This window comes from Pseudomonas sp. S3_A09, assembly GCF_054668065.1.
In genome coordinates this window covers 561304-614805 of sequence record NZ_CP162752.1, presented here as the reverse complement: position 1 = coordinate 614805, position 53502 = coordinate 561304, and the positions used below count along the sequence as shown (strand labels likewise).

62 protein-coding genes, 2 pseudogenes and 1 riboswitch (2 of these 65 cut by a window edge) are annotated in these 53502 nt (G+C 60.4%); of the genes and pseudogenes, 35 read left to right on the top strand and 29 right to left on the bottom strand.

Going from position 1 to position 53502, the window contains the following annotated elements:
• From AB4N92_RS03040 to AB4N92_RS03025, 4 genes are all read left to right on the top strand, one after another.
• A protein-coding gene (locus tag AB4N92_RS03040; RefSeq protein WP_042571824.1) for a DNA/RNA non-specific endonuclease crosses the window boundary here: on the top strand, window positions 1-591 show its 3' portion. The gene continues 204 nt to the left of window position 1, outside the view; 591 of the gene's 795 nt are visible here — the last part of the coding sequence; its start codon lies off the left edge, out of view; its stop codon occupies window positions 589-591.
• Window positions 592-845: 254 nt separating this feature from the next.
• A complete protein-coding gene (locus AB4N92_RS03035; protein ID WP_069672424.1) occupies window positions 846-1328 on the top strand; it encodes a hypothetical protein in 483 nt (160 codons plus the stop codon).
• Between the two features lie 75 nt (window positions 1329-1403).
• Entirely contained in the window at window positions 1404-2363 is a 960-nt protein-coding gene (locus tag AB4N92_RS03030) for a hypothetical protein (RefSeq protein WP_042571822.1), read from the top strand.
• 132 nt (window positions 2364-2495) lie between these two features.
• On the top strand, window positions 2496-3707 hold the full coding sequence (locus tag AB4N92_RS03025) for a YeeE/YedE family protein (protein ID WP_069672425.1): 1212 nt from the start codon (window positions 2496-2498) through the stop codon (window positions 3705-3707).
• A gap of 1 nt (window position 3708) precedes the next feature.
• On the opposite strand, the gene AB4N92_RS03020 is transcribed toward AB4N92_RS03025, so the two are convergent.
• Window positions 3709-3870 (bottom strand): DUF2986 domain-containing protein, encoded by a 162-nt coding sequence (locus tag AB4N92_RS03020; protein ID WP_010208953.1) that lies wholly within the window; start codon window positions 3868-3870, stop codon window positions 3709-3711.
• A 138-nt stretch (window positions 3871-4008) separates the two neighbouring features.
• Here AB4N92_RS03020 and panB point away from each other — a divergent pair, with 138 nt between their 5' ends.
• Entirely contained in the window at window positions 4009-4824 is an 816-nt protein-coding gene (gene panB, locus AB4N92_RS03015) for a 3-methyl-2-oxobutanoate hydroxymethyltransferase (protein ID WP_154846769.1), read from the top strand.
• Here panB and AB4N92_RS03010 read toward each other — a convergent pair.
• From AB4N92_RS03010 to AB4N92_RS03000, 3 genes are read right to left on the bottom strand one after another with little or no spacing between them, the layout of a single operon-like run.
• The gene (locus AB4N92_RS03010) at window positions 4812-6206 is read right to left on the bottom strand and encodes an aminotransferase-like domain-containing protein (RefSeq protein WP_236267576.1); all 1395 of its coding nucleotides are present in this window, start codon (window positions 6204-6206) and stop codon (window positions 4812-4814) included. The two genes, panB and AB4N92_RS03010, sit on opposite strands and share 13 nt — an antisense overlap.
• 6 nt (window positions 6207-6212) lie before the next feature.
• Window positions 6213-6731 carry a DUF2569 domain-containing protein gene (locus tag AB4N92_RS03005; RefSeq protein WP_236267578.1) on the bottom strand — a complete coding sequence of 173 codons (519 nt, stop codon included), beginning with the start codon at window positions 6729-6731 and terminating at the stop codon, window positions 6213-6215.
• A gap of 27 nt (window positions 6732-6758) precedes the next feature.
• Complete coding sequence (locus AB4N92_RS03000; protein ID WP_154846771.1) at window positions 6759-7796, bottom strand: alpha/beta hydrolase family protein; 1038 nt, start codon at window positions 7794-7796, stop codon at window positions 6759-6761.
• A 130-nt stretch (window positions 7797-7926) separates the two neighbouring features.
• On the opposite strand from AB4N92_RS03000, the gene msrA reads away from it, so the two are divergent.
• Window positions 7927-8433, top strand: a complete 507-nt coding sequence (gene msrA / locus AB4N92_RS02995) for a peptide-methionine (S)-S-oxide reductase MsrA (protein ID WP_047540541.1) — start codon at window positions 7927-7929, stop codon at window positions 8431-8433.
• 73 nt (window positions 8434-8506) lie between these two features.
• Here the strand turns inward: msrA and AB4N92_RS02990 are convergent, their stop codons facing one another.
• From AB4N92_RS02990 to AB4N92_RS02980, 3 genes are read right to left on the bottom strand one after another with little or no spacing between them, the layout of a single operon-like run.
• Window positions 8507-9757, bottom strand: coding sequence for a flavin-containing monooxygenase (locus AB4N92_RS02990; RefSeq protein WP_236267580.1), 1251 nt, complete (start codon window positions 9755-9757; stop codon window positions 8507-8509).
• A gap of 20 nt (window positions 9758-9777) precedes the next feature.
• On the bottom strand, window positions 9778-10224 hold the full coding sequence (locus AB4N92_RS02985; protein WP_010208963.1) for a type II 3-dehydroquinate dehydratase: 447 nt from the start codon (window positions 10222-10224) through the stop codon (window positions 9778-9780).
• 17 nt (window positions 10225-10241) lie between these two features.
• Window positions 10242-10664 (bottom strand): RidA family protein, encoded by a 423-nt coding sequence (locus AB4N92_RS02980; protein WP_010208964.1) that lies wholly within the window; start codon window positions 10662-10664, stop codon window positions 10242-10244.
• Between the two features lie 183 nt (window positions 10665-10847).
• On the opposite strand from AB4N92_RS02980, the gene AB4N92_RS02975 reads away from it, so the two are divergent.
• The 7 genes from AB4N92_RS02975 to argE all read left to right on the top strand — a co-directional run bounded on the left by AB4N92_RS02975 (window position 10848) and on the right by argE (window position 17925).
• Complete coding sequence (locus tag AB4N92_RS02975; protein ID WP_010208965.1) at window positions 10848-11822, top strand: LysR family transcriptional regulator; 975 nt, start codon at window positions 10848-10850, stop codon at window positions 11820-11822.
• A 203-nt stretch (window positions 11823-12025) separates the two neighbouring features.
• Window positions 12026-13543, top strand: a complete 1518-nt coding sequence (locus AB4N92_RS02970) for an amino acid ABC transporter permease/ATP-binding protein (protein ID WP_031290383.1) — start codon at window positions 12026-12028, stop codon at window positions 13541-13543.
• Between the two features lie 26 nt (window positions 13544-13569).
• Window positions 13570-14442 (top strand): phytanoyl-CoA dioxygenase family protein, encoded by an 873-nt coding sequence (locus tag AB4N92_RS02965; RefSeq protein WP_021490764.1) that lies wholly within the window; start codon window positions 13570-13572, stop codon window positions 14440-14442.
• A 28-nt stretch (window positions 14443-14470) separates the two neighbouring features.
• Window positions 14471-15301: an ABC transporter substrate-binding protein gene (locus AB4N92_RS02960; RefSeq protein WP_042571816.1), complete on the top strand. Its 831-nt coding sequence runs from the start codon at window positions 14471-14473 to the stop codon at window positions 15299-15301.
• Between the two features lie 54 nt (window positions 15302-15355).
• Entirely contained in the window at window positions 15356-16087 is a 732-nt protein-coding gene (locus AB4N92_RS02955; RefSeq protein WP_010208969.1) for a class II aldolase and adducin N-terminal domain-containing protein, read from the top strand.
• A 9-nt stretch (window positions 16088-16096) separates the two neighbouring features.
• On the top strand, window positions 16097-16771 hold the full coding sequence (locus tag AB4N92_RS02950; protein ID WP_042571815.1) for a DUF1028 domain-containing protein: 675 nt from the start codon (window positions 16097-16099) through the stop codon (window positions 16769-16771).
• Entirely contained in the window at window positions 16768-17925 is a 1158-nt protein-coding gene (argE, locus tag AB4N92_RS02945) for an acetylornithine deacetylase (protein ID WP_042571814.1), read from the top strand. The genes AB4N92_RS02950 and argE overlap by 4 nt, the downstream gene beginning before the upstream one ends.
• Window positions 17926-18091: 166 nt before the next feature.
• Here argE and AB4N92_RS02940 read toward each other — a convergent pair whose 3' ends face one another.
• The gene (locus AB4N92_RS02940; RefSeq protein ID WP_042571813.1) at window positions 18092-19333 is read right to left on the bottom strand and encodes an acyl-CoA dehydrogenase family protein; all 1242 of its coding nucleotides are present in this window, start codon (window positions 19331-19333) and stop codon (window positions 18092-18094) included.
• Window positions 19334-19574: 241 nt separating this feature from the next.
• Between AB4N92_RS02940 and AB4N92_RS02935 the strand changes: the two genes are divergently transcribed.
• The 3 genes and pseudogenes from AB4N92_RS02935 to AB4N92_RS02925 form a co-directional block, all read left to right on the top strand.
• Window positions 19575-20498, top strand: a complete 924-nt coding sequence (locus AB4N92_RS02935) for an ABC transporter substrate-binding protein (protein WP_042571812.1) — start codon at window positions 19575-19577, stop codon at window positions 20496-20498.
• A gap of 41 nt (window positions 20499-20539) precedes the next feature.
• Window positions 20540-20632, top strand: a pseudogene (locus AB4N92_RS02930) (type II toxin-antitoxin system RelE/ParE family toxin); the annotation flags it as partial.
• A pseudogene (locus AB4N92_RS02925) lies at window positions 20633-20743 on the top strand (addiction module antidote protein); the annotation flags it as partial.
• Between the two features lies 1 nt (window position 20744).
• On the opposite strand, the gene gudD reads toward AB4N92_RS02925, so the two are convergent.
• Both gudD and AB4N92_RS02915 read right to left on the bottom strand, forming a co-directional pair.
• Entirely contained in the window at window positions 20745-22070 is a 1326-nt protein-coding gene (gudD, locus tag AB4N92_RS02920; protein ID WP_010208977.1) for a glucarate dehydratase, read from the bottom strand.
• A 19-nt stretch (window positions 22071-22089) separates the two neighbouring features.
• Entirely contained in the window at window positions 22090-23451 is a 1362-nt protein-coding gene (locus tag AB4N92_RS02915) for an MFS transporter (RefSeq protein ID WP_010208979.1), read from the bottom strand.
• A gap of 339 nt (window positions 23452-23790) precedes the next feature.
• On the opposite strand from AB4N92_RS02915, the gene AB4N92_RS02910 reads away from it, so the two are divergent.
• The 3 genes from AB4N92_RS02910 to AB4N92_RS02900 are packed head-to-tail and all read left to right on the top strand — an operon-like array spanning window position 23791 to window position 25532.
• On the top strand, window positions 23791-24510 hold the full coding sequence (locus AB4N92_RS02910; protein WP_010208984.1) for a FadR/GntR family transcriptional regulator: 720 nt from the start codon (window positions 23791-23793) through the stop codon (window positions 24508-24510).
• A complete protein-coding gene (locus AB4N92_RS02905; RefSeq protein ID WP_021490758.1) occupies window positions 24507-25202 on the top strand; it encodes a tRNA (adenine(22)-N(1))-methyltransferase in 696 nt (231 codons plus the stop codon). Before AB4N92_RS02910 ends, AB4N92_RS02905 begins: the two co-directional genes overlap by 4 nt.
• A 39-nt stretch (window positions 25203-25241) precedes the next feature.
• The gene (locus AB4N92_RS02900) at window positions 25242-25532 is read left to right on the top strand and encodes a DUF3144 domain-containing protein (protein ID WP_010208986.1); all 291 of its coding nucleotides are present in this window, start codon (window positions 25242-25244) and stop codon (window positions 25530-25532) included.
• 16 nt (window positions 25533-25548) lie between these two features.
• Here the strand turns inward: AB4N92_RS02900 and AB4N92_RS02895 are convergent, their stop codons facing one another.
• The 3 genes from AB4N92_RS02895 to AB4N92_RS02885 all read right to left on the bottom strand — a co-directional run bounded on the left by AB4N92_RS02895 (window position 25549) and on the right by AB4N92_RS02885 (window position 27300).
• Window positions 25549-26124, bottom strand: a complete 576-nt coding sequence (locus AB4N92_RS02895) for a DUF2589 domain-containing protein (RefSeq protein WP_010208987.1) — start codon at window positions 26122-26124, stop codon at window positions 25549-25551.
• A gap of 59 nt (window positions 26125-26183) precedes the next feature.
• The gene (locus tag AB4N92_RS02890; RefSeq protein WP_010208988.1) at window positions 26184-26834 is read right to left on the bottom strand and encodes a DUF2589 domain-containing protein; all 651 of its coding nucleotides are present in this window, start codon (window positions 26832-26834) and stop codon (window positions 26184-26186) included.
• Window positions 26835-26916: 82 nt separating this feature from the next.
• Complete coding sequence (locus AB4N92_RS02885) at window positions 26917-27300, bottom strand: Mor transcription activator family protein (RefSeq protein WP_010208990.1); 384 nt, start codon at window positions 27298-27300, stop codon at window positions 26917-26919.
• 164 nt (window positions 27301-27464) lie between these two features.
• On the opposite strand from AB4N92_RS02885, the gene AB4N92_RS02880 reads away from it, so the two are divergent.
• Window positions 27465-28004 (top strand): pesticin C-terminus-like muramidase, encoded by a 540-nt coding sequence (locus AB4N92_RS02880; protein ID WP_045791819.1) that lies wholly within the window; start codon window positions 27465-27467, stop codon window positions 28002-28004.
• A gap of 46 nt (window positions 28005-28050) precedes the next feature.
• On the opposite strand, the gene AB4N92_RS02875 is transcribed toward AB4N92_RS02880, so the two are convergent.
• Both AB4N92_RS02875 and AB4N92_RS02870 read right to left on the bottom strand, forming a co-directional pair.
• The gene (locus AB4N92_RS02875) at window positions 28051-28515 is read right to left on the bottom strand and encodes a hypothetical protein (RefSeq protein ID WP_010208993.1); all 465 of its coding nucleotides are present in this window, start codon (window positions 28513-28515) and stop codon (window positions 28051-28053) included.
• Between the two features lie 73 nt (window positions 28516-28588).
• The gene (locus AB4N92_RS02870; protein ID WP_010208994.1) at window positions 28589-29116 is read right to left on the bottom strand and encodes a M35 family metallo-endopeptidase; all 528 of its coding nucleotides are present in this window, start codon (window positions 29114-29116) and stop codon (window positions 28589-28591) included.
• Between the two features lie 316 nt (window positions 29117-29432).
• On the opposite strand from AB4N92_RS02870, the gene AB4N92_RS02865 reads away from it, so the two are divergent.
• Together AB4N92_RS02865 and AB4N92_RS02860 are read left to right on the top strand one after the other, a co-directional pair.
• Entirely contained in the window at window positions 29433-31490 is a 2058-nt protein-coding gene (locus tag AB4N92_RS02865) for a methyl-accepting chemotaxis protein (RefSeq protein WP_010208996.1), read from the top strand.
• Between the two features lie 144 nt (window positions 31491-31634).
• Entirely contained in the window at window positions 31635-33371 is a 1737-nt protein-coding gene (locus tag AB4N92_RS02860; protein ID WP_236267407.1) for an OPT family oligopeptide transporter, read from the top strand.
• 38 nt (window positions 33372-33409) lie between these two features.
• On the opposite strand, the gene AB4N92_RS02855 is transcribed toward AB4N92_RS02860, so the two are convergent.
• Window positions 33410-33850: a hotdog fold domain-containing protein gene (locus AB4N92_RS02855; protein WP_010208999.1), complete on the bottom strand. Its 441-nt coding sequence runs from the start codon at window positions 33848-33850 to the stop codon at window positions 33410-33412.
• Between the two features lie 135 nt (window positions 33851-33985).
• On the opposite strand from AB4N92_RS02855, the gene AB4N92_RS02850 reads away from it, so the two are divergent.
• On the top strand, window positions 33986-34612 hold the full coding sequence (locus AB4N92_RS02850; protein WP_106119566.1) for a TetR/AcrR family transcriptional regulator: 627 nt from the start codon (window positions 33986-33988) through the stop codon (window positions 34610-34612).
• Here AB4N92_RS02850 and AB4N92_RS02845 read toward each other — a convergent pair.
• Window positions 34590-35045, bottom strand: coding sequence for a VOC family protein (locus AB4N92_RS02845; protein ID WP_106119567.1), 456 nt, complete (start codon window positions 35043-35045; stop codon window positions 34590-34592). The two genes, AB4N92_RS02850 and AB4N92_RS02845, sit on opposite strands and share 23 nt — an antisense overlap.
• 130 nt (window positions 35046-35175) lie before the next feature.
• Between AB4N92_RS02845 and AB4N92_RS02840 the strand changes: the two genes are divergently transcribed.
• Window positions 35176-35802: a glutathione S-transferase family protein gene (locus AB4N92_RS02840; protein WP_236267405.1), complete on the top strand. Its 627-nt coding sequence runs from the start codon at window positions 35176-35178 to the stop codon at window positions 35800-35802.
• Window positions 35803-35933: 131 nt separating this feature from the next.
• Window positions 35934-36656: a BPL-N domain-containing protein gene (locus AB4N92_RS02835; RefSeq protein ID WP_106119568.1), complete on the top strand. Its 723-nt coding sequence runs from the start codon at window positions 35934-35936 to the stop codon at window positions 36654-36656.
• A 39-nt stretch (window positions 36657-36695) separates the two neighbouring features.
• Here the strand turns inward: AB4N92_RS02835 and AB4N92_RS02830 are convergent, their stop codons facing one another.
• The 3 genes from AB4N92_RS02830 to AB4N92_RS02820 form a co-directional block, all read right to left on the bottom strand.
• A complete protein-coding gene (locus AB4N92_RS02830) occupies window positions 36696-37943 on the bottom strand; it encodes a hypothetical protein (protein ID WP_010209010.1) in 1248 nt (415 codons plus the stop codon).
• Between the two features lie 69 nt (window positions 37944-38012).
• A complete protein-coding gene (locus tag AB4N92_RS02825) occupies window positions 38013-38375 on the bottom strand; it encodes a hypothetical protein (RefSeq protein ID WP_021490749.1) in 363 nt (120 codons plus the stop codon).
• Window positions 38376-38428: 53 nt separating this feature from the next.
• On the bottom strand, window positions 38429-39292 hold the full coding sequence (locus tag AB4N92_RS02820; protein ID WP_010209013.1) for a LysR family transcriptional regulator: 864 nt from the start codon (window positions 39290-39292) through the stop codon (window positions 38429-38431).
• Between the two features lie 112 nt (window positions 39293-39404).
• Between AB4N92_RS02820 and AB4N92_RS02815 the strand changes: the two genes are divergently transcribed.
• Window positions 39405-40013, top strand: a complete 609-nt coding sequence (locus AB4N92_RS02815; RefSeq protein WP_029529083.1) for a LysE family translocator — start codon at window positions 39405-39407, stop codon at window positions 40011-40013.
• Between the two features lie 58 nt (window positions 40014-40071).
• Here the strand turns inward: AB4N92_RS02815 and AB4N92_RS02810 are convergent, their stop codons facing one another.
• From AB4N92_RS02810 to AB4N92_RS02795, 4 genes are read right to left on the bottom strand one after another with little or no spacing between them, the layout of a single operon-like run.
• Entirely contained in the window at window positions 40072-40197 is a 126-nt protein-coding gene (locus AB4N92_RS02810) for a hypothetical protein (RefSeq protein ID WP_010209019.1), read from the bottom strand.
• Window positions 40194-40712: a flavin reductase family protein gene (locus AB4N92_RS02805; protein ID WP_010209020.1), complete on the bottom strand. Its 519-nt coding sequence runs from the start codon at window positions 40710-40712 to the stop codon at window positions 40194-40196. The genes AB4N92_RS02810 and AB4N92_RS02805 overlap by 4 nt, the downstream gene beginning before the upstream one ends.
• Window positions 40712-41740, bottom strand: coding sequence for a methionine synthase (locus AB4N92_RS02800; protein WP_106119570.1), 1029 nt, complete (start codon window positions 41738-41740; stop codon window positions 40712-40714). The genes AB4N92_RS02805 and AB4N92_RS02800 overlap by 1 nt, the downstream gene beginning before the upstream one ends.
• Window positions 41741-41768: 28 nt before the next feature.
• Complete coding sequence (locus AB4N92_RS02795; RefSeq protein WP_236298283.1) at window positions 41769-42752, bottom strand: DUF1852 domain-containing protein; 984 nt, start codon at window positions 42750-42752, stop codon at window positions 41769-41771.
• Between the two features lie 298 nt (window positions 42753-43050).
• Between AB4N92_RS02795 and AB4N92_RS02790 the strand changes: the two genes are divergently transcribed.
• From AB4N92_RS02790 to AB4N92_RS02765, 6 genes are all read left to right on the top strand, one after another.
• A complete protein-coding gene (locus AB4N92_RS02790) occupies window positions 43051-43284 on the top strand; it encodes a hypothetical protein (RefSeq protein WP_010209023.1) in 234 nt (77 codons plus the stop codon).
• A 68-nt stretch (window positions 43285-43352) separates the two neighbouring features.
• Entirely contained in the window at window positions 43353-43922 is a 570-nt protein-coding gene (locus tag AB4N92_RS02785) for a nucleotidyltransferase family protein (protein WP_010209024.1), read from the top strand.
• A 130-nt stretch (window positions 43923-44052) separates the two neighbouring features.
• Window positions 44053-44493, top strand: a complete 441-nt coding sequence (gene tspO, locus AB4N92_RS02780) for a tryptophan-rich sensory protein TspO (RefSeq protein WP_021490746.1) — start codon at window positions 44053-44055, stop codon at window positions 44491-44493.
• Window positions 44493-45419, top strand: a complete 927-nt coding sequence (locus tag AB4N92_RS02775) for an alpha/beta hydrolase fold domain-containing protein (RefSeq protein WP_021490745.1) — start codon at window positions 44493-44495, stop codon at window positions 45417-45419. The genes tspO and AB4N92_RS02775 overlap by 1 nt, the downstream gene beginning before the upstream one ends.
• A gap of 50 nt (window positions 45420-45469) precedes the next feature.
• Complete coding sequence (locus AB4N92_RS02770) at window positions 45470-45694, top strand: hypothetical protein (RefSeq protein ID WP_010209031.1); 225 nt, start codon at window positions 45470-45472, stop codon at window positions 45692-45694.
• Window positions 45691-46188: a GNAT family N-acetyltransferase gene (locus AB4N92_RS02765; protein WP_047540567.1), complete on the top strand. Its 498-nt coding sequence runs from the start codon at window positions 45691-45693 to the stop codon at window positions 46186-46188. Before AB4N92_RS02770 ends, AB4N92_RS02765 begins: the two co-directional genes overlap by 4 nt.
• Before the next feature lie 21 nt (window positions 46189-46209).
• On the opposite strand, the gene AB4N92_RS02760 is transcribed toward AB4N92_RS02765, so the two are convergent.
• The 4 genes from AB4N92_RS02760 to AB4N92_RS02745 all read right to left on the bottom strand — a co-directional run bounded on the left by AB4N92_RS02760 (window position 46210) and on the right by AB4N92_RS02745 (window position 50244).
• Window positions 46210-46974 (bottom strand): ABC transporter ATP-binding protein, encoded by a 765-nt coding sequence (locus AB4N92_RS02760; protein ID WP_047540570.1) that lies wholly within the window; start codon window positions 46972-46974, stop codon window positions 46210-46212.
• A complete protein-coding gene (locus AB4N92_RS02755) occupies window positions 46971-47975 on the bottom strand; it encodes a FecCD family ABC transporter permease (RefSeq protein WP_010209036.1) in 1005 nt (334 codons plus the stop codon). The genes AB4N92_RS02760 and AB4N92_RS02755 overlap by 4 nt, the downstream gene beginning before the upstream one ends.
• Window positions 47972-48982: an ABC transporter substrate-binding protein gene (locus tag AB4N92_RS02750; protein WP_021490741.1), complete on the bottom strand. Its 1011-nt coding sequence runs from the start codon at window positions 48980-48982 to the stop codon at window positions 47972-47974. The genes AB4N92_RS02755 and AB4N92_RS02750 overlap by 4 nt, the downstream gene beginning before the upstream one ends.
• A gap of 104 nt (window positions 48983-49086) precedes the next feature.
• Window positions 49087-49281: riboswitch (cobalamin riboswitch) on the bottom strand.
• 36 nt (window positions 49282-49317) lie between these two features.
• Window positions 49318-50244: a DNA/RNA non-specific endonuclease gene (locus tag AB4N92_RS02745; protein ID WP_106119574.1), complete on the bottom strand. Its 927-nt coding sequence runs from the start codon at window positions 50242-50244 to the stop codon at window positions 49318-49320.
• A gap of 128 nt (window positions 50245-50372) precedes the next feature.
• Between AB4N92_RS02745 and AB4N92_RS02740 the strand changes: the two genes are divergently transcribed.
• A complete protein-coding gene (locus AB4N92_RS02740; RefSeq protein ID WP_010209041.1) occupies window positions 50373-51437 on the top strand; it encodes a M4 family metallopeptidase in 1065 nt (354 codons plus the stop codon).
• Window positions 51438-51451: 14 nt separating this feature from the next.
• Window positions 51452-51757 (top strand): protealysin inhibitor emfourin, encoded by a 306-nt coding sequence (locus AB4N92_RS02735; protein ID WP_010209043.1) that lies wholly within the window; start codon window positions 51452-51454, stop codon window positions 51755-51757.
• 60 nt (window positions 51758-51817) lie between these two features.
• On the opposite strand, the gene AB4N92_RS02730 is transcribed toward AB4N92_RS02735, so the two are convergent.
• Window positions 51818-53200 carry an aldehyde dehydrogenase family protein gene (locus tag AB4N92_RS02730; RefSeq protein ID WP_010209044.1) on the bottom strand — a complete coding sequence of 461 codons (1383 nt, stop codon included), beginning with the start codon at window positions 53198-53200 and terminating at the stop codon, window positions 51818-51820.
• 104 nt (window positions 53201-53304) lie between these two features.
• Between AB4N92_RS02730 and ptrR the strand changes: the two genes are divergently transcribed.
• Window positions 53305-53502 carry the beginning of a putrescine utilization regulator PtrR gene (gene ptrR, locus AB4N92_RS02725; RefSeq protein ID WP_044287561.1) on the top strand. 678 nt of this gene lie beyond the right edge of the window, so the window shows 198 of its 876 coding nt (coding positions 1-198); the start codon lies at window positions 53305-53307; the stop codon falls past the right edge of the window.

The window sequence follows — 53502 nt, the reverse complement described above, 5'->3', positions numbered from 1 at the left end:
TTCGCAGTGCTCTATTCGCAAACCAGCAAGACCCCTCTGGTGGTGGTCGAGCGCCTGAATGCCGCACTTCTCAAAGACGCCAAGGGCGAGGAGCGCACCAACCAGTTTTACGCCGACCCACGTATTCCCAAAAGCGGTCGTGCGGAGTTGAGTGACTACCGCGCTCAGCATCCGGCCGTGGACCGTGGCCACCAATCCCCAGCCGCCGATGCGCCGAACGCCAACGCCATGGCGCAGTCATTTGCGCTGTCGAACATGGTGCCCCAGGACCCCACCAACAACCGCAAAATCTGGAGCAAGGTCGAGGCCGACGTACGCAAGTTTGCCGTGCGCGCCGGCGGCGATGTGTACGTGTTCACCGGCCCGCTGTTCGACCCTGGCTACGGCACCATCGGCGCCAACAAGGTCTGGGTGCCGACGCGCCTGTTCAAGCTGGTGTACGACGCCTCAAGCAAACGCGCCTGGGCGTATGTGCTGCCCAATGCGGAAACACGCATTCAAAAGCCAATGGACTATGAGACGTTTGTGAAGAGCACCGGGCTCAGGTTGTTGGGGGATCTTCCGGTGTCGGGGTCGGTGGGGCGTACCTGATACATTGAGAAATATTCCACAAGCCGGCGGTACCTGGGGAGCATTGCCGGTCAACGCCTGCATGAAACAACAAACCTTGACATGACATGGCTTGGTTCCCATCCCATTAGTAGTGCGGCATAATGAATGGTGGCATATGGCTATTTTACGCCGTAACAGTTTCTCTGCGTCACACCTCTTTTTGCGAGAATAATCGGTAAATCTCGCAGATCAGGGTATTTTTAAGTGGTTGGTTAAATCAAAGGGAGTTTGAGATGAGTGATAATTTACCTAAAGAAAAGCATTTTGTTTCCGGTTTTAAATCCGGGCTTGTCGATATGCTTTCTGTTGCATTAGGCGCGCTGGTTGCTACCGGCGTGATTTTACTTACCTATAAGTATAGTGAGTGGATGAGCTTGGTTTCTTATTTGTCTGCGCTGGTTTTACTTTTGGTTGGTATGGCAGTTTCATATGCCGGATGTAGTCGCCGGTTGTCATTTCTAATACATAGCTCGATTATGGCTTTTCTCTGTGTGATGTTATCGACTGACGTTTTAAAGGTGGCGGCATCTACCACCCTAAATACTGTGTATAGAGACACCCCGTTGCAGTTGGTTCCCGGCTTTATCCTAGAGAATTCCAATGGGGTGGTTTCGTGGGGGTATATAGCGCTGGAGTGTGTGGTGGTACTTGCGGTAATGGTGGCGTATCGCTGGTTTGATGCAGTGCAGCAGGCAAGGAATTGCCTAAAAAAGTAGACTTTTTAGATTTTAATGAGGGCAGGGCTACGGCTCTGCTATTAACCTCGTGTGAACGTTTAAGGGTTTTGCTGGATGAAAGAAAAGTTGAATCTCGCTTGTAATATAAAGCTCATGGAGCAAGATGAGAAATATCGGGATATACGAAATTATATTTTCTTTCATTCGTTGTCTGACGCTGTTTGGCGCAATCATCAGGTGCTGACTTCAGATTTGGCAGAGTTATTAGATCTTACTGCGTCAACTGATACACAAACTATTTTTGCCAAAAGAACTCGGGTGCAAAACTCGCTGTTGAATCTTCTCAATGCGCACAAGCTGTTTATTGATATCTTAAAGCGTCACCATGAAAAGAATGAAAAACGACGCTATAGGCAGTTAAGGTTGATATTGGGTTATTATTATGATGAGGATTTTAATTATCGTATCTTTGAGGTTTTAAGGAATTACTGTCAGCATTTTAGCTCTGTTCCAATTGATATTTTTTCAGATTTTGAAGGTGTATCTTACATTTTTATAAATAAACAAGAGCTTGGGAAGGATGCTAAGGCGAAAAATAAAATAGAAAGAGAGTTGGCGTCTCCGTTACATATGGAGTTGAACTCTGCAGTTCGTGATTGGCTAGTCGTGGTGACTCATATATATGGCTTGGTTTTAGATTTTTTTGCCTATAAGTCAAGTCTTCATGTTTGCGATTTTTTACAACAATTGGAAACGGATGTGGCGAAGAGTCGTTCTGAGCCGTTAGTTGCAGAGGTGATGAAGTCTGTCGAAATAAAAATAATAAAAAAGAGAATGCTTTTCCCTGTTCTTCCTGATCCTGAACAGCTCTGTCGAGGAATTCTTGAAAGAATTGGAAGCGCTGAGCAACGACTTAGATATGAAAGTGCGAAGACTATCATTAGTGACCTGCGCTCATCTAAAAATTACGCAAGAAAAAGAAAGGGGTTTGGGATTGATTTTGAGAGTAAGGGATTGGACACGCTTACACTTAAACAACTGAATAGATGGTTGAATGGGGAAGACCCAATCTGAAGAATCACCCATGAGCATCACGGTAAGCGGCTGTTGCTTTGATAGGCAGCAGTCCGCTTTGTTTGAGGGGAGGGCTTAGGGCTTATACTAGCGCCCTGGCAATCAACTCATTCAAACCTACCGGGATACCCCATGAGCACCTCTCTCCCTCTCACCCCCGCGCGCAGGCCCCTCGCGCCGTTGGTGGCCTTTATCATCCTGGTGCTGGGCGCCCTGTTCCTGCAAAACAGCGTCGGCTCACGCCAGGTGCTGTTGCTGGTGGTCGGCGCGGCACTGGGCTTGACGCTCTACCACGCCGCCTTCGGGTTCACCTCGGCCTGGCGCGTGTTCATCAATGATCGCCGTGGCGCCGGTTTGCGTGCGCAGATGGTGATGCTGGCGATCGCGGTGCTGTTGTTCTTCCCGGCGTTGGGGGCCGGCAGTTTGTTCGGGCAGCCGGTGGTCGGGCTGGTGGCGCCGGCCGGGCTTTCGGTGGTGTTCGGGGCGTTCATCTTTGGTATCGGCATGCAGTTGGGCGGCGGGTGTGCGTCGGGCACGCTGTTCACCGTGGGCGGCGGTAATGCGCGCATGCTGGTGACGTTGTTCTTCTTTATCTGTGGTTCGCTGATCGCCACGCACCACGTGGACTGGTGGTTTGCGCTGCCGTCATTCCCGGCGGTGTCCATCGTCAAGATCTTCGGCGTAGTGCCGGCGATGGGCTTGAGCCTGGCGGTGTTCGCGATCATTGCGCTGGTGACCGTGCGCCTGGAGAAGGGCCGTCATGGTCAATTGGAGGAGGGCGTTAAAAGTGAGCATCAAGGCCTGCACCGCTTCCTGCGCGGCCCGTGGCCGTTGGTGTGGGGCGCAATCGGCCTGGCCTTGCTCAACTACACCACCCTGGCACTGGCAGGTCGGCCTTGGGGCATTACCTCGGCGTTTGCCTTGTGGGGGGCCAAAGTCGCCAGCGGCCTGGGGGTGGACGTGGCCAGTTGGGCGTTCTGGCAGATGCCGGGCAACGCCAAGGCGCTTGCTGCGCCGGTGTGGGAGGACATCACTAGCGTAATGGACATCGGCATCGTCCTCGGTGCCCTGTTGGCCGCCGGCCTGGCCGGGCGTTTCGCCCCCAGCCTGAAGATTCCAACGCGCTCTCTGGTGGCGGCGGTGATCGGCGGCCTGCTGCTCGGTTACGGCTCGCGCCTGGCCTACGGCTGCAACATCGGCGCGTATTTCAGCGGCATCGCCTCGGGCAGCCTGCATGGCTGGGTATGGTTGGTGGCGGCGTTTATCGGCAACAGCGTGGGTGTACGGCTGCGGCCGTTGTTCTTTGCGGGTGAGCGACCGCAGGTGGCGTTGAGCGGTTGCTGAATCAGTTTTCCGGGGCGTTGTCTGGCGCCTGAGCCGCTTCAGCCGCCAGCTTTTCCCGGTCCGCTTTGCTGATGTACTTGTCCTTTTTCTTCGGCGCCAATTTGGCGTTGGCCTTCTTGGCTTTTTCCTTGAAGAGCTGCTGGAGTTTTTTCTGGCGGTTCATGTCGTTCTACCCGGGTTGTACAGGGCCGGGATGATACCAGTTTCGTTCACTGGGTCGCTTTTTAGCGCCGATCTGTGCATTGAATCGCCTGGCCTTTCGCCAATAATCGGGTGCTCCAGCGCATAACGGAAGACACGGATGAGCATCCACACCCGCACCAAACGTCTGACAGTCCCGCAACTGGTCGCCATGAAAGGCCAGCAGAAGATCGTCTCCCTGACGGCCTACTCCAGTGCCATCGCCAAGTTGATCGACCCCGTGGTCGATTTCATCCTGGTCGGTGATTCCACGGCGATGGTCGGCTATGGCCGGCCCTCGACCTTGAGCATGCAGCTTGAAGAAACCATCGGCCACACCCGCGCTGTGGTCGATAGCACCCGGCTGGCGTGTGTCATTGCCGACATGCCGTTTGGCAGTTATCAGGAATCCAATGAGCAGGCCTTTCGCAATTGCGCCCAGGTACTGGCGCGCACCGGCTGCGATGCCGTCAAGCTGGAGGCCAACCAGGCCTTGGCCGGCACCGTCGAATTCCTGGTGGCGCGGGGTATTCCGGTAATGGCTCATGTGGGGCTGATGCCGCAATTCGTCAATGTGATGGGCGGCTTCAAGGCCCAGGGCCTCACCGCTGAATCCGGCGCGCGGATTGCCGAAGACGCGCGCGCCAATCTGCAGGCGGGTGCCTTCAGCCTGTTGCTTGAAGGGGTGGCTGAAGGTGTGGCGCGTCAGATTACCCTCGACTCGAAAATGCCGACCATCGGCATCGGTGCTTCACCGGCCTGCGACGGCCAGGTGCTGGTCACTGAAGATGTGCTGGGCCTGGGCGGTGAACACCCGCCGCGCTTCGTCAAACAGTATGCGGATGTGGGGGCGGTGATCCGCGACGCCTGCGAGCGGTTCGCCGAAGAGGTACGTCACGGCCGGTTCCCAGAGGCGCGGCACTGCTACGGACTCTGACGAATCGCCTGCGACAACTGCTCCACGGCCTGGGCAATATCCTTGCTCCAATCGAGGGTGAAGCTCAGGCGCAGGTACTGTTTCCAGCTGCCTTGCTGGCTGAACAGTTCACCGGGGGCGATGACGATGCGCTCGACCAGCAGGTGTTCGAACACCCGGCGCATGTCGACCGGGCGCATCGCCGCAAGCCAGAAGCACGCCCCGCCTTGTGGAGTCATGACCTCAAAGGCACCCTTGGCGTATTGGTCCAGCAGGTTTTTCATGCGGATCATGCAGTCGTGCAACAAGGCCCGCAGCTTGTGCAGGTGCGCGTCGATGCGCTTGGAAGTGAACAGCTTGGCGATCGCTTTCTGACGGATCGGTGAGAGGCGAAATGCCCGCTCCAGGAACATACGCTGCAACTGCGGCCCACACCCACGGCACAACACATAACCGTAGGGTGCCTCCGAGCCGATCACCTTATCGAAGGTCGAGAACACCAGCAGCCTCTGTGGGTCGGCAAAGTCGCGGTAGCGCGCCGGTTGGGTCGCGAAATACAAGTCGCCGTAGGTGTCGTTTTCGAACAACCAGATGTCCCGTTCCGCCAGCCACCGGCAGATCTGCTGTTTATCTTCGCTCGGCATGCGGCTGCCGTGGGGAATGTTCACGGTGGATGACAATACCGCGAGGCGGATGGGCTCATGTTCGAGCCGTTCATTCAGGGCGTGCAGGTCGAAGCGGCCGTCGGCGTCCAGGTGCAGTTCGATCACACGGATGTTCGCCGCCTGCAACTGGCGCAGGATCGCCCACGAACACGGTGATTCCACCAACGCCACCGTGCCGGCCAGGTCCAGGGCGTTAAGCGACAGCTCCAGCACGCTGTGCAGGTCCGCGCCGATGTACACCTGACCGGCCTGCCAATAGTGGTCCGTGGAACAGGTGTAGCGCTCGGCCAACGCTGCGCGCAACTCGGGCTCGCCGTAGGGCAGGTACTGCGGTGTAAGGGCGCGCGGGTAGTGGCGGGCCAGTTCGCGCTCGATCATCAGCAGCGGGTTTTCCAGCGATAGCAGGATGGCCGGGACGTCGGCGCTCAGGGCTAGCATGCCCGGTTGGCGGGAGTTGGCGAAGACCTGGTCGAGCAGGTTGGATGAGCGTTCAGTCGATAAAGGCGCGGGTATCAACCGCGTGAAATAACCGAGCTTGGGCCGGGCGTAGACCCGTCCCTCATCCTCCAGCAACGAATAGGCGTATTTGGTGGTCGACACCGACACGCCGAGGCGCTGCGCCAATTGGCGCAGGGACGGTAGTTTTTGCTCGCCTTGCGCTGAGCTGGCCTCGATCAACTCGACGAGGTAGCGATACACCGATTGATAGGCGAAGGCGGTGTCCTTGGGGTTAGCCATGCACGCTCAAGAGATAACGGCCGTGTGCGCGTCCGCTCTCTGCGGCTTATGCATGACAAACGTTGCCTTTACCCGTTTGGATACCAGCATGTAAGGCACCCAGATGAACAAGGTAATCAATGTCCGTGCCAGCTCTTTTGTCGTGTTGGAGTCGAAAATGGGTTCATCTACGAACACCAGTGAGCACACCCAGGCATCGAGGGGAATGAACACCGCCGACGCAATCACCGTCGCGATATAAACCTTGGGGAATAGATAGTGCTCGTAGATGAAAAGGTAAATGAGGTAGGCGTAGGTGGCGACAAACAACCCATTAATCAGCGCTTCCGACACCAAAATCGGCGCCCACAACGGGTTGTACAGCGTCGTCCCAGGCGTAGACAGCACGGTAAAAGTGCCATCTGCAAAAAGAGGGTAATGCACCGCGAGAAGGCTATAGGCCGTGCGGGAAATCGAGATGACCAGGCCTATTACAATGAGCACGAGCCAGCCTCGTAACCCTCTCAACGCTTCGCTTTCTTGCATGTTGCTCTCCATGGGTGACTCAGTTGATCAATGGTTGAACGATTGCTGCAGGAACGCAGTGATCAGGCCTACCACCTGTTGTTGGATTTCTGCCCTGGGCCGAGCCCCTTCACCATCCCGGCAAATCATGCCGTCCCCAGGTGAACTTTCTTCAATCAACTCCATCCCGCCCGGCTTGCAGATCGACATGAACGTGAAGTGAGTGGCATCGCCGATCTCCACGTATTGGGTCGAGGCTTTTGGCAGGCGCTTGACCAAGGCGGCGGACTCCAGGTTCGGGTCCATATCCTCCGTTGGCACGCCGCCCGCAATCACCAGCGCCGGTACGGGAAGTGCGGCCAGGCTGGCGTCGGTGAAGCCGCGCGCGAGGCCCAGGTCCAAAGACACAATGGCGGTGACGCGTTTGTCGCTCAAGTCCGCGGCCAACTGGGCTTTGCCTTCGGCTGTGCCGGCGGGGTTCATCTCGTGGTAGCCAATGCAGCCGCCGAGCTTCGGGTGTGCGTTGCATTCCTTCGTGAACAGGTCGGGATCGAAGCGTGCGCCGGCAATCTCCAACGCGGTCCAGCCGCCGAGGGAGTGGCCTACTACGGCAATCCGGTGTTCCGCCACCGCGCCAAATTGCTTGGGCTGGGCCAGGACCGCATCGATGGCGCGGCTCAGGTCAGCCGGGCGTTTCCATAACTGAGCGGCGGTCTGCGGGCTGCGATCTTTGGTGGTGGTGCCGGGGTGATTCACCGCCGCCACCACGTAACCGTTGTGCGCCAAGGCACTGGCCAGCCACACCTGTTTGCCCCAATTGCCGCCGTAGCCGTGGGAGAGCACGATCAGCGGGTGTTCACCGGCAGCCGGCGTTGCATCGGGCACAGCGAGGGCGCCGATGAAGACGGCGTTGTCGGCGATCAGCACGGGTTTGGCGGTGGTTGCCGCGGGATACCAGACGACCATCTCCAACGGGCGGCTGCTCTGCGCGTCGGGCAGGGTGGCGGTCCTGAAGCCGACGGGGCTCTCGGCCGCGAGGGCGGGAGTGGCCAGGCAGAGCAGCAGCGTACGCAACGCGGTTTTCATTGTTGTTATCGTCCTTGATTCTGGTGGCGCATCATTACCCGAAACCAATCGTCTGGGTACCCCCTTACCCTTGGTATTTGCCAACACAGCCCCATAACTAGCGTGTATCCATTGCGCGGAAGAACACACCATGACCCACTCAACCGAAACCGCGATCCTCGCCGGCGGCTGCTTCTGGGGGATGCAAGACCTGTTGCGCCGCTACCCCGGCGTGCTGCACACCCGCGTCGGCTATACCGGCGGCGATGTGCCGAATGCCACCTATCGCAACCATGGCAACCACGCGGAAGCGATCGAGATCGTGTTTGACCCGGCGGTGATCAGCTACCGGCAGATTCTGGAGTTCTTTTTCCAGATCCATGACCCGAGCACACCCAACCGGCAGGGCAATGATCTTGGGCCGAGCTATCGTTCGGCAATTTATTACCTGAGCGAGCAGCAACGGGATGTGGCCGAGGATACGGTGGCGGATGTGGATGCCTCGACATTGTGGCCGGGGCGGGTGGTGACGGAGATTGCGCCGGCGGGGCCGTTTTGGGAGGCAGAGCCGGAGCACCAGGATTATCTGGAGCGGATTCCCAACGGGTATACCTGCCACTTTATCCGGCCGAACTGGACGTTGCCGAAGCGCGGCTGAAAGGGCAGGGGCACACGGGCTTGTGTTGACACAACACCGATAGATCGCAAAAAAACCGAGCCGTCGTCAGGGATCAGGACTTGTCGTACGCCATGTACTCGTTCTGCAACACGATATGGTCCGCCAGGTATTTCGCATCGTGCCAAACCCCATAGATAAACGACGATGCGCGGTTCACCAAATTCGGCAGGCCCAGGAAGTAAATCCCGCTCTGCGCGGAGATCCCGCGCTTGTGGAACGGCTCGCCTTTCTCATCGAATGCATCGACCTTCAACCAGCTGAAATCGAACGTGAAGCCAGTGGCCCAGAGGATCGTGGTCACGCCCGCTTCTGCCAGGTCCAGGCTCAACATCGGATTCATCAAACACTCAGGATCTGGCAATAACTCCCAGGCCTGCGGTTCCGGGGGAAACGGCAACCCGTTCGCCTCGATATAGGCATCCGCATCGCGCAGCACGTCAAAGTAGGCGCGATCCCCTTGAGCCACGTTCTCGGCCAAGCCGGGTTGGAAGGTCATGACGCCGTCTTTCCAATTCTCGGTGACGCCCACCAGATGAATCCCTTGGTGCGCCAGGCGGCGGAAGTCGACCGTCTTACCGCCTTCGTAACCGCTGACCGCAAAGGCGACGTGCTTCTTCTTCGGCTGGATTTTGACTTCATCCCATAGGCCCAACGCACCCAGCCACCAGCAGTAATCGCGACCGCGATAGGCGCGGGGAGGGCGGTAGTGTTCGCCCACCGAGAGGTACACGGTCTTGCCGGCCTTTTGCAGTTCTTCGGCGATTTGCGAGCCGGAGGCGCCGGCGCCGACGACCAGTACTGCGCCTTCGGGGAGTTGGCCGGGGTTCTTGTAGGTGCAAGAGTGCAGTTGATGCAGCGGTGCGTTGGTCGGGACGATGTTCGGGATGGACGGGCGCTGGAACGGGCCGGTGGCGGCGACCACATTGGCGGCTTCGATCACGCCGGCCGATGTGGTCACTTTGAAGCCGGGTCGTCCCACATGACGCTCTACCTGCTGCACCTCGACGCCGGTGCGCACGGGGGCCTGCAATTTGTCCACGTAGGCTTCAAAGTAGTCGGCCATACGCTCTTTGGGGGGGAAGGCTTCCGGCGAAATGCCTTCGAATGTGAGGCCGGGAAACCGGTCATGCCAGGCCGGCCCGTTAGCGACCAGGGAGTCCCAGCGCTCCGAACGCCAGCGTTCGGCGATGCGGTGGCGTTCCAGCACGATATGCGGCACGCCCATCAGCGATAGGTGTTCGCTCATGGCGACGCCGGCCTGGCCTGCGCCGACGACCAGAGTGTTGATTTTTTCGACGGACATAGGCGGTTCCTGCACAGTCATTAGGCGGTTTGGTCCAGCAATTCGGCCACGGCCGTGAGTGCCAGTTGGTAACCCAGCGCCCCCAGCCCGGCGATCACACCGGTGGCGGCTTTGGACACGTAGGAGTGGTGCCGGAAGCGTTCGCGCTTCCAGATATTGCTCATGTGCGTTTCGATGATCGGACCGTCGAAGGCCAGCAGCGCATCGAGGATCGGCACCGAGCTGTAGCTGAGCCCGGCGGCGTTGATCACGATGGCGTCGGCGTTCAATCGTGCCTCTTGAATCCAGTCCACCAGCACGCCTTCATGGTTGCTCTGACGAAAATCCAGGGTCAGGCCCAGGGTCGCGGCGAGGTCTTGGCAGCGGGCTTGGATGCTGGCAAAGCTTTCGCTGCCGTAGGTGCCGGCTTTGTCCAGGCCATAGAGATTGGCGTTGGGCCCGTTGAGGAAAAACACAGGGTGGGTCATGGCGTACTCCAGGTCATTCAGGGCTGCCAGTCATCCGGCACCACCGCGATCACGTCGATTTCCATCAACCACTCCGGCTGGCCCAGGCCCGAGATCACCAGCCCGGTCGAGATCGGGAATACGCCTTTGAGCCACTTGCCGACTTCCTGGTACACCGGCTCGCGGTAGCGCGGGTCGATCAGGTAGGTGGTGGTCTTCACGATGTGCGACAGATCAGAACCCGCCTCTTCTAGCAGTTGCTTGACGTTCTTCATCGCTTGCTCGGCCTGGGCGCGTGGATCGCCGAGGCCGACGAGGTTACCGTCGAAGTCGGTACCGATCTGGCCGCGCACATAGATGGTGTTGCCGGCACGCACGGCCTGGCACAGGTCGTTGTCCAGCGCCTGGTTAGGGTAGGTCTGTCGGGTGTTGAACATGCGGATGCGAGTGTGGGTCGGCATAACGGCAACTCGTGGGAAACGGGATGACGCCAGCTTCACACCGCCCTGACTCCGGCGAAACCAGCATTTGCGCGGGGTAGTGCTTAGGAAAAACCGAAGCCCCTGCAACTCATCGCCTGGCGCGTGACCCGGCACGAACCCTGCAACGCTTCCCCTACAGTCATTGTTGAGAGGGCAGGCGTGATGCTCAGTCGTATTACTCAGCGTCAACTGGAGTATTTCGTCGCGTCGGGAGAGGCGGGCAGCATCAGTGCGGCCGCTGAACGCATCCACGTGTCGTCGCCATCGATCTCGGCGGCGATCACCCATATGGAGGCCGAGCTGGGCATTCAACTGTTTATCCGCCACCACGCCCAGGGCATTTCCCTCACGGCGGTGGGGCGCCTGGTGATGCAGGAAGCCAAGCTGATCCTGGAGCAGATGACCAACCTTTACACCATCGCTTCGGAGTCCTTGAACACCGTGCGTGGGCCGTTGCGAGTCGGCTGCCTGGAGTCGCTGGCGCCGATGATCACGCCGGAACTGGTGTTTGGTTTCGGCCGGGCGTTTCCAGGCGTGCGGCTGACGCAAGCTGAGGGTAACCATGAAGAGCTGCTGGAAAAACTGCGCAGCGGTGAGCTGGATATCGCCCTGACCTACGACTTGGTGACCAGTGCGGACATCGACTTTCAACCCCTGGCGCAGCTGCCGCCGTACGTGATGGTCGGCGAGTATCACCCGCTGGCGAATTCACCGGCCGTCAGCATGCAAGACCTTGAGGCTTACCCGGTGGTGCTGCTCGACACTCCGTGGAGCCGCGACTATTTCCTCAGCCTGTTCATCCAGGCCGGCACTACGCCGAACATCATCATGCGCTCCACCAACCTCGAAACGGTGCGTGCCATGGTGGGCAATGGCATCGGCTATTCCTTTGCGAATGCGCGACCCAAATCGAACCTGTCCCAGGACGGCAAGCGCGTGATCCGCCTGCGACTGGCCGGCGCACACCGGCCGATGCGCCTGGGCTACGCCACGGCCAGCAACACTCAGCTGTCGCGCGTGGTGTCGGCGTTTGCCGAGCGTTGCCGCATGTTCGTGTCCGACCAGTACATCCCCGGCATGGCGCCGCCGAGCTTTTTCGACCCCCATGCGGTGCGGACGCTGACCGGTGTGAATTGAGGATGCTCCACAAAGGGGCACCTATCACCTGGTGGTGAGCGGGCTTGCCCCGCGCTGGCGCGGGGCAAGCCGGCTTATCACTGTAATGTCGCTGCATAGGTTCTGCCTACCCAGTGCCCCGGCTTTTACGAATTGACCCCAAGTGCCTCCCCCCACGACTCTGAACCCATCGATGTAGATCAATTTCTCAGGGCACAGCGACGATGACATTCGACTGGAATTACATGTTTGGTTTGCTGGGCGATGCCGAGTTCTGGCGGGCGACGTGGACGGTGATCAAGCTCAGTACCCTGACCTGGGTCTTGAGCATTGGCCTGGGCTTTCTGCTGGCGCTGGCCAAGCAGTCCAGGCATGGCCTGCTCAGTGTGCCGGCCCGCGGCTATATCTGGCTGTTCCGCAGCCTGCCGCTGCTGGTGTTGTTGATTTTTATCTACAACCTGCCGCAAGCGTTGCCCGGCACCTCGGCGATCCTGGCCGACCCTTTCTGGTCCGGCCTGCTGGCGCTGGTGATCTGCGAAACCGCCTACGTGGCTGAGATCCATCGCGGTGGACTGCTGTCGATTCCCAAAGGGCAGGCCGAAGCAGCGCGGGCGCTGGGCCTGAAGTTTTTCGGCACCCAATGGCGCGTGGTGATTCCCCAGGCACTGCGGGTGGCCTTGCCATCGCTGGCCAACGAATACATTTCCATCGTCAAGCTCACCTCCCTGGTGTCGGTGATTTCCCTGACTGAAATCCTGATGGTCGGCCAGCGCCTGTATTCGCAGAACTTCCTGGTGATCGAGACCATGGCGGCGGTGGCGTTCTTCTACGTGTTTATCGTCACGGTGTTCGACTTCCTGCTCAAACGCCTGGAGCGCTTTCTCGACGTCAACGAGCGCAACGTCTCCCGTGTTCCCGATGCGGCGGTGCTGGCCCTGGCCAGTCAGCAGCGCACAGCCTTGGCGCGTCCGGCCACCCACGGCGAGCCCGCGTTGCAAGCTGCGCGGTTGCACAAGGCCTACAACGATATCGAGGTGCTGGGCTCGGTCAACCTGCAAATACAGCCCGGTGAAGTGGTGTCGGTGATCGGCCCGTCCGGCTCCGGCAAGACTACGTTGATCCGCCTGCTCAACGGCCTTGAACAACTGGACAACGGCGAAATCAGGATCAACGGCCAGCCGTTCATTCACTTGAATAAAGTCGGCGCGCAGAAACCCCAGTACATCGAGCACGCCGAGCATCGCCTGAACATCGGCATGGTGTTCCAGAGCTTCAACCTGTTCCCGCATCTGACCGTGCTCGACAACCTGCTGATGGCGCCGAAATACCATCGCCTGGGCGCGACCGCCGAACTCAAGCAGCAGGCCTACGCACTGCTGCACAAGGTCGGCATGCTCGACCACGCCTGGAAGTACCCGCACCAGCTGTCCGGCGGCCAGCAGCAACGCGTGGCCATTGCCCGTGCCTTGATGATGCGCCCGCAGATCATGCTGTTCGACGAGCCCACCTCGGCGCTCGACCCGGAGAAGGTCAACGAAGTGCTGCAAGTCATCGAAGCCCTGGCCGAGGAGGGCATCACCATGGTGATCGTCACCCACGAGATGAACTTCGCCTTCAAGGTATCCGACCGCATCGTATTCATGGAGAAGGGCCGCGTGGTCTGCGACGACACGCCGGGCGCCCTGCGCAGCGGACACAACCCACGCGTGGAGGCGTTCCTCAAGGACGTCTCGTTGGCGTGACCCCCTCAACGTTCAGGACACACAACATGATCGAGCAAGCGCAAATCGAACAATTCCAGCGGGACGGTTTCTTGGTGGTCGAAGGCGTGCTGTCATCGGCGGAAGTGGCTGAGCTGCAACACGACTTCGACCAGTGGGTCGAAGAAAGCCGCGGCCACTCGCAGGGCTGGGGCGCCACCGTGGATGGCCGCGAGCGCTTTGACCTGGAGGGCGACCACCGCGCCGATCACCCGTCGCTGCGCCGGGTCAGTTCGCCCACCGAGATCTCAGCGGCCTATGAGCGCGTGGCGTTGCACTCGCGCATGGCGGCGATTTCCGCACAGCTGATCGGCGCCAATGGCGCACGCTTTCACCACAGCAAGATCAACTCGAAACTGCCCCACACTGCGACTCAGGTGAAGTGGCACCAGGACTTCCTGTTCACGCCCCACAGCAACGACGACATCGTCACCGCCTTGCTGATGGTCAGCGAAGTGACCCCTGAAAACGGACCGCTGAACGTGATCCCCGGCAGCCACAAGGGCCCGCTGTGGTCGCACTGGCAGCACCAGCGTTTCACCGGTTCCGTGGACGACGCCGTCGTTGACGCGCACTGCCAGCACCCGGTGGCCTGCTACGGCCCCGCTGGCTCCGTGTGCTTCATGCACACCCGTCTGCTGCATGCCTCCAGCCCTAACGAGACCGAACTGCCGCGGACCCTCTTCATCAGCGTGTACGCCGCTGAAGACGCGTTGCCATTCGGCGAAAACCCATTGCCCAGTGCACACGCCGGCCTGTTGGTGGCCGGTGAAGAAAGCGGCTTGGTGCGTTCCACGGACAACCACATGCGCTTGCCGCAGAAGCCCCGTGGCGCCTCGTTCTTCGTGCAACAGGCCGGCCAAGATTCCGCCACTGCCTAACCTCCCAAAAACCTTGCAGGTAATCACCATGACAGCGTTTCGTAAAAGTATTCGTCCCCTTGCCGTGTGCCTGCTGGGCGCCGCGGTTGCGATGACTTCGTTGGCAGCTTCGGCGTTCCAGCAGGACGGCAAGATCATCGCCGGCTCCGACGTGACGTTCTTCCCTTATGAGTACATGGATAACAACAAGCCCGCAGGTTTTGACATCGAGTTCATGGACGGCTTGGGCAAGGTCATGGGCCGCAAGGTCGAAACCCTCGACACGCGTTTCCCCAACCTGATCACCGGCCTGCAGGCCGGGCGTTTCGATGTGACCAACTCGTCGATGTACATCACGGCGGAACGGGTCAAAGTCATCGATATGATCCCTTACCTCAAGAGCGGTGAGTCGATCCTCACCCTCAAGGACAGCAGCTTCCAGCCCAAGACCCCGGAAGAGTTCTGCGGCCACAAGATCGGCTCCATGGGCGCCACCTCATGGTTGGCGCAGATGAACAAGCTGTCCACCGAGTACTGCGTGGCCAAGGGGCTGAAGCCGATCCAGATCAGCGAATACAGCACCGACCCGCAAACCACCCAGGCCCTGCTGGCCCACGCGGTAGAAGCGCAGATCACCGACGCCGCAGTGGCCCGTGGCGTGATCGACAAGCTCGGCAACCGCGTGGTGATTTCCTCCGACACGCTGATCTACCCGGTGCTGAACGGCTTTGGTGTGAAGAAGGGCAATGACACGGTGAAGAAGGCCTTGCTCGACGGCCTGGAAAAATACCGCGCCACGCCGGAATACGCCGCCTTGCTTAAGAAGTACAACTTCCAGGCACCGACCGATGCCGACATCGCGGCGCTGATGCCGAAGTAAACCTATCAGCGCGTGCCGCATTCGCGTGCGGCCGCGCCCTGCGGAGACCGATTCATGGCGTTATCTCACGAAGAACAGGCGCGCATCGACCTGGCGGCGACCTTTCGCATCATCGCGCACCTGGGCATGCACGAAGCCGTGGCCAACCACTTCAGTGCTGCGGTGTCGGCCGATGGCAAACAGTTTTTGCTCAACCCGAAGTGGAAGCACTTTTCACGTATTCGCGCGAGCGATCTGCTGTTGTTGAACGCCGATGATTCGGCCTGTGCCGATCACCCGAACGTGGACCCCACCGCCTGGTCGATCCACGGGCAGATCCATCGCCTGTTGCCGCAGACCCGCGCGGTGTTGCACTTGCACCCGGTCTACACCACGGCAGTGGCGTGCCTGGCCAAGCCGCATATCCCGCCGATCGACCAGAACACCGCGCGTTATTTCAACCGCGTGGCGGTGGACGAACTGTACGGCGGCATGGCCGACACCGAGGCCGAAGGCGCACGCCTGGCCGGGCTGCTGGATGGCAAGAGTCGGCTGCTGATGGGCAATCACGGCGTGATGGTCACGGCCGGCTCCATCGGTGAAGCCTTTGACGATATCTGGACCCTGGAGCGCGCCTGCCAGATCCTCGTCACCGCCTGGTCCACCGGGCAGCCGTTGCGGGTGTTGTCCGATGAAGTGGCGGAAAAAACCGCGCGCGGCTGGGAAGGTATTGCCGATTTCTCGCGCCGGCACTTTGAAGAAATGAAGCAGTTGATGATCGACGCAGACCCTTCCGTGCTCGACTGAGGACTCCACATGACTTTTTCCGTTGTCGCCCGCTGCGCCGAGACGGGCCAGTTGGGCATCGCCATCAGCTCTTCGAGCATTGCCGTGGGCGCGCGTTGCCCGTGGCTGCGGCCCGGCGTAGGGGCGGTAGCGTCGCAGAACATCACCTTGCCGAGCCTGGGGCCGCAGGTGCTGGACCTGTTGGAACAGGGGGTGGCGCCGAGTGAGGCGCTGGCCGCCTTGGCTGGGCAGGATCACAGTGAATATCGCCAGGTGACGGTGATTGATAACGCAGGCCGCACGGCGCATTTCAGCGGCGCGCAGACCCTGGGCATCCACCATGCGGTGAGTGGCGAGCAGTGTGTGGCGGCGGGGAATATGCTCGCCCATCCTGCTGTGATCGATGCCATGGTGGCTGCTTTCGAAAAAGCCTCCGGGCATCTGGCCGACCGCTTGCTGGCGGCGATGCAAGCCGGTGTGGCAGGCGGTGGTGAAGCCGGGCCGGTGCATTCGGCGGCACTGGTGGTGGTGGATGACCTCTTGTGGCCCATCGTCAACCTGCGGGTGGACTGGGCGGATGAAGACCCCATCGGCGCCCTCGACCAGCTCTGGCAGGCTTATCGCGGGCAGTTGCAGGCCTACATCGACCGTGCCATCAACCCGCAGATCGCACCCGGCTACGCCGTACCCGGAGACGATCGATGAACAGCCGCGAACTGCTGGCGCAACTGGTGCGTTTTGACACCACCAGCCGCGAATCCAACCTGGCCCTGATCGACTTTGTGCGCACGTATTTGCAGGACCACGGCGTGGCCTGCGAGCTGGTGTACAACGAACACAAGAGCAAGGCCAACCTGCTCGCGACTATCGGCCCGGCAGAAGTGCCCGGCATCGTGTTGTCCGGGCATACCGACGTGGTGCCGGTGGAGGGGCAGCGCTGGAGCGTGGCGCCGTTTGACCTCACCGAGAAAGACGGCAAGTTGTACGGCCGCGGTACGGCGGACATGAAGGGCTATATCGCCTGTGTGCTGGCGTGCGTGCCGGCCCTGGTGAAGGCTTCGCTGCGCATGCCGGTGCACATTGCGCTGTCGTATGACGAAGAAGTCGGTTGCCTGGGTGTGCGTTCGCTGATCGAGCGATTCCATGAGCAACCGGTCAAACCGCTGCTGTGCGTGATCGGCGAACCCACCGAACTCAAGCCGGTACTCGGCCACAAGGGCAAACTGGCGATGCGTTGCCACGTGCATGGAGCGGCGTGCCATTCGGCCTATGCGCCGGCGGGCGTGAATGCCATTGAATATGCCGCGTGTTTGATCAGCGAGCTGGTGCGGCTCGGCGAAACGCTCAAGGCGCCGCCGCATCTGGATCAGCGCTTTGCTCCGGCGTTTTCCACGGTGCAGACCGGCCTGATCAACGGCGGCAAGGCACTGAACATCGTTCCGCAGGACTGCAGTTTCGATTTCGAAGTGCGTTCCTTGCCCGCCCAGGATCCCTGGCAGGTTGCCCGGCAATTGCAGGCATACGCCGAGCAAACCCTGTTGCCGGCGATGCGGGCGGTGAGCGAGCAATCGGCGATCAGCCTCAGCGAGTTGTCCAGCTATCCGGGGTTGGCCACGTCGCTGGAAAGCCAGGCCGCCGAGTGGGTGGCGCAGTTCTGTGGCTCGCGGGAGTTCGCCACCGTGGCCTTTGGCACTGAAGGCGGATTGTTTGACCAGGCCGGCATTCCCACGGTGGTGTGCGGGCCGGGCAGCATGGAGCAGGGGCACAAGCCGGACGAGTTTATCAGCGTGGCGCAGTTGCAGGCCTGTGATCGGATGCTGGCGCGGGTGCTGGAGTTTGTGAGCCAGCCTGCAAACTAAGGTATACACGGCCCATACCCAAGTAGGATTACGAGCGGTGTTGCCCCGTCGCACACTGTTTTGCAGTGCGATGCACTCGCCGCAAACAACCGGAGAGCGACCATGCAAACCCCGCTGGAAGTCCTGATGAACCAGGGCACAGCGGGGTGTCTGTGACCTCTGGCCGTTATACCTGTGCCACACCCACCCGCCACTGCGCAGGCGGCAGGATCCCATTCACCAGGTAATTGCCCACAATCCGCGACTTGTACACGCGCGGGTTGTGGTTCGCCAGGGTTCGCGCGTTTCGCCACAACCGGTCCAGCGCCTTGTTGCTGGCGGTGGCACTGGCGCCCAGTGCATCGAACAGCGCCGTGGTGGCCGCCAGTGTCGCATCCACCACCGGGTTCACGGCCAGGCACACTTCCAATTCAGCCAGCGCAACCTGCGGATCGTCATCGTGCAACGGTTGGTCATGGGCGATTACATACTGCGCGGTGTGCTCCAGCCGTTGCGCCGCTTGCTGGGCGATGGCTTGCGCAGCGTAGGCCTGGCTGGCGACTTCGCCGATCACTTGCAGCAGTTGCACGTCCTGGCCGGCGGTGTCGGCATTGCCGGTGGTGAAGGTGCGCGCGCGTTGGCGGAGTTCTTCGGCGCCGCTGAGGGCGGCGCGGCGGGCGATGCCGGCGAGGGTACTGAGGTGGTAGAGCTGGAAGAACGATTGACCGTGGCCAAAGCGCTGTTGGGTGAGGCGTACGTCGTCGTCCACCACGGGCGCGTTGTCGAAGATGCAGGTGCCGCTGGCGGTGAGGCGTTGGCCGAAACCGTTCCAGTCATCGACGATCTGCACGCCGGGGGCCTTGAGGTCGACGACCACGCTGTAGATCGTGCCGTCTTCGCCGGTGGCGATGGTGTTGATCAGGTCGCTGTAGAGCGCGCCGGTGGTGTAGAACTTTCTGCCGCTGATGCGCAAGGCGCCAGCTTCGTCACGGTGCAGGCGGGTTTCGAAATCGCCGCGGGTCTGGTTGCCGACTTCGGTGCTGCCGGGGGAGAGCAGGGCGCCCTGGCCGAGCCGGTCTAGCCATTTGGCGCGCCAAACCCGGTCCTTGGCACTGAGCACGTCTTCGCAGAAACCGAAGTGCCCACGCAGGGCTTGGGTGATGTTGGAGTCGGCGGCGGACAGTTCCGTGAGCAACGTCAGCAATTCGACCAGCGTCGCATCCTGGCCGCCGTAACTGGCCGGCAGACGCCAGCGCGGCAAGCCCAAGGCGTTCAGTTGCTGGATCACGGTGGCGAGGCTGCCGCGTGTCTGATCCGCCACCGCCGCCTGCGCGAGAATCTGCGCAAAGAGGGGACGAAACGGCGCGGCCAGTTGTTCGTAGCGGGCGGTGGGCGGTGTGCCCCAGATATTCAAAGTGGGAATCGACATGCAATGGACCTTGCAGAAAATGGTTCAGGTGCTGGGGTCCAGTGGTCTGGTACGGCCACCCTAACTCAGGTGCGGCAAAGTTTTTAATACGAAAAGCAGCTAGCGAGCTGTACGACGGTTCTATCGATAGTGCCTAACAGTATTAAACCCCGCGCTTTTATTGCGTTAGCTTCTACGTCAAACGGCCAGACTGCATACCCACAGATGGTTGAACCAACCCTCCAACCCTGTGGGATTTTCCATGATCAACCGTCGAACACTGCTGTCCTTGCTGGGCCTGGCCTCTCTTGCACTGTCTGGAACGTCGGCCGGAGCCGCCGAGCCGCTGACCCTCACCGTGGGTGATCAGTTTTTCTCCAACCGTATCGTGCTGGAGCTGTCGGGTGAGCTTAAAGACCTGCCGTACAAAATCGATTTCAAACGGTTCAACACCGGCTCGCCGGTGGCCTCGGCCGTGGCCAGCGGCGCGCTGGATGTGGGCATCGTCGGCGACACCCCGGTGATCAGCCTGGCCGCCAATGGTGCGCCGGTCAAAGTGGTCGCCAGCACCCAGACCAGCCTCGACGGTGTGGGTATCGTGGCGCGCAAGGGCATTCACTCGGTGGCTGACCTCAAAGGCAAGACCGTCGCCATCTGGAACGGCTCGTGGAGCCAGCAACTGGCATACAAGGCGCTGGATGAAGCCGGTGTGCCGCGCAGCAGCGTCAACTTCAAATACCTGCTGCCGGCAGAGGCCAGCCTGGCGCTGACCCAGGGCGACATCGACGCCTTCGGCACCTGGGAACCCTACGTGTCGCTGCAGGAAAAAGAAGGCAGCACCCTGATCCGCAACGCCAAGGGCCTGATGAGCGCACCGACCTACATCGTCGCCTACGAGCCGGCCCTGGCGCAGAAAAGCGCGATCATCAAGGACTTCATCGCCCGCCTGACCCGCGCCCGTCAGTGGAGCAACACCCACGTCGATGAGTACGCCGAAGCCTGGTCCAAGGCCAACCAGTCGGCGCCGGAAATCGCCAAGGTGTGGTTCAAGCGCGACGCGATCAAGGTGCTGCCGATCTCGCCGACGATTATCAGCGAGGCCCAGGCCACGGCGGATTTTTTGGTGGATGCGCAGATGTTGAAGCAGCGGTATGACGTGGCGCCGTTGTTTGATCGGGTGCTTTAAACGCGGGGGAAACAAGCCCTCATAGTATCCACCCAATGGTTGTCGGGCCCGGCTACCGGATGTATTTCGTGCGTACGGGTATCACGGCTTACCTGAGTCTGTGGGGGCGCGATAAAACCGACCAGAAAGGGTAGGGGGCAAAGACGCGCTATGAAATGATCCAGAAGCTGATGCTGGCGCCAGGGATTGAGCTGACTGTGCGGCCGATTGCAGGAGCGAGCAAGCCCGCCCCTACAAACCTCTGAATCAGCGCACCAGGCACGGCTGCTTGTTGTTGAAGCGCCACCCCGGAATCAGAAACTGCATCGCCACGCTGTCATCCCGCGCGCCGAGGCCCATGCCTTTGTACACCTCATGGGCCTTGGCGACCGCGTCCATGTCGATCTCCACCCCCAGGCCTGGCTTGTTTGGCACTTTCACGTAGCCGCCTTCGATTTTCAGTGGCGCCTTGGTCAGGTGTTGACCGTCCTGCCAGATCCAGTGGGTGTCGATGGCGGTGATGTCGCCAGGGGCCGCGGCGGCTACCTGGGTGAACATCGCCAGGGAAATATCGAAGTGGTTGTTGGAGTGCGAGCCCCAGGTCAGGCCCCATTCATGGCACATCTGCGCCACGCGTACCGAGCCTTGCAGGGTCCAGAAATGCGGATCGGCGAGGGGGATGTCGACGGATTGCAGTTGGATCGCATGGCCCATTTCACGCCAGTCGGTGGCGATCATGTTGGTGGCGGTCTTGAGGCCCGTGGCGCGGCGGAATTCGGCCATGACTTCGCGGCCCGAGTAGCCGTTCTCGGCGCCGCAAGGGTCTTCTGCGTAGGCGAGTACGTGGTGCTGGTCGCGGCACAGCCGGATGGCTTCTTTCAATGACCAGGCGCCATTCGGGTCGAGCGTGATGCGGGCATCCGGAAAGCGTTCGGCCAGGGCGGTGACGGCTTGGATTTCTTCGTCGCCGCTCAGCACGCCGCCTTTGAGCTTGAAGTCGTTGAAACCATACTTGGCCTTGGCGGCTTCAGCCAGGCGCACCACGGCGTCGGCCGTCAGGGCTGTTTCGTGACGCAGGCGGAACCACTCATCGTCGCTGTCGGCTTCGTTGCGGTAGGCCAGAGGGGTTGCGCTGCGGTCGCCGACATAGAACAGGTAGCCGAGCATTTTTACCGCGTCGCGTTGCTGCCCCTCACCGAGCAAGGCCGCCACCGGGACGTCGAGGAATTGACCCAGCAGGTCGAGCAGCGCGGCTTCCATGGCCGTGACGGCGTGGATGGTGATACGCAGGTCAAAGGTCTGCAAGCCACGACCGGCAGCGTCGCGGGAGGCAAAGGTGCTGCGCATCTGGTTGAGGATGCGCTGGTATTGGCCAATGGGTTGGCCGATCACCAGGCTGCGAGCGTCTTCCAGGGTTTCGCGGATGCGCTCGCCACCGGGCACTTCGCCCACGCCGGTGTTGCCGGAGCTGTCCTTGAGAATCACGATATTGCGTGTGAAGTAGGGGCCGTGGGCGCCGCTGAGGTTGAGCAGCATGCTGTCATGGCCGGCGACGGGGATGACCTGAAAGTGAGTAACGACGGGCGTAGTCATGGCAAGTTCCTGAATAAGCTCAAAGAGGTTTGCTGAGGGCGGCGTTTGTTGGCTCGGCGCTCGGTGAAATCGGAACGGCAGAGGGCGAGGTCTTGGCGAAAAACACCAGGATCGCGGCCAGCAACGAAGTGCCGGCCAGGCCGTAAAGGCCGCCCTGGATCGAGCCGGTGGTCTGTTCCAGGAAGCCGAAGGTGGTGGGGGCGACGAAGCCGCCCAGATTGCCGATGGAGTTGATCAGCGCGATCACCGCGGCGGCAATGCGCACATCCAGGTAACCCTGGGGTATCGGCCAGAACAGCGACGACGCCGACTTGAAACCGATGGCCGCGAAGCAGATCGCCACGAAGGCAAAGATCGGCCCGCCCGTGGTAGACATGAACATGCCCGCTGCCGCAATCAACAGCGCCGCCGCGACCCAAGCCTGCTGGAACTTGAATTTGCCAGACAGCGAGGCGAAGGCATACATGGCGATGATCGAGATCAGCCACGGGATCGAGTTGAAGAAGCCGACCTGCACATCCGTGAGGTCACCCATCTTCTTGATGATGCTCGGCAGCCAGAAGGTAGCGGCATAGATCGTCAGTTGGATGCAAAAGTACAGTGCGCAGAACAGCAGGATCTGGCGGTCCTTGAGCAGTTTGCCGAGGGTCGGTTTGACCGTGGTGAGGGCTTCACGGTCGCGCTGCTCCTGGTCGATGGCGTTGACCAGCGCGTCCTGCTCTTCGCGGGTCATCCACTGGGCGTCGTGGGGTTTCGAGTCCAGCCAGAACCACACAAAGAACCCCAGTGCCACCGAGGCCAGGCCTTCAATGGCAAACATCCATTGCCAGCCATGGAAACCAAAGCCTTCGATCTGCAACAGCGCGCCTGAAAGCGGGCCGGAAATCAGCGACGCAACCGCCGAGCCGCTCAAAAAGATTGCAATGGCTTTACCGCGTTCCGCGCCAGGCAGCCAGCGTGTGAAGTAGTAGATCACCCCAGGAAAGAAGCCGGCCTCGGCCACACCCAGCAGGAAGCGCAGGATATAGAAGTGGGTTTCGTTCTGGATGAACGCCATCAGCGTGGCGACGATGCCCCAGGTGAACATGATGCGGGTCAGCCAGAGACGTGCGCCGACCTTTTGCAGCAGCATGTTGGACGGCACTTCGAACAGGGCGTAGCCGATGAAGAACAACCCGGCGCCGAAACCATAGGCGGCCGCGCCGATGCCCAGATCATGCTCCATGTGCGTGCGCACAAAGCCGATGTTGACCCGGTCGATGTAGTTGAGGATGAACATGATCACGAACAGTGGGAGCACATGGCTCTTCACTTTGCTCACGGCGCGCGCGAGGACGGGATCACGGTGTGGAGCGGCAGATGCATGGCTTGAATTGTTCACAATTCAAAACTCCCCCTGATTATTTTTATGCGGGTTTGCGTGTCTTGTTGATAGACATCATACAAGTAGGTTTCTTGCGACCGCAATCCGCTGGGGAGTGTTTTTCTTCTTATAACGCGGTGGGTAGAACAGATATTCCGGTTATTTATAGCGTGTTTATTGGGCGCGGTGCGGGTTCTTGAGCGAGATTTTTACCGGCAAAGAGCGTGAGGAGGGTATCTGTGAGCGTGAACGATAAGGTTGGTTGTCATACAAGTTGTGGGTTTTTTCAATCAACCCACGCTTGGCGCCGGGCTGGGTGTTAAGCTCCCCGCAGCTCAACCCCGTGGACCTGTTGCAATGCCCATCGAAAGTGGAATCCCCCTGCGTAAACGCTCCACCAACCTGGCCCAGGGTGTGGTCGATGTGCTGACCCAGCGCATTCTGCTCGGCCAATTGAAACCCGGCGAAAAGCTGCCTTCGGAATCCACCATCGTGCTTGAGCACGGTGTGAGCCGAACCGTCGTGCGCGAAGCGATCTCCAAATTGCAGGCCTCCGGGCTGGTCGAGACCCGTCACGGCATCGGCACCTTCGTGCTGGCGCAACAGGCCCAGCAGGGCTTGCGCCTGCATGTGGACACGGTGGCCAGCGTGCGCAACATGCTCGAACTGCGCCTGGGCCTAGAGGTGCAAGCCGCCGCACTGGCGGCATTGCGCCGCACCGACGAACAGCTGGACCACATGCGCCAGGCACTCGATGACTACCAGGCCTCGCTGGCCAACAACGACAGCTGCGTGGAGGAAGACAAACGCTTTCACCAGTTGATCGCCGAGGCCACCGGCAATACCTTCTTCACCGAAATCATGCTGCACCTGGGCAATGCAATGATCCCGCGCACCCAGGTGAAAGGCGATGAACGTGGCGGCGCCGACTTTGCCAAGCTGGGCCAGTTGGCGAACCTGGAACATGAGGCGATCTTCAACGCGATCAAACGCCAGGACCCGGACGCTGCCCGCGCGGCCATGGTGTTGCACCTGACGAACAGCCGGGATCGTTTTTCGGGGGAGCAGGGCCGTTGAACGAACACACTTTGTCCAAACGCCTGGAGCGCGTCGCCGCCAACGTACCGGCTGGCGCGCGCCTGGCCGATATTGGCTCCGATCACGGTTATTTGCCGGTGGCGTTGATGCGTCGCGGCCTGATCACGGCAGCCGTGGCGGGGGAGGTCGCGACCACGCCCTTTCATGCGGCGCAACGTAGCGTGCGCGACAACGGCCTGGAGCAACAGATCACGGTGCGCCTGGCCGATGGCTTGGCGGCCATCGAACCTCATGACGGTATCACCGCGATCAGCCTCTGCGGCATGGGTGGCGAGACGATTCGCGACATCCTCGAAAGCGGCAAGCAGCACCTGAGCGGCCAGGAACGCCTGATCCTGCAACCCAACGGCGGCGAGCAACCGTTGCGCCAATGGCTGATGGATAACGGTTATACGATCCTCAGTGAAGAGCTGCTGTTGGAGAACCGTTTCTACTACGAAATCATCGTCGCCGAGCGCGCTGGGCCAGTGGCTTACACTGCTGAACAGCTGTACTTCGGGCCGCTGCAAATGCAGGCCCGCAGCCCGGCGTTCATCGCCAAGTGGCAACGCATGTTGCGCCAGAAGCACAAGACCCTGTCCAGCTTCGAGCGCGCTCGGCAGGCGGTGTCGCAAGAGAAGCGACAAGAGATTGCCCAACAGGCCAGATGGATTGCCGCGTTACTGGCCTGATACCCCTTCATTCAAACCTGATGACCTAGGACACCGACAATGGCCGACGCCACCGACCTCACTTTCTACGACCGCGCCGACGCGCACATCGAACTGTCGAACCAGCAGCTGCAGGCTCACGAAAACCTCGGCCAGGTCAGCGCCTCGATGATGTTCGGCACCACGCGCTTCAATGCCTGGGCCAGTGCGCGCAACTTCAAGTCCGGCGCGGAAATGGCCGATGCACGGGAGGCGATGTTGAAGTACTTCTGTGACCAGTACCGGATGATGCTTGAGGATAATCTGGATGATCACATCAATAATTTCGACCGGTACAAGGTGATGCAATAGGTCCTTTTAAGCGCCTTTAGGGGGCGAAGTCCGAAGGGGCCTGTGCGGTGGGCTGTTCGGTGATAGGGGACGGACCTGGCGGGTTTGCGATGGGGCTGATCAAATGGGTGTACTCCTCGATGATTCGGTTGATCGCCTCCGGTGGCTCGCACGCCTTGAACTCGATACGAATCTGCACCTCATCGGGATCGCGTTCCTGACCCTCACGCTTGGTGGCGCCAAAGGTCACGAAAAACTTCTCGCTGTGGAGGTCGCCGTTCTCCAGGTCGTGGCTGGCTTTTTGCACCTCAGTGCTGTGCATTTTTACCGACAGGTCTACATCCATCTTGTGCAGCGCCAAACCCTTCGGCGCGACCAGTGCGATCAGCGGTACGCTGATGGTATGTCCCTCGGTCAGCGAAATCTCCACCATCTTGGCTTTCATTGGCGTGCCGAGGTCCTCAGCGTTGTAGTCGAAGAACTGGTCGAACAGCGCAATGTATTGATGGGCGATCAAGTTATGCGTGGCCGCTGCGGCCTGCTGCAACCCGCGGGTGATGTGGCTCAAGTCGCTGGCCGACATGGGTTCCTTGGGGCGCGAAAAAAATGCCATGGTGAGCTCCTTTCAAGTCGAGTGGGTTGCCCCGCCCAGAGGGACGGGGCGGGGTGGGACTATTTGGTTTTTTCCGCAGGCTTGGCGTCAGGCAGTGGAAGCACCCCTGCTTTTGGCAGCTCAGTCGGGCTGGTTGGAGTGGCGCTCGGCAGAGTGACCGGCTTGGTGGCGGCATCGGTGAGGAAATCGATGACGCGCATCAAGGCTTCCGGTGGGTCTTGGCGAACGATTTTGGTCTTGATTTCGTAGCGTGCGCGGGTATCTGTCTTACGTGTCTGGGATGACTTGTGGCTGGCGGCACCTTTGACCGAAACGCTGAAAGGACCCCAGCCCATCTTGGCGTCGAAGCTGCCGGAAACATCATTGGAGCTGGTGTCCTCGGCCATTTGGGTGATGGTCAGCTCAAACTCGATGCTGCCTTCTTCGATGGTGATGTTGGGGTGGCTGATCGCAGCCAGCAGCGGAATGCGCATGGTCTTGCTGACCGTGCCTTTGTAGATGCCCTGCTCATCGACGAGGGTTTCGTCATAGTCAAACTGTACCGAAACGGCCTTGCCGTCCTGGATACACACGCCCATGAGAAAGTCCGCATACGCTTTACTGGCAGCGACTTGGGCCTGGATCATTGCCATCAGCGGCCCGGTAATCATCTTGTCCAGTGGGAGTGCGGCGATCACGCCTCCAATGAGACCTTTATCAATATCTGGCATTTTTAATTTCCTTATCTTGAGTGCGCGAAAGTGCGCAACTTCAATTTATCCATGTGGCACTTTGTGATTCAGTAGGAAGTAATTACCGATGAATGCAAATGTCTTGGCGGCGAATATTGGCGATTTGCCGCAGGCTCAGTCCGTACTTCTCGGCTAATACACTTCGTGAAATGCCATCGGAAATACCCATCTGGATATTCTGATTACGGATCTGCCGAAAAAAATGGTCGGACTTGGGTATCTCCAAAGAAATACCTGCGAAGTCATTGATTAAGGCCCGTAAGGCTTCCGGCGATAAAATCAGCGCCAGCGAAGTACGTTGTGCGTGTTTGGGGATGTACTTGGGGCGACCGCCATATACGCAGGTCAGGCGGAACGCGTTTTCCATACCGATACAGGCAACCAGCACCTGAAGGGAGTGGGGGAGTTGTCGAACATCGATGTGTTCCAGGTCTTTCGGTTCCATCGGCCTAACCTCCTTGTGATGTGAGCTGGTCAGAGCTTAGGAAGTAATGCGTGCGGATAATCAGTAGGAAACTTTACCTATGAAGATGGGGAAGTTTTACCTTCTGAAGAGGGGGAGGCGTGGGTGATGGACTGCAGTTTCCTAAACCCAAGAGGAAACTCACCATGCCCAACAATTCGATAGATATGGCTTTCATCGCTCAGCTCGAAGGCGGTAGCGCCACACGTGGTTACGTGCCTGATCCGGAAAACAGCCGTAGCGGCGTCACCATCGGCACCGGCTTTGACCTGGGCCAGCAAAAGGACCTGACTATGCTGCCCAAGGATCTCAGTGACCGGCTTTTACCCTACCTGGGGTTGATCGGTGCGGAAGCCGTCGCATGCCTCGAACGCCTGCCGCTGAATGTCAGTGCGGAGGATGCGCGTAGGATTGACGAGGCCTACAAGGCACCCTTCATCAAGCGCCTGGCCAGTGATTACAGCAAAGCTGCCGGACGCCCATTTGATGCATTACCCGCTCCGATGCAAACCGTGATCGCCTCGGTTGCCTTCCAATATGGCAACCTTGCCAGCCGAACACCGGAGTTCTGGGCGCAAGTTGTGGCGGCGGACTGGAACGCAGCCGAGAGCAACTTGAGGAATTTCGGCGATCGTTATTCCACCCGACGTTGCAAGGAAGCCGCTTTGTTGGCGAGTGCTTTGTAACACTCTAGGAACAGCCACCCAAGCGAATCTTGGGTGGCTGTTTGCATCAAGGGCAGGGTTTGGCGAGCAACAGGCTCACCGATCGCATCGCGTGGGCATCTTCAACATCGGCGCCTTCGTGCAGAGTGCGCCAGTCCACATCAACGCACAGTGCCGTGACGGCCACGTTGTTGAATAAACCTACTTTGTCTGCAAAGTCATAGCGGTAGGTGGCGCGGGTTGACGCGAAGGGTGTAACGGTCGTTGCCTTATTCAAAACGGTGGACACAAGGTCGGGTACTTGTGCCATGGGTGCAGTGAAGTACGTGGGAGTGTTTTTGTTGAAAAAACCGTGTTCACGCGTGGCTCTCCATAATTGCTGCCACTGAAAATGACTCGCATGGGCGTTTAGTGTGACGGCATACTCTTTTAGCGTTTGAGGTTCAACATCGGCAGTACTGAGCGCGTGCGCCGGCGCCGCCAACATGTATAGCGCTGCCAGTGAGGCGCCCATCAATAATCGACGTTCCATGTTCAACTCCTGATAGTGGGGGATGAAAAAGCCTGTCCGAAAACAGGCTTTTTCCGATTGCCGCAGCCCTGGATCAATAGGTGTCTTCCACCAGATACTCCCAGCTGTCGGCATTGTTAATGACGGCATTCAGGTTCCCGTCATGTTGCTGTGCCTGCTGAACCAGGCGCAGGCAGGCGTCGCGTCCATCAGCATTGTCGTCAGTGTTCAGCACATCGCGGAAATGGCTGGTTTCGTGGATAAGCGTACCGGCGCGGGAGTCATTGCCATACGTCGGGGCCTCGAAGAAGGGGCGGGCGACTGTGATGACGTGCGCCGGGCCTTGAAGGTTGACGTTTACTTTGGCGAACCAGTCAGCCTGCGGGTCTGTGTCATAAAAAACCTGGTTTTGATGAATGTTGCTCAACGCCGTACGAATCAGCCCCAGGCGTCGCGCCAATTCCTGCAGATTCTGAGGATGGGCGACGCCCATCCAAACCCGGGCGACAGTGGCATTACCGGCATTGAGTTGGTCGATGGTGTAGTTGAGTGAACGCAGTGCCGCCCAGCGTGCTGCGCGGAAGGTTCGGTTTTCAGAACTGGTCAATGGACGTACGGGCATGATGAATCTCCAGTGGTGTTAGGAGATTTCAGTGTGAGCGTGGAGAAAAGCGCTAATCAGCAGGAAGTAATTCCGCTGTTCCTACGGACTGCGCCAATAGTTACAGCGGCGTCTTCAGCACTGAGTGCTTTTGCCCCATTTTCGAGCACGGCACTTGCACGCTAAACGCGCGAGGCCGCCTGTCTCCAGCCCCACTACCCACGGCCCGTATCTTGCTTGAGCCAAGCTAATCAATGACATGGCATTTTGCCGTTAGTCATTTCAAGGCTTCACCCCGCGGTGCACCGCGTGGGTCGTTTTTGGGGAGTGGTCGGACATGCACAGCCTTTTATCACCCGGTATCCGCCTGCTGGGGCGTTTCGGCTTTGCGCGCAAGTTCCAGATCCTGTTCTTCCTGTTCATGCTGCCCCTGGCGGGTAGCCTGTGGATGATCGGTTCGGACTATCGCGACAAATTGACCGTGATTTCCAGCGAGCAGTCCGGGGTTCGGCAACTGCTGGCCCTGGATGCGCTCGATGGTCAACTGACGGCCCAACGCAACCTCGCCGCGCGCTGGAAAGCGGCAGACATCCTGCACGCGCCCACCCCGGCGGCGAAGGCGGCGATGGACAAGGTCGACGCCAATTTCCCGGTGATCCTGCAAAGCCTGCAAGCCCTGGGCGATTCGCTCAAAGCCCAGAACGCCAGTGCGGACATCCAGGCCCGCTTTGACGCGTTGCAGGCCACGGTCAAGGGCATGGACTCCCAATCCCTGCGTACCGTGGGCTGGTGGCCGGATGGCTACGACCGTTTCACCTCGGCCCTGACCGCGATGCAAATCTTGCGCGAGCAGATCACCCTGGATGCCGGGCTGATCCTCGACCCATGGCTGGAAACCTACCTGCTGATGCAGATTTCCACCCAGTACACCCCCGACCTGATCGAGCGCATCGGCCGCATGGCCAGTGTCGGTCAGGCGTCCATTGCTTCGGGTCAATTCACCTTGCAGAGCCGTTTGCAGATGCGCGATTTGCGCAGTCGCATTGGCGATGCGCGGGACCAATTGGTCAAGGCGGCGGCCTCACTCAAGGCCAAGCAATATGCGGGTATTGAACCCTGGACGGCGCAGTACGACAACAGCCTGCAACGCCTGGACAGCGAACTCAAAGTGCTCGACGACGGCGTGTTCGGCGGCACCATCAAACTCGACACGGCGGCCTTCGACACCAGTGTCGACGGCATGCTCGACAGCCTGGGCGCGCTGCGCAACCAGTCTCTCGCCTCGCTGGATGCGCGCCTGGGCCACTACCGTGACCGTTCGTTGCAGAAATTCGTGCCGGTGGCAGCAACGTTCAGCCTGCTGGCCTTGGCCGCGTTGTACCTGTTCATGTGCCTGCAAGCCTCGATCCGCCGCAGCGCCAGCGGCATCACCACCCTGGCCGAATCCCTGCGGGACGGCAACCTGTGTGTCGAAGTGGCGGTGGAAGGGCGCGATGAACTCGCGGCCATCAGCACCGCGCTCAACGTGGCGGTGGTGCAACTGCGCACCAGCCTGTTGGGAGTCAATCACGAGACGCAGCAGCTGGGTTCGGCAGTGCTGACCCTCAACGCCCAATCGGGCAACACCCTCACCGAAGTCGAAGACCAGCAACAACAAATCAGCCAGATTGCCACCGCCGCCACCCAACTGGCCGCGACGTCTTTGGGCGTCGCTAGAAGCTGTGAGCACGCTTCGGACAGCGCCCAACAGACCCGGCGCATTGCCGAAGACAGCAGCCGCGACAGCCAGCGCACCACAGCCAGCATCCAGCAACTCAACGTGCGCCTGACCGACACCGCCGATGCGCTGGAGCAGGTCAGCCAGCAGGGGCAGCAGATTCAATCGGTGGTCGACACCATCCGTGGCATCGCCGAACAGACCAACCTGCTGGCGCTCAACGCCGCCATCGAGGCCGCCCGTGCTGGTGAACAGGGGCGCGGATTTGCCGTGGTCGCCGATGAAGTGCGCAGCCTGTCGCAACGTACCCAGGCCTCCACGGCGCAGATCGCCGGCACTGTCGACAGCCTGCGCGCCACGGTCAGCCAGGCAGTCGCCCTGATGGGCGCGGCGTGTGAGCAAGCGCTGACGGATGCGCAATCCGTCACCGGGCTGGGTACCCGTTTGGGCGAGATTGCCGGCGCGGTGCAGCACGTCACCGACACCCTGGCACAGATCGCCACCGCGGTTGAGGAGCAAGCCGCCACGGCGGATGAAGTGAGCGGCAATATCCAGCAAGTGGACCAGGCGGCAGGGCGTTTACTGGACGGTGCGCGGGCAGTGAACCAGGCGGCTGACACCCTGAGCAAAGGCAGCCAGGCGCTGAGCGACAACACCGCGCGATTTCGTCTGAGCTGACCAGGATTTTGTGAAGGGCAAGCGTGTTGTGGTGAGCGGGGCAAGCCCGCTCACCACATTGTCCCGATCCTCATGGCAGGAACCTTCGGTCGCTCCAGGGCTCACTTACTAAGTCGCCCCGTTTCGTCGCCGAAAGGACTCCGCATGACTTCAGCCCCGCCAACGACTCTCCCGCACGGCCCCGTCACCCGCGAGCTGAGCTTGCGCGCGGTCATCACCGGCAGTGTCCTCGGCATCCTCCTTACGCCTTCCAATGTGTATGCCGGGTTGAAGATCGGCTGGTCGTTCAACATGTCGATCATCGCGCTACTGATCGGCTACGCCATCTTTCAGGGAGTGGCCAAGCGTTCCACCGAGCACCTGCCTTGGACCTTGCACGAAAGCAACATCAACCAGACCGTCGCGTCGGCCGCGGCGTCAATCATTTCCGGTGGGTTGGTGGCGCCGATTCCAGCCTATACCTTGTTGACCGGCAACCAGTTGGACGCCGTCCCGATGATCGCCTGGGTGTTCTCGGTGAGTTTCCTGGGCATCTGGATCGCCTGGTATCTACGGCCCTCGCTGCTGAATGACAAGGCGCTGAAATTCCCCGAAGGCATGGCCACCTTGGAAACCCTGTTGCACATCTATAACCACGGCCGCGAAGCCGCGACGCGCTTGAAGGTGTTGCTTAGCGCCGCGTTGCTCTCCGGGCTGGTCAAGTGGGTGGACACCTTTATGTGGGCCTTCCCGCGCTGGTCGCCCAGCGCTCAGTTGGAGCGCCTGACCTTCACCGCCGACCCTTCGCTGCTGCTGGTGGGCTTCGGCGGCATTATCGGCATTCGCGTGGGCCTGACTCTGCTGCTCGGTGCTTTGCTCGCCTGGGGCGGCTTGGGCCCCTGGTTGTTGGCGCAACACCTGGTCACGTTGCCTGCGGACAGCAGCGGCCCGCAGTTCGCTGCGCTGGTGGAGTGGTTGCTGTGGCCGGGCGTGAGCTTGATGGTGTGTTCCACCTTGGCGTCGCTGGCGATTCGTTTGTGGGCGTTGTACTGGTCAACGCACTCCAGCGGTGGATCGACTTGGACAGTGCCCAAGCCAGGTCCGGCTGCCGGTTTTGCGTTGGCGATTGTGCTGGTGGTGAGCCTGCAGGCGCTGCTGTTCGGTATCAACCTGGGCATGGCGTTGCTCACTATTCCCTTGGCGATCTGCCTCGCCGCCGTCGCCGCGCGCGTGGTGGGCGCCACCGGTATTCCGCCCATCGGTGCCATCGGGCAACTGTCCCAGCTGAGCTTCGGCATCGTCGCGCCGGGGCAGGTGCCGATCAACCTGATGAGCGCCAACACGGCCGGCGGCGCGGCCGGGCAATGCACGGACTTGATGAATGATTTCAAGGTGGGCAAGGCCATTGGCGCCACGCCGCACAAGCAAGTGATCGCGCAAATCCTGGGGATCTTCATCGGCAGCATTGTCGGCGTATTCGCCTACCTGGCCTTGATCCCTGATCCGCAATCCATGCTGCTCACCGAAGAATGGCCGGCACCGGCGGTCGCCACCTGGAAAGCCGTGGCGCAAACCCTCACCCATGGACTCGATTCTCTGTCCACCAGCATCCGCTGGGCGATTGTCATTGGCGGCTTGGTTGGCGTGGTGCTGGGTGTGCTGGACAGCACGTTGCCTGCCCATCGTGCCCGCTTCCTTCCGAGTGCCGCCGCCCTTGGCCTGGCCTTCGTATTGCCGGCCTCGGTCTCGCTGATGATGGCCCTGGGCGCGATACTGACCTGGCTGGTGAGCTGCCGCTGGCCGAGCCTCACCGAGCGCTTTGCGATCACCGCTGCCGCCGGTTTGATTGCGGGGGAGAGCATCACCGGGGTAGGGGCATCACTGTGGTCGATGGTGAGCTGAAGCGTGGCTCGGCAAAGGCCGAGCCTGCCATCACGGCCTCAGGCGATCTTCACGTTCATGGTGATCTTCGCGGTAAACACCTTCACCTCACCCTCATCGAAAATATCCACCGGCACGATCTTGTCTCCAGCGGTTGACCAATCAATGCCGCTGCCATCCGCTACGGCGCGGATGTTTGACTTGGCCTTCGCCAGATACTCTACGGTCATGCCCTTGGGAATCCATTTGGCACCTGACGGGATCGACACGTCCGTCATCGTCCCACCCGCCAATTCCGCTGCGTTGCACAGCGCAATGGCATGCACGGAGGCCAGGTGATTGGTGATTTCCTTGCGAAACGGCACGTTGACCACGGCATGCCCAGGGCGCAGTTCGGCGATTTCCGGATTGATGGTGCTGAAGTAGGGCGCCACTTGGCAGGCCATTTGGCTGAACGCTGCCGGGCCTACACTGTTGAACATGCTGAGAAACTGGCTCATGGATTATCCTCGCAATGGGTTAACAGAATAATATTCTGTAACGGAACAATATTCTGTAGATTGCGCGAGTGTCAAGCCATGCCTTCTCTGCAGGCGGCTGTACCTTTAGACTCCGCACATTTGGCGAGCCACTTCATGCACGCACCTGATCTGATCGAGCGCACCTTCCCGAGCCGGCGCAGCGACCTCAAGCGCAGCATCCTGCGCGAGGCCCTGGCCAGCTTTAACGAAGTCGGTATTGAAGCGACGAATATCGAAACCATCCGCGCGCGGTGCGAGACCAGTGTGGGCGCCATCTACCATCATTTCGGCAACAAGGAAGGTATCGTCGCCGCGCTGTTTTTTGCCGCGCTGGACGATCAGGCCGCACTGCGAGAACAACACCTCAAGCAGGCACAAACCGCTCAGGCGGGGGTGGAAGCGCTGGTACGCAGTTATGTGGAGTGGGTGGATGCGCAACCCGAGTGGGCGCGCTTTATGTTCCAGAGCCGCTTCGCCGTGGCCAACGGCCCGCTCAAGGACGAACTGCTCACCCGCAACAAGCAGCGCAATGCGCAATTGACCGAGTGGATGAGCGGCGAAGGCCGCCGTGAGGCGTTCAGCCATATTCCGGCTGAATTGTTGCTGTCGCTGATCATCGGCTCGGCGGAAAGCTACGCCCGTGCGTGGTTATCCGGCCGGGTCAAGCACAGCCCGAATCACTACGCGCAATTGCTGGCGCAGGCGGCGTGGGCCTCGATCAGTCAAACGCCTCCAGAATAAACGCCTCCAGCGTCGCCTCTTCCAGGATCTCCATGGAGAAATGCCCAAAGCGTTTGGGCAGCCAGATAATGCGTCCTCCGGAAGGGGACTGCAGATGCTCACGGGCCAGAGGCACGCCGTTCTCGTTCTCAGGCTGCACACCCGCGGCGATCAGATGGTCATAAGCGATCTCGATGTCCGGCGTGGTGTAGCAATGGCGATAAATCATGCCTTCGCCGTGAGCATCTAACAGTTCGCGCAGGTTCCCGGCGATCGGCTGGACCAGCATGAAGCGTTCCTGCCCCATCAGCACCACGGCATAGCGCACATGCAGGCCGCCGCGTTCCCACACCAAGGTCTTGGAGAGGCGTGCATTGAGGATGCGTGCGTAATAGGCACAGGCTTCCTCAAGGTTTTCGACGAGTATGTCGACGTGGCTGAATTTCAGATCCATGGTGTGTCTCCTTCCGAACCGATCCCCATGGTAACCACGGCGTCCGTCACGCAGAAAATAATTTGTCGGCACTCGCGGAGGCTGGCGTAGTCTGTTTCCAAGACACCCCTCTCGCCCCGCGGAGCACTCAATGATTATCGTCCACCACCTCAACAACTCACGCTCGCAACGCATCCTGTGGCTGCTCGAAGAACTCGGCCTGCCCTACGAGATCAAGCGCTACCAGCGCGACCCGAAAACCAACCTCGCACCACCGGAACTCAAGGCGATCAACCCGCTGGGTAAATCCCCGGTGATCGAAGACGGCGACCGGGTGCTGATCGAATCCGCCGCCATCATCGACTACCTGATCCGCCGCCACGGCCAGGGCCGCCTGCAGCCGGACCCGGCCAGCGCCACCTACGACCAATACGTGCAATGGCTGCATTTTGCCGAAGGTTCGGCCATGTTGCCGCTGATGCTCAACCTCTACGTCGGCCGCCTGGGCGAGGCTGGCGCGCCGTTGCATCCGCGTATCGAATCGGAAGTGGCCAACTACCTCGGTTTCCTGAACGACGTGCTCGCGGATAAAAGCTACCTGCTCGGCGATGAGCTGAGTGGCGCGGATATCCAGATGAGCTTTATCGGTGAAATCGCCAAGGCCCAGGGCAAGTTGCAGGCTTATCCGAACCTGGCGGCGTGGGTGCAGAAATTCCAGGCGCGACCTGCGTATCGCAAGGCAGTGGAGCAGGGCGGGGAGTATGCGTTTGCCAAATAAAGGCCCCGGCGTGACGTTTTAAAGCAGCAGCGGGGCTCCGTTCATTTCTCGTCGCAGTGTTTACAACTGTTAACGAATTGAACGGGGCAATCGCTATAGGCTTGGCGGTGTCCAAACCGGAGTCGTACGCCATGAACCTGCGAGCCATCGCCGCCACGTTGTTTGCCTTTGCCCTGTTGCTGCCGTCACCGGCCGAGGCCGGCACGCCTATCACCCACGTCGCCATTTACCGGGGGCCGGCGGGCTGTGACGACTGTTCCGAAAACGTGGCAAAAGCCCTGCAACGCCTCAACCCTGACTACCACATTGATTTTGTGGGCGCGGATGAGTCGATCGACATCACGCCGCAAACCCTGGCGCGCTATGACCTTTACGTGCAACCCGGCGGCGGCCAGGACATCCCCGGCGCCCTGCGCAGCCTGGGAGAGGCGCGCAGCGAGGCCATCCGTAGTTATGTTGCCAACGGTGGGCGCTACCTGGGGTTGTGCATGGGCGCCTACCTGGCGGATGACAGCAACCTCGGTTTGATCCCGCAGGACCTCGACGGAGAAGCCGGTCGTCCCGGTTTTGAAGTGCCTGGCATTGCCGATGCCGCCGTTCAGGTCACCTGGGCGGGCAAGGTTGACCACGTCTTCTTCCAGGACGGCCCGTACTTTCCCAAAGGGTCACACACCACCATCGCGACCTACCGCAACGGTGATGTGGCGGCCGCGCGGTACACCTATGAGAAAGGCGTGGTGGTGCTAAGTGGCCCGCATCCTGAGGCCGGGCAAGCGTGGTTCGAGAATGCTGATATTCCGTTGAGCAAGATGCCTGAAGGGGATCTTTTCGGCTCGCTGATCCGCAGCTTTTGAGACCCACCTATCCCTTTGCAGTGGTCAGACCAACCTGCGTCAGCGCACCACGTCCAGCGTCTGGATTTCATTCACATAGTGGGTCTGGCTCGATGTCGACTCCAGCGTCAGCGCGACGCCCAGGTCCTCGATAAACGCGCGCGACGATGAATACCCGTCCTGCTCGCAGGCCAACCGGATCGCATCGCCCGTCAGCGACGCAAACACCTGGCGCGCCGGGAAGCGCTCGCCCACCTTGCAGGTCAAGGTGGTTTCGGTCGGTTTGTCGGTGGACTTGACCGGTACATTGGCCATCTTCAGATGGGCACTCAAGGTCTGGCCCGGCGCCCAGCTCGTCGGTAGTTTCACCTCGGCCTCGCGGGTCTGCAGTACCTGGCCGTCGCCCACACCGTTCATTTTCGATTTCAGCTGGATCAGGTCCGCCAGCATCAAACGGTCCACATTGAAGGCGCTGCCGTAGGCTTCATTTTTCACCAGCAAACCGCCCTCGGCCTTGAACCGGATCGTGATCGGTGCGTCCTTGCCCGCGCCATTCTTTGACAGGTAGGTGTAGCTCAACGTCTTGAACTTGGGCTGCAACAGCGGCGAGTCGAGGCCCTGGAGCACGTTGGGCGGCACCGGCACATCGGCGAGGTTAGTGTCGGCCACGGTGCGCGGGTAATCCACCGGCGCAATGTCCGGCCGCAACAGCGCCAGCAACCCGGCATTCACGCCGCCCTGCACCGAACAGCTCACACGGGAATACTTGCCCTCCGGCTCCACGATCAGCACCCGTTCCACATTGCGCAGCCCCGGTGCCTTGCCCGGCATGGGTTTGATCGCCTGCCAACTGTTGCCCACCTTCAACTCGCTGCGCGTGTATTGCCCCTCGCCTTTTTGCAGCGCCCCCGGTTGGTCCAGCAATGCCGCGAAGCGCTGGGCGACGTCATCAAGACTGCCGTCCACCGTGAAACCCCAGAAATAATACAGGCCCAACGGGCCAAGATCGCTGACCTCGTCGTTGTAGGACAGCAGCTTCAACCCCGCAATGGCTGGCGCGCTCACCGGCACCGCAGTGGCCTTGGGGTCGGTGCGATCGCGCACCGCGATCCAGGCGAAGTCCTTTTCCTGCTTGAGCGGTGCATAGGCCTGCCAGGCGTCACGGTGGGTGTTCAGACGGCTGAAGAACGTCTCGTCACAGCGGGTGAAGGCCTTGAGCGTGTCGACCAACGCAGCGTCGTCGGCCTGGGCAATCGAAGGCGACAGCAGGGCAGATGCGAGCAGGGCAGCGGAAAACGGCAACTTCATGGGAAAGGACTTCCTTATCGGCGGGCGAGAAACAGGGCGAGGCATTATCCAGCAGTTGGGCGCCAGGCTCTAGTTGGCTGAGCGCGTCAGGCGCAAACGCCAATTGCCGCCGTGCTGAGCATGGCAGGCTTCTTCAGAATCAACGTGAACACAACGCGCCAAATGTACAGGCGGGATCTCGGCGTCGTGCAGCGCGGTGGCGGTCAGCTCGCGGAGACGTGCATCCAGCCCCGTGGCCACGGCATGCGCCTGGTTGGCGCGGGTGTCGAAGACCCAAGTGATGCGCAGACTGTGGGGGAAGTCGGCGTAGTTGACGGTGTGGGTCAGCCATTCAAACCCTGGGATTTCGGCTTTGGCGGTTTCGCAAGCGTCGGTCAGGGTGGCGACAAGGCGACGTTCGATGCGGGCGCTGTCGCGTTTTGATGAAGTCACAGAAAGCTCCGAAAGAAGGCAGGCACCGCAGATTAACAGGGTGCAGGTGACGGCTAGGGCTGAATTCTTAGCGCACTGATGATAAACCCATGCAGGCTATTGACCGCCTTCGACCCGCGAGACGCCCGGCTGCGTAGAATCGACACCTCCATCGGCTCGATATTCCCCAAACCGTGCTCGCTGCCCAAGACCTGAAGTGACGGCTGCACCGTGCACTGAGTAATCGCGGCAATCGCGAGCCCGCCCTCAACCGCAGCCACTTGGCCGGCGAGGCTGGAGCTGTTGTACACCACCTTGAACTGACGCCCCTGCTGGGCCAGTGAATTCACCGCATACCGGCGAGCCAGGCTGGCGCTTTCGTAGACGGCGATAGGCACCGGGTCCCGGCGCCACAGTTCGAACTGAGGCGAGCCTACCCACACCATCGGTTCCTTGAACAGAAAGGTGCCACTGTGCGGCGAGTCCCTGGACACCAGCGCCAGATCAAGGTCACCACTGCGCACGCGTGGGATCAGTGCGGTGGACTGTTCACAGGTCAGTTCGATGTCCACACCGGCGTAACGCGGCGCAAAACGCTTGAGCACCGGCGTGAGGTACTTTGCCGCATAGTCTTCCGCGACCCCGAGACGAATGCGCCCGGTCAAGGCTTCACCATGAAACGCCGCCTGGGTTTCGGCGTGCAAGGCGAGCATGCGACGGGCAAAGCCCAGCAATGTCTGGCCGTCATCGGTCAACTGCAGGTGCCTCGGGCCTCGGTTCAACAAAGGCCGTCCCAGCGCGGCCTCCAGTTTCTTCATTTGCATGCTGACGGCGGACTGCGAACGGTTGACCTCATGGGCCGCGCCCGACAGCGAACCGGCGTCCACCACCGCCACAAAGCACTTGAGCCAATCGATCTGCAAATCACTGGAAGGCATGCGGTTTACCTCTATTCGTTTATCGAATGGCTGTGTAGTGAATTATGCGCTTTTCATGATAGCCGTTCGCTCGCAGGATACGGGCTTGAATCCACCGTTGCCGGACCTGATCATGCCCTTCGAGACCTGGTTGCTCTACCTGTTCACCTGCTGTGGCATAGCGGTAGTGCCTGGCCCCAATGCGTTGTTGGCGCTGACCCATGGCGCGATCCATGGCAGCCGTAAAACCCTGTTCACTATCAGCGGAGGCGTGCTCGGCTTTGCCTTTGTGCTCATGCTGTGCGCACTGGGCCTGGGCGCGTTGATCCAGGCCTCCGCCACCTGGTTTACCGCCTTGAAAGTGGCTGGTGGACTGTACCTGATCTGGTTGGGTTTCGGGTTGTGGCGATCCGCCCCGGTCAGCCTGGACGCGGCCGGCGCCCCGACGCTGAGCAGTGGGTCGCTGTTTCGTCAGGGACTGGTTTCGGCCATTTCAAACCCCAAGGCTTTGCTGCTGTTTACCGCGTTTATTCCACCTTTCCTGGACCCGCACAGAAGCCTCATCGCGCAGACGGCCACCATTGCACTGACTTACGCTGTCGTCGAGTTTGTCGTTGAATACACAGTGGCCAGCGCCGCACACCGGGTTCGACCTTGGCTGGCGCGTAGCGGGCGACGGTTCAATAAAGTCTGCGGTGGGTTCTTTGTGGTGTTTGGGTTGGCGCTGCCCATTCACAGCTGAGGGCAAGGCTTCCCTTTGTTTCTTCTCAATCACCGGCGACAACGCGCCCGACGCCAGCTCATTCAGGATAAACGCCTTGGCCGGCGGTCAATTGCATCACGCGTTTCACCAGGTGTTCTTCATCGCTGACGATGACGCTGGCGTTGCCGTAGGTGCAGTCACGGCGGCGTGGGTAGAGGCTCAAACCACGTCAGGCGCGGCGATGTTGCAATATTGCCCTTTGAAATACAGCAACGGCTGCGTCGCTTCCGCCTCTTGCAGGTTCAGTGCTTTCACTTCGCCAATCACGATCAGGTGATCTCCGGCGGCGTGTTCGGCGTGAATGTCGCAGTCCAGCCAATGCAGGCTGCCGGCGATGATCGGGTTGCCCAGCGGCGATGCCTGCCAGTCGACGTCGTGCCACTTGTCGGTGCCGCGCCGCGCGAACTGGTTGGAGATCCTGACCTGCGCGCCCGAGAGGATATTGACGGCGAATCGACCGGCCTGACGGATTTTGGGGTAGCTGGCGGAACTGGCCATGACGCTGAATGACACCAGCGGTGGGTTCATCGACACGCTGTAGAACGACTGGCAGGTGAAGCCAATCGGCTCGCCATCGATGTGCGATGTAATCACCGTGATGCCGGAGGCGTAGTGCCCGAGCGCTTCGCGAAAACTCAAGGGCTCGATGGCCGCACGGGGACGTGACAGGGTGGGCATCAGTTCGACAGTTCTCGGCGGATGATTTCAGCGCCTGCACTCAACGCATTCAGCTTGCCGCGTGCCACGCGGCGGGGCAGGGGGGCCATGCCGCAGTTGGTGCACGGGTAAAGCTTGTCGGCATCCACGAACTGCAGGGCTTTGCGCAGGGTATTGGCGACTTCTTCCGGTGTTTCAATGGCGTGGTTGGCCACGTCAATGGCACCGACCATCACCTTTTTACCGCGAATGAGTTCGATGAGTTCCATGGGCACATGGGAGTTATGGCATTCCAGCGAGACGATATCGATACTGGATTGCTGCAGCTTGGGAAACGCCTCTTCATATTGCCGCCACTCGGAGCCCAGCGTCTTTTTCCAATCGGTATTGGCTTTGATGCCGTAGCCGTAGCAGATGTGCACCGCGGTTTCACATTTAAGGCCCTCGATGGCCCTTTCCAGGGTGGCAACGCCCCAATCATTCACCTCATCGAAGAAGACGTTAAAGGCCGGCTCGTCAAACTGGATGATGTCCACACCCGCCGCCTCCAGTTCGCGGGCTTCTTCATTGAGGATCTTGGCAAATTCCCAGGCCAGTTTTTCGCGACTTTTATAGTGGTTGTCATACAGCGTATCGATCATCGTCATGGGGCCTGGCAGGGCCCACTTTATCGGTTGATGAGTTTGGTGGCGCAGGAACTTGGCGTCCTCGACAAACACCGGCTTTTGACGCGTGACAGCACCCACCACCGTCGGGACGCTCGCCTCATAACGGTCACGGATTCTGACAGTTTCACGCTTCTCGAAATCAACGCCGCCGAGGTGCTCGATAAAGGTGGTGACGAAGTGTTGGCGCGTTTGTTCACCATCACTGACGATATCAATGCCGGCGTTTTGTTGTTCTTGCAGGGACAAGCGCAACGCATCTTGCTTGCCCTCGAGCAAGGCCTCGTCTTGCAGTTTCCAGGGCGACCAAAGTGTCTCGGGTTGTGCAAGCCAGGACGGTTTAGGCAAGCTGCCGGCCGTTGAAGTAGGTAATAACTTTTTCATTCGGGGTGACCTTGTCATTTTAAATGAATCAACGCGCGCCGTGGGCAGACCACTGCTCCAGCACCGACTGGTAGGGCTTGATGAAGTTTTCCTCAACAAATTTGCCCTGTTCAATGGCCAATCGGCTGCGTTCTTCGCGGTCATACACAATCCGCGTTAATGAATAATCTTGGTGTTGCAGGCTGGGCTGGTAAGATTTACCGGCTGCAGAGTTAGCGTTGTAGATCTCCGGGCGGTAAATCTTCTGGAAGGTGTCCATAGTGCTGATGGTGCTGATCAGCTCAAGCGTGGTGTAGTCGCTGAGCACATCGCCAGCAAAGTAAAAAGCCAAGGGCGCCACGCTATTGGCAGGCATGAAATAGCGCACTTTCAGCCCCATCTTCTTGAAGTATTCATCCGTCAGGGAGTATTCATCTTGCAGGTATTCGACGCCCAGTACAGGGTGCAGGTTTTCAGTGCGATGATAGGTCTTGGCACTCGACACACTCAGGCAGATGACGGGCGGCTTGTTAAAGTGTTCTTTATAAGTGCTTGAGTTGACGAAGCTCTTGAATAACTTTCCGTGCAGCTCCCCAAAGTCAGCGGGTGTGCTGAAGTGGGGCCGGTCCTTGTTGTGCTCCAGCAAGCGCACGCTGAAGTCATAGTCGCGCACGTAAGAGGAGAAGTTATTACCGACAATGCCTGGCAGGCGCTCGTTGGTTTTTCGATCGACAATATGGGTTTTCAATATTTCAATCAACGGAATGGCATGGCCGCTACGTTGATCATCGATGTCCATTTCAACGGAAATGATGTCAAGTTCGACAGAATAACGATCGCCTTTTGGGTTATCCCAGTGGGCCAAGGCGTTGAAACGGTTGTCAATCATCCTTAACGTATTGCGCAAGTTTTCTTGACGACTCGCGCCCCTCGCCAAATTGGCAAAGTTGGTGGTGATGCGCGTATTTTCGGCGGGGTGGTAGTGTTCGTCGAAACGAATGCTCTTGACCGTAAATGCAAACTCTTTGTTCATTGTGATACCACACCCTTTTTGTCGCGATAGAACCTGAAGGTATTGAGTGTTCAGGTACTTATTCAGCGGTCTATAACTTGTCTTTAAGTAAGGTGTATTTTAGGCAGGGCTATAACGTGAGTGAAACTGAATTGATTTCACTGAACCTTTAGCCCTCCTCATGATGGTGCATGTCCGTTGAAGACGTCGTTGCCGGTGCCAGCATCAAAACCAGCCCCTTTCTGTGCAAACCGGTCTACCATGCCTCCCCGGCAGTGGTTCCACGCGCTACCGATCTCTCTCTTGCAAGGTATCGCCCATGTCCATCGACCAGATTTCCCTCCCTAAAGGCGTAGGCCCGCACGCCAGCAAACTCCTCGACGCCATCACCGGCGCTGCCACCCACGAAGCACTCAACCGCGCCGGTGGCAAGGCCGAAGGTTTTGTTCTCGGGCTGGAATCCACCAAGGCGATCAAAAGCCAGGTCGCCGAGTCGCTGTATGTGGCCTACGACGACGCGGCGAGTCACCGGGCAACTGAATTGAACGGCTAGGTGCTAGTCCTGTCATGAGGGTGCGCTAGAGTGGGTGCCTGACGCTGGCCCGATAGAAAGGAATGCCCATGACATTGACTGTCGACGATTTGCTCAACCTGGCCATGGCCAACCCCATCAACGCCGAAATCACCGCGCGCCTGCCTGACCTCGGGGTGGACCAGTGCTTTCTCACGGCGGGCTGCCTGTTCCAGGCGGTGTGGAATCATCAGTCGAACCTGCCTGCTGCCCAGGGCATCAAGGACTACGACGTTTTCTACTTTGATACGGACCTGTCCTACGAGGCTGAGGACGCGGTGATCCGTGCGGCCGAGGTGTTGTTTCAGGACCTGGGCGTGAATGTGGAAGTCAAAAATCAGGCACGGGTTCATCTCTGGTACGGCGAGCGGTTTGGTCGGCCTTATCCGCAGTTGCACACGGCCAAACAGGGCATCGACCGGTATCTGGTCGCGGGCACCTGCATCGGCCTGGAGATTGCGACGGGCGAGGTGTACGCGCCCTATGGGCTGGAGGATGTGGAGCAGGGGGTACTGCGCATCAACCCGGTGCATCCGGAGCCTGAGTTGTTTATGCAGAAGGCCCGCAGTTATAAGGCGCGCTGGCCTGGGTTAAGGATTGTGGAGCCTGCCTGGCTTTAGCGAGGCTGCGAAAGCGCCAGGCCAGGCGATAAAGTGGCCCGGCATTGCCAGTTCCCACCTGTTGATCCGCAGTGAACTTTTACCTGCATACAACACGTCAAAGCTTGAAATGCCCAGCCAAGGACCGCTCATGACGTTCTTCATTTTCCTGCTCGCCTGCGCCGCCGCTGCCAGTACCGGCATGCTCTTTAAACCCGGTGCCTGGTACGAATCCCTGGTCAAACCCAGCTTCACCCCGCCCAATTGGCTGTTCCCGGTGGCGTGGACGCTCATCTACCTGCTGCTGGCCTGGGCCGGCTATCGCCTGAGCCTGATGCCTGGCAGCCAAACCGTGTTGGCGCTGTGGGCGGCGCAGATTGCGTTGAATACCTTGTGGACGCCGGTGTTCTTCGGTGCTCATCGCCTCCTGGCCGGGATGGTGATTCTGGCGGTGCTGTGGCTGACCGTCGCGGCGATGGTGGTGTTGGCGGTGCAGTTGGACCTGATCACCGGCTTGATCCTGTTCCCGTACCTGGCGTGGCTGTGCGTGGCGGCGGCGCTGAACTTCTCGATCCTGCGGAACAATCGCTGATGGCTTATCAACCCTGGCCCGCCAGTGAGACAGAACGGGTCGAGATGCGCCGCTTCAATCAAAAGCTCGCCTGGTTGCCGCGCTTCAAGATCCGTAATCGGGTCACGCCGCGTTTGATCCAGGCGCTGTTGCGAGTCAGTCAAAAGATCAAGAAAGCCCCTCTGGCTGAAACCCACTGCGCCGACTCAGTGCCCGTGCGCATCCTGCGCCCAAGGGGCAAGCCCAAAGGCGTGGTGCTGGATATCCACGGCGGCGGCTGGGTGATCGGCAACGCGCAGATGGATGACGACCTCAACCTGGGCCTGGTCAATGCCTGCGACGTGGCAGTGGTGTCGGTGGATTATCGGCTGGCGATCGACACGCCGATCGAGGGCCTGATGGACGACTGCCTGGCGGCGGCGCGTTGGCTGCTCGCCACCGAGGAATTTGCCGACCTGCCGGTGATCGTCGTCGGCGAATCGGCCGGTGGGCATTTGGCCGCGGCCACCTTACTGGCGTTGAAGCAATGGCCGGCGTTGCTCCAGCGGGTGAGCGGCGCGGTGTTGTATTACGGCGTTTATGACCTGACCGGCACACCCAGTGTGCGCACGGCGGGGCCGGACACCTTATTGCTGGACGGGCCGGGCATGGTCGAGGCGCTGCGCATGCTCACGCCGGGGTTGAGCGATGACATGCGTCGGCAGCCGCCGTTGTCACCGTTGTATGGCGACTTTGAAGGCCTGCCCCCGGCGTTGATGTTTGTGGGTGAACTGGACCCGTTGAAGGATGACACGCTGTTGATCGCTGAACGGTGGCCGGGGGCAGAAGCGCATTTGTTGCCGGAGGCGGCGCATGGCTTTATTCATTTTCCGGTGGCAATGGGGGCGAGTGTGCTTGCCTATAGTCGCCAGTGGATAAGGCATCGTGTGAATGGGCCTGGAACTTAAAAGTTGATCGGTTGGTCAGGTTGTTCATCTTCCATAACAAGGGTTCCCCTATGCGCGAATACACCCTCAACTACCTGTTCAACGACGAACCGCGGACCCACGTGTTCGCACTCCAGCAACCCCAACTGCCGGTGCATGAAGCGGCGTTGCACTTGCTGCAGTTGCATTTCGGCGATGCGGAAAATGGTTTGATCCTGCCGCCTGCGGATGCGACGCCGGATGAAATTCTGCAGCAGGCACAGGTGATGGGCATTACGCAGATCGAGGTTGCATGAGCCCAAGGCCGAGTATTCAGGCAGTCACAGCGGCGGATATCCCTGAGGTCATGAGGTTCGTGCTGCGCGCCCGCGCCGAGCTTTTCCCCACGCTCAGCGCGACGGGAGTGCCGGCGGACCTGGCGCATTTCGAGGCGACCTACCTGCAGGGCGATGGGCAGTTTCTTGTTGCTCGCGATGAGGGCCAGATCGTCGCTGGCATCGGCTATCTGCCCTATGACGGGCGTTTCCCGCAGTTGAATTACCAGGGCCGCAAGACCGTGGAGGTGGTGCGCCTGTTTGTGCTGCCGGCGTTTCGCCGCTGTGGTCTGGCGGGCGAGTTGTACCGTGCGCTGGAGGTGCAAGCTAAAGAGGATCGGGTCGCGGTGATGTACCTGCACACCCATCCGTTTTTACCGGGGGCGATTGATTTTTGGCTTCGACAGGGGTTCGAGGTAGTGGATGTGGACGCGGACCCGGTGTGGCGCACGACGCATATGCAGCGCGCCCTCTAACACAACAGTTGAATGCCCTGATCAGTTCGGGCGCAAGCGCAGTATCTGCGCCCCATCGAACGGGTCCGTCAGGTAGTGCGCCTGCACCCCAAACGTCTCCTGCAAACGCTGCGGCGTCAGGACCTCCAGTGGTTTACCCAGCGCCACCAACCGCCCGTGATCCAGCACCGCCAGCCGATCACAGGTCAACGCTTGATTCAGATCATGCAGGGCAATCAAGGTGGTGACGGGCAACCCTTGCACGCCCTGCAAAATGCCGAGCTGATGCTGGATATCCAGGTGATTGGTCGGCTCATCCAGCAACAGGATCTGCGGCCGCTGCGCCAACGCACGGGCGATGTGCACGCGTTGGCGTTCACCGCCCGAGAGGCTGCGCCAGGCGCGATGGCTCAAGTGGGTGGCGTCGACGTCACGCAAGGCCTGATTGACGATGGCGTCGTCTTCGCCGGACCACGGGCTCAGCGCTGACAACCATGGAGTGCGGCCCAGCGCCACCGCGTCGAACACGCGGATGGCGTCGTCGGTGTCGGCCTGCTGTTCGACCACTGCCAGCTGCTGCGCGATGGCGCGGCGCGACAGCTTGCCCAGGTGTTGGCCGCCCAGTAAGACTTCGCCGGACGCCGGCGTGCGCAGCCCGGCGAGCAGCTTGAGCAAGGTGGATTTGCCGGAGCCGTTCGGCCCGACGATGCCGAGGGTTTCGCCCGGCTGCACGTCCAGATGGATATCGCGCAGCAACTGCGCTTCACGCACCTTGAAGCCCAACCCTTTGCAGCTCAGTACTGTCATCGCGCATTCCTCCGGCCAATGAGGATCAGCGCAAACACCGGCGCGCCGACCAGCGCCGTGACCACGCCGACCGGAATCACCTGGCCTTTGATCAAGGTGCGCGACAGTACATCGGCTGCAATCAAGAACAACGCGCCGCCCAACGCACTGGCCGGCAGCAAGCGCGAGTGCCCGGTGCCGAGCAGCAGGCGCACGGCGTGGGGGATTACCAATCCGACAAAGCCGATGGAGCCAACAATCGACACCATCACCGCCGTCACCAGGGCCGCGCAGCCCACCAGCACAAATTGCACCCGGCGCACCGGAATGCCGAGGGACGCTGCCGAGTCGCTGCCGAAGGTAAACGCATCCAACGCACGGCGGTGCCACAGGCACACCGCCAAGCCTGCAACGGCCACCGGCACCGCTAACCACACCGAGGGCCAGCGCACACCACTGAGGTTGCCGAGCAGCCAGAACAGGATGCCGCGCGCCTGTTCGGAACTGGCGGATTTGGTGATCAGGAAGGCGGTGAGCGCATTGAACAACTGCGAGCCGGCAATGCCCGCCAGGATGATCTGGCCGGTGCCGCTGGCCGAACCGCTGGCGCGCGCCAGCAGGATCACCAGCGCAAACGCCGCCATGGCGCCAACAAACGCGCCCGCCGACAACGAAATCAACCCGCCGCCCACGCCGATCAACGCCACCAGCACCGCGCCAGTCGAAGCGCCGGCACTGATGCCCAGCAGGTAGGGATCGGCCAGTGGGTTGCGCAACAGCGATTGCAGGATCACCCCGCACGTCGCCAGCCCGGCGCCACACGCAGCGGCGACCAGGGCGCGGGTGAGGCGGTAGTTCCACACCACGCCTTCGTCGATGGGGTCAAGCACGTAGCTGGCCGCCCACAGTTTGTTGGCGAGCACCTGGAGCACGACTTGCGGCGAGATGGCGGTTTCGCCGATCGCCACCCCCGCGAGTAGGGCGGCTAATAGCAGGGCCAGGGCGAGTAGGGTGCGCGTCATTTGGGCAGGTCGTAGCCGTCGATGGCCGTGGCCAGTTGCTCAAGCCCGTCGAACGTGCGGATGCTGGCCTGCAGCGCCAGGGCATCGAGGATGATGATGCGGTTGTTTTTCACCGCGTCCATGTTGCGAGTCACGGGATCGCTGCGCAGGAAGGCCAGTTTCTTTTCATGGTCGTCGGCGGGGTAGCGGCGGCGGTCCATGCGTGCGATCACCAGAAAGGTCGGGTTGGCCTTGGCGAGGGTTTCCCAGCCGACGGCGGGCCATTCTTCATCGGATTGCACCACGTTGTGCAGACCGAGGGTTTCCAGCATGAACTCTGGAATGCCCTTGTGGCCGGCCACGTAAGGATCGCTGGCCATCTCGGAACTGGAGAACCACACCAAGGCACTGGCTTGCTTGAGGCCTTTGCTTTGCACGGTGGCAACAGATTTGGCCAAGCGTACCTTGAGGTCGTCGTTCAACTGTTGGCCGCGCGCCTGTACGTCGAAGATCTCGGCGAGTTGGCTGATGCTTTTATAGATCGTCTCGATTCGGAACGGCTCCAGCCGTGTGCCGTCGGCGCCTACCAGGTTGTCCTTGCCTTCGCAGTCGGAGGGCAGCAGGTAAGTGGGGATCTTCAGTTCATGGAATTGCTCGCGGGTGCCGACCACGCCCTGGGGCCCGACCACCCACTCCAGCTCGGCGGCCACCAGCTGCGGGCGCTTGGCGATCACGGCTTCAAAGCTCGGCTCATTGTTGGCTAGCCGCTCGATGCCGTCGTTCTGCACCTTGTACTGCGGCAGTACGCTGTTGAACCACAGTGAGGTGCCGACCACTTTGTCGCCCACGCCCAATGCGTAGAGCATCTCGGTGGCCGCCTGGCCGATGGTCACGCTGCGGGCGGGGGCTTGCTGGAAGGTCAGGCGACTGCCGCAGTTTTCCACGGTCAGCGGGTAGTGGGTGGGCGCGGCTTGGGCGAGGGCACAGAAGCCCAGGCCGGTGAGCAGGGCGGTAACGCGTGGCAGCATGGGGCAATCTCCGAATGAACCGTACGTGCCATTCGGAAATACACCCTTAAGCGCTGCACTAGAAAAACAGGCAAGAATGTCCTTCCCGGACACCCCGCCGGTTGGTAATTGAGCTTGGGCCGGCAGGTCTCCTGACTGATGCGTCGTCGCCAGGCTCCGGCCTTCCCGGACAAGGTCCAGTGGCATCAGGGAGCAGGCTCAGCACCTACAGTTGCGGGGGCAGTTCCGATTGGCGAGGGTGTACCGCGCTTCGGATTCCCTATTAGTCCCGTTTGGGAACCGGCGCGGTATGGTAGTTGATTAGGGCGGGGCGATATAGCCCGAGGCACGCCCGGTCAGAGACGAATGTCTTCAGGCCCCTGTATCAGGGCTTCAATCCGCGTGCCGGTGGCGCGTTCTTCGTTGCTGAAGCCGTCGTAGTCGGCCAGGTTGGCAAAACGCAGGCCGGTGAGGCGTTCTATCTGGATTACGCTGCGCTGGTAGGTCCTGAGCTGGCCGAACACCAGGTCGAGCTGGCCCAGCTCGCGGCTCTGGTCGATCATGTAGGCGCTGGCCGAAGGCTTGCCGTCATCGCTGAGGTAGGCGACCACTTTCCAGAACGCCTTGGGGATCTGGACGCCCCGGTACACCCGGTCTTCGTCGGCGAACACCGGGCCGGTGAACACGGTGGCTCGGGCTTTCCAGCGCTGGGTGTTGTCGAGGATGTAGTCTTCGAGCTCCAGCCACGTTTTCTGGTTGAACCCGCTCATCTGCGGTGAACAGTTGGTGAAGTGGAAGGTGTCGAAGTTGGCGGTTTGCGCCGCGTCGCCCCAGTTGGGGTCTTGTCGGCGCACCAGGTGGCCGCGATCCAGGCCGTTGCTGGCATACAGTGCTTCGCCCACCTGCGCATCAATGGGCAGGCGTCCGTCGTAGGCCCAGGTGTCGTTGCTGCGAATGATGTCCATATGCTGCCCGCCATCGATGTTGACGCCCACATACAGCGCGAGCCGCTTCGAGCGTGACATCGTTATCGAGAAGTGCGTGTAGTCCAGGCGCTTCTGGACATCGCCGGCCAAGGTCTCTTCAACCGTAGGCCAGGGCACCCCGAAGCTGCCGAGAAAGTCCTCAGCGTAGCCGCGTCGGTCCTTCAAGTCGTTGGCCGAGGTGACGCGGGGCGTCGCGGCTCGTGCCTCCAGCAATGTGGGGCTCGGTGCGATCAATGGGCGCAGGTCAGCGAGCCTGGGGCGGTATGAAAGGTCGATTTTGGCTTTACGTGCGGGCATCGGTCAGTCCTCCTTGGATAAACACGACTGCAACATAGGTTAATGACAATTGATGACACGCGATAACCCCTGGAGGCTATCCTGAATCGATGACCCGGACGTTGTTACCTGCCAAATGGAGCCAGCCAATGTGTGTTCGCCAGCCGAATCGTAATCCGATTTTCTGCCTGATCCCGCCCTATATGCTCGACCAGATCGCGCGCAACGGGGACAAAGCGCAACGGGAGGTCGCGTTGCGCACCCGCGCCAAGGACACAACGTTCCGCTCGCTACGGATGGTCGCCGTGCCTGCCAAGGGACCGGCGCATATGGCCCTGGCCATGGGGGCCGATAAACGCCGCTCGATCTACAGCGCCGAGGGCGCCGACAGCCTGCCGGGCACGCTGGTGCGTGGCGAGGGGCAGCCCGCCAGTGGTGATGCGGCGGTGGACGAGGCCTATGATGGCTTGGGCGCCACCTTCGATTTTTTCGACGAGGTCTTCGATCGCAACTCCATCGACGATGCCGGGATGGCGCTGGACGCCACTGTGCACTTTGGCCAGAACTACAACAATGCGTTCTGGAACTCGACCCAGATGGTGTTCGGGGATGGAGACGGGCAGTTGTTCAACCGCTTTACGGTGGCCCTCGACGTGATTGGCCATGAGTTGGCCCACGGCGTCACCGAGGACGAGGCCAAACTGATGTATTTCAACCAGTCCGGGGCGTTGAATGAATCGCTGTCGGACGTGTTCGGTTCGCTGATCAAGCAGTATGCGTTGAAGCAACGTGCGGAAGACGCCGATTGGTTGATCGGCAAAGGGCTGTTCACCCAAAAGATCAAAGGCACCGCCCTGCGCTCGATGAAAGCCCCCGGCACGGCGTTTGACGACAAACTGCTGGGCAAGGACCCCCAGCCCGGGCACATGGATGATTTTGTGCAGACCTACGAGGACAATGGCGGGGTGCATATCAACTCCGGCATTCCCAACCATGCGTTCTACCAGGTGGCGACCATACTGGGCGGGTTCGCCTGGGAGCGCGCCGGGCGCATCTGGTATGACGCGCTGCGTGATGCGCGGCTGCGGCCCAACTCGGGTTTCCTGCGCTTTGCGCGCATTACTTACGATATTGCAGGCCGACTCTACGGCGCTAACAAGGACGAACAGAAAGCGGTCAAGGACGGTTGGAAGGCGGTCGGCATTGCTGTCTGACGAGAGGAACGGCCATGCAAATTTCAATCAAGGAAAACGGCGGGCCCGGTTTTTTTCCGGGCCTGGCCAAGCCACAGACGGTGGAACTGGACACGCTGCCGGAGCAGGAACAACAGGAGCTGCGGCAGCTTGTCGAGGCTTGCGACTTCTTTCAACTGCCGCCCAGCAATGCGCCTGCCCCCGGTAATCCGGGCCAAGTGCATTACACCGTGACGGTAAAGGACGACGAGCGCGAGCACACCGTTTGCGTGCTCGCGCCGGTGAAGTCGCAGGCGCTGGATGGGCTGGTGCAGTGCGTGCGACGGCATATTCGCTGTTGAGGCCGCTTTAGGTCTAGCGGGACGGTTCGACAGGCCCCCTTGCCACCGATGTCGCTTGATTTACTTGCGATCCAGCCACACCGTCTGGGCGTTGCAGAATTCCCGCACGCCGAAGTGCGATAGCTCGCGTCCGAAACCACTCTTTTTCACGCCACCAAATGCCACCCGAGGGTCGGAGACGCTGAAGGCGTTGATGAAGATGCCGCCGGTTTCCAGCTGATTGGCGATGTCCCGTGCCTTCGCGGAGTCGGTGGTGAAGATGCTGGCCGTGAGGCCAAACTCGCTGTCATTCGCCAGGGCCACCGCATGGTCGGCATCACGGGCGGTGATGATCGAGGCGACTGGGCCGAACAGTTCCTGTTTGAACGAGGTCATCTGGTCGGTGACGTCTGCCAGCACGGTCGGTTCGTAGTAGTTGCCGGCGCCGGGCACTTTGTGGCCGCCCAGCAGCAGGGTGGCGCCTTCTTCCAAGGTCGCCTGGACCTGGCCGTGCAGCTCGTCGCGCAGGTCGAAGCGTGCCATCGGGCCGATGTAGGTGGCGGCTGACGTCGGGTCGCCCATCACCAGAGCGCGGCTGGCTTCCAGGAATTTGACGGTGAAAGCCTCCACCACACCTTCTTCGATGATCAGGCGCTTGGCGGCGGCGCAGACTTGGCCGCTGTTCTGGAAACGACCGATCAGCGCCGCTTGCACCGCGGCGTCGAGGTCGGCGTCGTTGAGTACGATGAACGGGTCGGACCCGCCCAGTTCCAGCACGCACTTTTTCAGCGCGGCGCCGGCCTGAGAGCCGATGGCGATGCCTGCACGTACGCTGCCGGTCAGGGTGACGGCGGCGATGCGCGGATCGGCGATGGCCTTGGACACGCCGTCGTTGGTCACGTTGACCACTTCAAACAGACCTTCGGCGAAGCCGGCCTTCTGGAACGCTCGTTGGATCAGATAGGCACTGCCCATCACGTTTGGCGCGTGTTTGAGCACGTAGGTATTGCCGGCCAGCATCGTCGGTACGGCGCCGCGCAGCACTTGCCACACCGGGAAGTTCCACGGCATCACGGCGAAGATAGGGCCTAGCGGGCGGTATTCGATCTGCGCACTGCCGTTGTCCACCAGGGTCGGTTCCGGGGCGAGCATGGCCGGGCCGTGGGCGGCGTACCACTCGCTGAGTTGCGCGCACTTTTCGATTTCGGCACGGGCCTGGGCGATGGGTTTGCCCATTTCCAGGGTGATCATCTGCGCCATGTCTTCGGCTTGTTCGCGCAGGGCGCTGGCCAGGCTCAGCAGCAACTCGGCGCGCTGGCTGACCGGCTGACGGCGCCAGGCACGGAAGGCGAGGGTTGAGCGGTCGAGGGCGGCGTCCAGTTGCTGCGCGGTTTCATACGGATAGCTGCCGACCGTTTCGCCGTTGGCCGGGTTGATCGAGAGGGCGTGGGTAGTCGCGTTCATGGCACCGTCCTGCTGAGTGAATTAGGTTGAGTTCAGCGTACGGGGCTATATCTTTTCTGGAAACTGAATAATATTAAGCAATACATTCACGATTGGAGAATGATTTGGACCTGGTGCAACTGGAAATCTTCAAGGCCGTTGCCGAGCAAGGCAGCATCAGCGCCGCCGCGCAGTTGATTCATCGCGTGCCGTCGAACCTGACCACGCGCATCAAGCAACTGGAGCAGGACCTCGGTGTGGAGTTGTTCATCCGCGAGAAAAGCCGCCTGCGCCTGTCACCGGCCGGGTGGAATTTCCTCGGT

Bases quoted from the DNA above. Each gene is read 5' to 3' on its own strand.
- AB4N92_RS03030 (WP_042571822.1), top strand. From the start codon at position 1,404: ATGAAAGAAAAGTTGAATCTCGCTTGTAATATAAAGCTCATGGAGCAA.
- AB4N92_RS02845 (WP_106119567.1), bottom strand. From the start codon at position 35,045: ATGGATCTGAAATTCAGCCACGTCGACATACTCGTCGAAAACCTTGAG.
- AB4N92_RS02970 (WP_031290383.1), top strand. From the start codon at position 12,026: ATGACATTCGACTGGAATTACATGTTTGGTTTGCTGGGCGATGCCGAG.
- AB4N92_RS02840 (WP_236267405.1), top strand. From the start codon at position 35,176: ATGATTATCGTCCACCACCTCAACAACTCACGCTCGCAACGCATCCTG.
- AB4N92_RS02900 (WP_010208986.1), top strand. From the start codon at position 25,242: ATGGCCGACGCCACCGACCTCACTTTCTACGACCGCGCCGACGCGCAC.
- msrA (WP_047540541.1), top strand. From the start codon at position 7,927: ATGACCCACTCAACCGAAACCGCGATCCTCGCCGGCGGCTGCTTCTGG.
- AB4N92_RS02785 (WP_010209024.1), top strand. From the start codon at position 43,353: ATGACATTGACTGTCGACGATTTGCTCAACCTGGCCATGGCCAACCCC.
- AB4N92_RS02985 (WP_010208963.1), bottom strand. From the start codon at position 10,224: ATGACCCACCCTGTGTTTTTCCTCAACGGGCCCAACGCCAATCTCTAT.
- panB (WP_154846769.1), top strand. From the start codon at position 4,009: ATGAGCATCCACACCCGCACCAAACGTCTGACAGTCCCGCAACTGGTC.
- AB4N92_RS02965 (WP_021490764.1), top strand. From the start codon at position 13,570: ATGATCGAGCAAGCGCAAATCGAACAATTCCAGCGGGACGGTTTCTTG.
- AB4N92_RS02990 (WP_236267580.1), bottom strand. From the start codon at position 9,757: ATGTCCGTCGAAAAAATCAACACTCTGGTCGTCGGCGCAGGCCAGGCC.
- AB4N92_RS02750 (WP_021490741.1), bottom strand. From the start codon at position 48,982: ATGCTGCCACGCGTTACCGCCCTGCTCACCGGCCTGGGCTTCTGTGCC.
- argE (WP_042571814.1), top strand. From the start codon at position 16,768: ATGAACAGCCGCGAACTGCTGGCGCAACTGGTGCGTTTTGACACCACC.
- AB4N92_RS02910 (WP_010208984.1), top strand. From the start codon at position 23,791: ATGCCCATCGAAAGTGGAATCCCCCTGCGTAAACGCTCCACCAACCTG.
- gudD (WP_010208977.1), bottom strand. From the start codon at position 22,070: ATGACTACGCCCGTCGTTACTCACTTTCAGGTCATCCCCGTCGCCGGC.
- AB4N92_RS03010 (WP_236267576.1), bottom strand. From the start codon at position 6,206: ATGGCTAACCCCAAGGACACCGCCTTCGCCTATCAATCGGTGTATCGC.
- AB4N92_RS02880 (WP_045791819.1), top strand. From the start codon at position 27,465: ATGCCCAACAATTCGATAGATATGGCTTTCATCGCTCAGCTCGAAGGC.
- AB4N92_RS02805 (WP_010209020.1), bottom strand. From the start codon at position 40,712: ATGCCCACCCTGTCACGTCCCCGTGCGGCCATCGAGCCCTTGAGTTTT.
- AB4N92_RS02890 (WP_010208988.1), bottom strand. From the start codon at position 26,834: ATGCCAGATATTGATAAAGGTCTCATTGGAGGCGTGATCGCCGCACTC.
- AB4N92_RS03020 (WP_010208953.1), bottom strand. From the start codon at position 3,870: ATGAACCGCCAGAAAAAACTCCAGCAGCTCTTCAAGGAAAAAGCCAAG.
- AB4N92_RS02770 (WP_010209031.1), top strand. From the start codon at position 45,470: ATGCGCGAATACACCCTCAACTACCTGTTCAACGACGAACCGCGGACC.
- AB4N92_RS02975 (WP_010208965.1), top strand. From the start codon at position 10,848: ATGCTCAGTCGTATTACTCAGCGTCAACTGGAGTATTTCGTCGCGTCG.
- AB4N92_RS02735 (WP_010209043.1), top strand. From the start codon at position 51,452: ATGCAAATTTCAATCAAGGAAAACGGCGGGCCCGGTTTTTTTCCGGGC.
- AB4N92_RS02885 (WP_010208990.1), bottom strand. From the start codon at position 27,300: ATGGAACCGAAAGACCTGGAACACATCGATGTTCGACAACTCCCCCAC.
- AB4N92_RS02765 (WP_047540567.1), top strand. From the start codon at position 45,691: ATGAGCCCAAGGCCGAGTATTCAGGCAGTCACAGCGGCGGATATCCCT.
- AB4N92_RS02835 (WP_106119568.1), top strand. From the start codon at position 35,934: ATGAACCTGCGAGCCATCGCCGCCACGTTGTTTGCCTTTGCCCTGTTG.
- AB4N92_RS03005 (WP_236267578.1), bottom strand. From the start codon at position 6,731: ATGCAAGAAAGCGAAGCGTTGAGAGGGTTACGAGGCTGGCTCGTGCTC.
- AB4N92_RS02940 (WP_042571813.1), bottom strand. From the start codon at position 19,333: ATGTCGATTCCCACTTTGAATATCTGGGGCACACCGCCCACCGCCCGC.
- tspO (WP_021490746.1), top strand. From the start codon at position 44,053: ATGACGTTCTTCATTTTCCTGCTCGCCTGCGCCGCCGCTGCCAGTACC.
- AB4N92_RS02775 (WP_021490745.1), top strand. From the start codon at position 44,493: ATGGCTTATCAACCCTGGCCCGCCAGTGAGACAGAACGGGTCGAGATG.
- AB4N92_RS02820 (WP_010209013.1), bottom strand. From the start codon at position 39,292: ATGCCTTCCAGTGATTTGCAGATCGATTGGCTCAAGTGCTTTGTGGCG.
- AB4N92_RS02850 (WP_106119566.1), top strand. From the start codon at position 33,986: ATGCACGCACCTGATCTGATCGAGCGCACCTTCCCGAGCCGGCGCAGC.
- AB4N92_RS02800 (WP_106119570.1), bottom strand. From the start codon at position 41,740: ATGAAAAAGTTATTACCTACTTCAACGGCCGGCAGCTTGCCTAAACCG.
- AB4N92_RS02830 (WP_010209010.1), bottom strand. From the start codon at position 37,943: ATGAAGTTGCCGTTTTCCGCTGCCCTGCTCGCATCTGCCCTGCTGTCG.
- AB4N92_RS02730 (WP_010209044.1), bottom strand. From the start codon at position 53,200: ATGAACGCGACTACCCACGCCCTCTCGATCAACCCGGCCAACGGCGAA.
- AB4N92_RS03025 (WP_069672425.1), top strand. From the start codon at position 2,496: ATGAGCACCTCTCTCCCTCTCACCCCCGCGCGCAGGCCCCTCGCGCCG.
- AB4N92_RS02755 (WP_010209036.1), bottom strand. From the start codon at position 47,975: ATGACGCGCACCCTACTCGCCCTGGCCCTGCTATTAGCCGCCCTACTC.
- AB4N92_RS02870 (WP_010208994.1), bottom strand. From the start codon at position 29,116: ATGCCCGTACGTCCATTGACCAGTTCTGAAAACCGAACCTTCCGCGCA.
- AB4N92_RS03035 (WP_069672424.1), top strand. From the start codon at position 846: ATGAGTGATAATTTACCTAAAGAAAAGCATTTTGTTTCCGGTTTTAAA.
- AB4N92_RS02955 (WP_010208969.1), top strand. From the start codon at position 15,356: ATGGCGTTATCTCACGAAGAACAGGCGCGCATCGACCTGGCGGCGACC.
- AB4N92_RS02980 (WP_010208964.1), bottom strand. From the start codon at position 10,664: ATGCCGACCCACACTCGCATCCGCATGTTCAACACCCGACAGACCTAC.
- AB4N92_RS02745 (WP_106119574.1), bottom strand. From the start codon at position 50,244: ATGCCCGCACGTAAAGCCAAAATCGACCTTTCATACCGCCCCAGGCTC.
- AB4N92_RS02860 (WP_236267407.1), top strand. From the start codon at position 31,635: ATGACTTCAGCCCCGCCAACGACTCTCCCGCACGGCCCCGTCACCCGC.
- AB4N92_RS02950 (WP_042571815.1), top strand. From the start codon at position 16,097: ATGACTTTTTCCGTTGTCGCCCGCTGCGCCGAGACGGGCCAGTTGGGC.
- AB4N92_RS02855 (WP_010208999.1), bottom strand. From the start codon at position 33,850: ATGAGCCAGTTTCTCAGCATGTTCAACAGTGTAGGCCCGGCAGCGTTC.
- AB4N92_RS02875 (WP_010208993.1), bottom strand. From the start codon at position 28,515: ATGGAACGTCGATTATTGATGGGCGCCTCACTGGCAGCGCTATACATG.
- AB4N92_RS02895 (WP_010208987.1), bottom strand. From the start codon at position 26,124: ATGGCATTTTTTTCGCGCCCCAAGGAACCCATGTCGGCCAGCGACTTG.
- AB4N92_RS02815 (WP_029529083.1), top strand. From the start codon at position 39,405: ATGCCCTTCGAGACCTGGTTGCTCTACCTGTTCACCTGCTGTGGCATA.
- AB4N92_RS02960 (WP_042571816.1), top strand. From the start codon at position 14,471: ATGACAGCGTTTCGTAAAAGTATTCGTCCCCTTGCCGTGTGCCTGCTG.
- AB4N92_RS03000 (WP_154846771.1), bottom strand. From the start codon at position 7,796: ATGAAAACCGCGTTGCGTACGCTGCTGCTCTGCCTGGCCACTCCCGCC.
- AB4N92_RS02795 (WP_236298283.1), bottom strand. From the start codon at position 42,752: ATGAACAAAGAGTTTGCATTTACGGTCAAGAGCATTCGTTTCGACGAA.
- AB4N92_RS02865 (WP_010208996.1), top strand. From the start codon at position 29,433: ATGCACAGCCTTTTATCACCCGGTATCCGCCTGCTGGGGCGTTTCGGC.
- AB4N92_RS02740 (WP_010209041.1), top strand. From the start codon at position 50,373: ATGTGTGTTCGCCAGCCGAATCGTAATCCGATTTTCTGCCTGATCCCG.
- AB4N92_RS02760 (WP_047540570.1), bottom strand. From the start codon at position 46,974: ATGACAGTACTGAGCTGCAAAGGGTTGGGCTTCAAGGTGCGTGAAGCG.
- AB4N92_RS02935 (WP_042571812.1), top strand. From the start codon at position 19,575: ATGATCAACCGTCGAACACTGCTGTCCTTGCTGGGCCTGGCCTCTCTT.
- AB4N92_RS02790 (WP_010209023.1), top strand. From the start codon at position 43,051: ATGTCCATCGACCAGATTTCCCTCCCTAAAGGCGTAGGCCCGCACGCC.